42 protein-coding genes and 6 pseudogenes (1 of these 48 running past the window's edge) are annotated in these 57671 nt (G+C 69.9%); 27 read left to right on the forward strand and 21 right to left on the reverse strand.

Features of this window, described 5'->3' with window-relative positions; genetic code table 11:
- Nucleotides 1-302 precede the first annotated feature (302 nt).
- A complete protein-coding gene (locus tag ACTMTB_RS29335) occupies nucleotides 303-1337 on the reverse strand; it encodes a LacI family DNA-binding transcriptional regulator (protein WP_377606397.1) in 1035 nt (344 codons plus the stop codon).
- Between the two features lie 237 nt (nucleotides 1338-1574).
- Between ACTMTB_RS29335 and ACTMTB_RS29340 the strand changes: the two genes are divergently transcribed.
- The 10 genes from ACTMTB_RS29340 (at nucleotide 1575) to ACTMTB_RS29385 (ending at nucleotide 12714) form a co-directional block, all read left to right on the forward strand.
- Nucleotides 1575-2681 (forward strand): amino acid ABC transporter substrate-binding protein, encoded by a 1107-nt coding sequence (locus tag ACTMTB_RS29340; protein ID WP_441149409.1) that lies wholly within the window; start codon nucleotides 1575-1577, stop codon nucleotides 2679-2681.
- Nucleotides 2682-2685: 4 nt separating this feature from the next.
- The gene (locus tag ACTMTB_RS29345; RefSeq protein WP_441149410.1) at nucleotides 2686-3573 is read left to right on the forward strand and encodes a branched-chain amino acid ABC transporter permease; all 888 of its coding nucleotides are present in this window, start codon (nucleotides 2686-2688) and stop codon (nucleotides 3571-3573) included.
- Nucleotides 3557-4735 carry a branched-chain amino acid ABC transporter permease gene (locus tag ACTMTB_RS29350; protein WP_441149411.1) on the forward strand — a complete coding sequence of 393 codons (1179 nt, stop codon included), beginning with the start codon at nucleotides 3557-3559 and terminating at the stop codon, nucleotides 4733-4735. Before ACTMTB_RS29345 ends, ACTMTB_RS29350 begins: the two co-directional genes overlap by 17 nt.
- 76 nt (nucleotides 4736-4811) lie before the next feature.
- Nucleotides 4812-5552, forward strand: coding sequence for an ABC transporter ATP-binding protein (locus ACTMTB_RS29355; RefSeq protein ID WP_441149412.1), 741 nt, complete (start codon nucleotides 4812-4814; stop codon nucleotides 5550-5552).
- Complete coding sequence (locus tag ACTMTB_RS29360) at nucleotides 5542-6291, forward strand: ABC transporter ATP-binding protein (protein WP_357915434.1); 750 nt, start codon at nucleotides 5542-5544, stop codon at nucleotides 6289-6291. Before ACTMTB_RS29355 ends, ACTMTB_RS29360 begins: the two co-directional genes overlap by 11 nt.
- A gap of 106 nt (nucleotides 6292-6397) precedes the next feature.
- Entirely contained in the window at nucleotides 6398-7354 is a 957-nt protein-coding gene (locus tag ACTMTB_RS29365) for a LamG-like jellyroll fold domain-containing protein (RefSeq protein ID WP_441149413.1), read from the forward strand.
- A gap of 38 nt (nucleotides 7355-7392) precedes the next feature.
- The gene (locus ACTMTB_RS29370) at nucleotides 7393-9483 is read left to right on the forward strand and encodes a PQQ-dependent sugar dehydrogenase (RefSeq protein ID WP_441149414.1); all 2091 of its coding nucleotides are present in this window, start codon (nucleotides 7393-7395) and stop codon (nucleotides 9481-9483) included.
- A 128-nt stretch (nucleotides 9484-9611) separates the two neighbouring features.
- Nucleotides 9612-10766 carry a Gfo/Idh/MocA family protein gene (locus ACTMTB_RS29375; protein WP_280838593.1) on the forward strand — a complete coding sequence of 385 codons (1155 nt, stop codon included), beginning with the start codon at nucleotides 9612-9614 and terminating at the stop codon, nucleotides 10764-10766.
- On the forward strand, nucleotides 10763-11914 hold the full coding sequence (locus ACTMTB_RS29380; RefSeq protein ID WP_441149415.1) for a dihydrodipicolinate synthase family protein: 1152 nt from the start codon (nucleotides 10763-10765) through the stop codon (nucleotides 11912-11914). The genes ACTMTB_RS29375 and ACTMTB_RS29380 overlap by 4 nt, the downstream gene beginning before the upstream one ends.
- The gene (locus ACTMTB_RS29385; protein ID WP_280838595.1) at nucleotides 11911-12714 is read left to right on the forward strand and encodes a sugar phosphate isomerase/epimerase family protein; all 804 of its coding nucleotides are present in this window, start codon (nucleotides 11911-11913) and stop codon (nucleotides 12712-12714) included. The genes ACTMTB_RS29380 and ACTMTB_RS29385 overlap by 4 nt, the downstream gene beginning before the upstream one ends.
- Before the next feature lie 108 nt (nucleotides 12715-12822).
- Here the strand turns inward: ACTMTB_RS29385 and ACTMTB_RS29390 are convergent.
- A pseudogene (locus ACTMTB_RS29390) lies at nucleotides 12823-13476 on the reverse strand (nucleotidyl transferase AbiEii/AbiGii toxin family protein).
- 116 nt (nucleotides 13477-13592) lie between these two features.
- Between ACTMTB_RS29390 and ACTMTB_RS29395 the strand changes: the two are divergent.
- The 3 genes and pseudogenes from ACTMTB_RS29395 (at nucleotide 13593) to ACTMTB_RS29405 (ending at nucleotide 16160) form a co-directional block, all read left to right on the forward strand.
- Entirely contained in the window at nucleotides 13593-14228 is a 636-nt protein-coding gene (locus tag ACTMTB_RS29395; protein WP_441149416.1) for a DUF6880 family protein, read from the forward strand.
- A 475-nt stretch (nucleotides 14229-14703) separates the two neighbouring features.
- Nucleotides 14704-14943, forward strand: a pseudogene (locus ACTMTB_RS29400) (hypothetical protein); the annotation flags it as partial.
- A gap of 341 nt (nucleotides 14944-15284) precedes the next feature.
- On the forward strand, nucleotides 15285-16160 hold the full coding sequence (locus ACTMTB_RS29405; protein WP_441149417.1) for a bile acid:sodium symporter family protein: 876 nt from the start codon (nucleotides 15285-15287) through the stop codon (nucleotides 16158-16160).
- Nucleotides 16161-16487: 327 nt separating this feature from the next.
- Here the strand turns inward: ACTMTB_RS29405 and ACTMTB_RS29410 are convergent, their stop codons facing one another.
- From ACTMTB_RS29410 to ACTMTB_RS29420, 3 genes are all read right to left on the reverse strand, one after another.
- On the reverse strand, nucleotides 16488-19346 hold the full coding sequence (locus ACTMTB_RS29410) for a hypothetical protein (RefSeq protein ID WP_441149418.1): 2859 nt from the start codon (nucleotides 19344-19346) through the stop codon (nucleotides 16488-16490).
- Nucleotides 19347-19378: 32 nt separating this feature from the next.
- Nucleotides 19379-19597 carry an acyl-CoA dehydrogenase family protein gene (locus ACTMTB_RS29415; RefSeq protein ID WP_441149419.1) on the reverse strand — a complete coding sequence of 73 codons (219 nt, stop codon included), beginning with the start codon at nucleotides 19595-19597 and terminating at the stop codon, nucleotides 19379-19381.
- Nucleotides 19598-20246: 649 nt separating this feature from the next.
- Entirely contained in the window at nucleotides 20247-20750 is a 504-nt protein-coding gene (locus ACTMTB_RS29420) for a hypothetical protein (protein WP_441149420.1), read from the reverse strand.
- A 27-nt stretch (nucleotides 20751-20777) separates the two neighbouring features.
- Between ACTMTB_RS29420 and ACTMTB_RS29425 the strand changes: the two are divergent.
- The 3 genes and pseudogenes from ACTMTB_RS29425 to ACTMTB_RS29435 all read left to right on the forward strand — a co-directional run.
- Nucleotides 20778-21452, forward strand: a pseudogene (locus ACTMTB_RS29425) (IS5 family transposase); the annotation flags it as partial.
- Nucleotides 21453-21677: 225 nt separating this feature from the next.
- Nucleotides 21678-22229 carry a SigE family RNA polymerase sigma factor gene (locus ACTMTB_RS29430; RefSeq protein ID WP_441149421.1) on the forward strand — a complete coding sequence of 184 codons (552 nt, stop codon included), beginning with the start codon at nucleotides 21678-21680 and terminating at the stop codon, nucleotides 22227-22229.
- Nucleotides 22230-22278: 49 nt separating this feature from the next.
- Nucleotides 22279-23436 carry a hypothetical protein gene (locus ACTMTB_RS29435; RefSeq protein WP_441149422.1) on the forward strand — a complete coding sequence of 386 codons (1158 nt, stop codon included), beginning with the start codon at nucleotides 22279-22281 and terminating at the stop codon, nucleotides 23434-23436.
- 545 nt (nucleotides 23437-23981) lie between these two features.
- Here ACTMTB_RS29435 and ACTMTB_RS29440 read toward each other — a convergent pair.
- The gene (locus ACTMTB_RS29440; RefSeq protein ID WP_441149423.1) at nucleotides 23982-24314 is read right to left on the reverse strand and encodes a hypothetical protein; all 333 of its coding nucleotides are present in this window, start codon (nucleotides 24312-24314) and stop codon (nucleotides 23982-23984) included.
- 435 nt (nucleotides 24315-24749) lie between these two features.
- Nucleotides 24750-25649, reverse strand: a complete 900-nt coding sequence (locus tag ACTMTB_RS29445; RefSeq protein WP_441149424.1) for an IniB N-terminal domain-containing protein — start codon at nucleotides 25647-25649, stop codon at nucleotides 24750-24752.
- A 1001-nt stretch (nucleotides 25650-26650) separates the two neighbouring features.
- Between ACTMTB_RS29445 and ACTMTB_RS29450 the strand changes: the two genes are divergently transcribed.
- From ACTMTB_RS29450 to ACTMTB_RS29470, 5 genes and pseudogenes are all read left to right on the forward strand, one after another.
- Complete coding sequence (locus ACTMTB_RS29450; RefSeq protein WP_441149425.1) at nucleotides 26651-29668, forward strand: M36 family metallopeptidase; 3018 nt, start codon at nucleotides 26651-26653, stop codon at nucleotides 29666-29668.
- A gap of 392 nt (nucleotides 29669-30060) precedes the next feature.
- Nucleotides 30061-31848 carry a CocE/NonD family hydrolase C-terminal non-catalytic domain-containing protein gene (locus ACTMTB_RS29455; RefSeq protein ID WP_441149426.1) on the forward strand — a complete coding sequence of 596 codons (1788 nt, stop codon included), beginning with the start codon at nucleotides 30061-30063 and terminating at the stop codon, nucleotides 31846-31848.
- 1059 nt (nucleotides 31849-32907) lie between these two features.
- Nucleotides 32908-33153, forward strand: coding sequence for a hypothetical protein (locus ACTMTB_RS29460; protein ID WP_441149428.1), 246 nt, complete (start codon nucleotides 32908-32910; stop codon nucleotides 33151-33153).
- Between the two features lie 280 nt (nucleotides 33154-33433).
- Complete coding sequence (locus ACTMTB_RS29465) at nucleotides 33434-34627, forward strand: SPOR domain-containing protein (protein ID WP_441149430.1); 1194 nt, start codon at nucleotides 33434-33436, stop codon at nucleotides 34625-34627.
- A gap of 529 nt (nucleotides 34628-35156) precedes the next feature.
- Nucleotides 35157-35408: pseudogene (locus ACTMTB_RS29470) on the forward strand (thiopeptide-type bacteriocin biosynthesis protein); the annotation flags it as partial.
- A 22-nt stretch (nucleotides 35409-35430) separates the two neighbouring features.
- On the opposite strand, the pseudogene ACTMTB_RS29475 reads toward ACTMTB_RS29470, so the two are convergent.
- Both ACTMTB_RS29475 and ACTMTB_RS29480 read right to left on the reverse strand, forming a co-directional pair.
- A pseudogene (locus tag ACTMTB_RS29475) lies at nucleotides 35431-35565 on the reverse strand (transposase); the annotation flags it as partial.
- 257 nt (nucleotides 35566-35822) lie between these two features.
- Complete coding sequence (locus ACTMTB_RS29480) at nucleotides 35823-36533, reverse strand: hypothetical protein (protein WP_441149431.1); 711 nt, start codon at nucleotides 36531-36533, stop codon at nucleotides 35823-35825.
- 415 nt (nucleotides 36534-36948) lie between these two features.
- Between ACTMTB_RS29480 and ACTMTB_RS29485 the strand changes: the two genes are divergently transcribed.
- Nucleotides 36949-38067, forward strand: coding sequence for an IS630 family transposase (locus ACTMTB_RS29485; RefSeq protein WP_441149432.1), 1119 nt, complete (start codon nucleotides 36949-36951; stop codon nucleotides 38065-38067).
- Nucleotides 38068-38097: 30 nt separating this feature from the next.
- Here ACTMTB_RS29485 and ACTMTB_RS29490 read toward each other — a convergent pair whose 3' ends face one another.
- Nucleotides 38098-39126 carry a hypothetical protein gene (locus ACTMTB_RS29490; RefSeq protein ID WP_441149433.1) on the reverse strand — a complete coding sequence of 343 codons (1029 nt, stop codon included), beginning with the start codon at nucleotides 39124-39126 and terminating at the stop codon, nucleotides 38098-38100.
- A gap of 708 nt (nucleotides 39127-39834) precedes the next feature.
- On the opposite strand from ACTMTB_RS29490, the pseudogene ACTMTB_RS29495 reads away from it, so the two are divergent.
- The 3 genes and pseudogenes from ACTMTB_RS29495 to ACTMTB_RS29505 form a co-directional block, all read left to right on the forward strand.
- Nucleotides 39835-39970 (forward strand): annotated as a pseudogene (locus ACTMTB_RS29495) (transposase); the annotation flags it as partial.
- A 464-nt stretch (nucleotides 39971-40434) separates the two neighbouring features.
- A complete protein-coding gene (locus ACTMTB_RS29500; protein WP_441149434.1) occupies nucleotides 40435-40734 on the forward strand; it encodes a hypothetical protein in 300 nt (99 codons plus the stop codon).
- A gap of 716 nt (nucleotides 40735-41450) precedes the next feature.
- Nucleotides 41451-42626, forward strand: coding sequence for a hypothetical protein (locus ACTMTB_RS29505; RefSeq protein ID WP_441149435.1), 1176 nt, complete (start codon nucleotides 41451-41453; stop codon nucleotides 42624-42626).
- Nucleotides 42627-42789: 163 nt separating this feature from the next.
- On the opposite strand, the gene ACTMTB_RS29510 is transcribed toward ACTMTB_RS29505, so the two are convergent.
- The 5 genes from ACTMTB_RS29510 to ACTMTB_RS29530 form a co-directional block, all read right to left on the reverse strand.
- Entirely contained in the window at nucleotides 42790-43455 is a 666-nt protein-coding gene (locus ACTMTB_RS29510) for a hypothetical protein (RefSeq protein ID WP_441149437.1), read from the reverse strand.
- A gap of 170 nt (nucleotides 43456-43625) precedes the next feature.
- Nucleotides 43626-44420: a hypothetical protein gene (locus ACTMTB_RS29515; protein WP_441149439.1), complete on the reverse strand. Its 795-nt coding sequence runs from the start codon at nucleotides 44418-44420 to the stop codon at nucleotides 43626-43628.
- 21 nt (nucleotides 44421-44441) lie between these two features.
- On the reverse strand, nucleotides 44442-45044 hold the full coding sequence (locus tag ACTMTB_RS29520) for a TetR/AcrR family transcriptional regulator (protein ID WP_172894321.1): 603 nt from the start codon (nucleotides 45042-45044) through the stop codon (nucleotides 44442-44444).
- 234 nt (nucleotides 45045-45278) lie between these two features.
- On the reverse strand, nucleotides 45279-45587 hold the full coding sequence (locus tag ACTMTB_RS29525) for a hypothetical protein (protein ID WP_441149440.1): 309 nt from the start codon (nucleotides 45585-45587) through the stop codon (nucleotides 45279-45281).
- A gap of 259 nt (nucleotides 45588-45846) precedes the next feature.
- Nucleotides 45847-46470, reverse strand: coding sequence for a site-specific integrase (locus tag ACTMTB_RS29530; protein ID WP_441149441.1), 624 nt, complete (start codon nucleotides 46468-46470; stop codon nucleotides 45847-45849).
- Here ACTMTB_RS29530 and ACTMTB_RS29535 point away from each other — a divergent pair.
- Complete coding sequence (locus tag ACTMTB_RS29535; RefSeq protein WP_441149442.1) at nucleotides 46424-47137, forward strand: HEAT repeat domain-containing protein; 714 nt, start codon at nucleotides 46424-46426, stop codon at nucleotides 47135-47137. The genes ACTMTB_RS29530 and ACTMTB_RS29535 overlap by 47 nt on opposite strands.
- Nucleotides 47138-48265: 1128 nt before the next feature.
- Nucleotides 48266-51730 (forward strand): BTAD domain-containing putative transcriptional regulator, encoded by a 3465-nt coding sequence (locus ACTMTB_RS29540; RefSeq protein ID WP_441149443.1) that lies wholly within the window; start codon nucleotides 48266-48268, stop codon nucleotides 51728-51730.
- Here ACTMTB_RS29540 and ACTMTB_RS29545 read toward each other — a convergent pair.
- From ACTMTB_RS29545 to ACTMTB_RS29570, 6 genes are all read right to left on the reverse strand, one after another.
- On the reverse strand, nucleotides 51667-52443 hold the full coding sequence (locus ACTMTB_RS29545) for an NADase-type glycan-binding domain-containing protein (protein WP_441149444.1): 777 nt from the start codon (nucleotides 52441-52443) through the stop codon (nucleotides 51667-51669). The two genes, ACTMTB_RS29540 and ACTMTB_RS29545, sit on opposite strands and share 64 nt — an antisense overlap.
- A gap of 278 nt (nucleotides 52444-52721) precedes the next feature.
- Complete coding sequence (locus ACTMTB_RS29550) at nucleotides 52722-53294, reverse strand: phage tail protein (protein WP_441149445.1); 573 nt, start codon at nucleotides 53292-53294, stop codon at nucleotides 52722-52724.
- A gap of 16 nt (nucleotides 53295-53310) precedes the next feature.
- A complete protein-coding gene (locus ACTMTB_RS29555; RefSeq protein WP_441149446.1) occupies nucleotides 53311-55260 on the reverse strand; it encodes a putative baseplate assembly protein in 1950 nt (649 codons plus the stop codon).
- Nucleotides 55260-55682 carry a GPW/gp25 family protein gene (locus ACTMTB_RS29560; RefSeq protein ID WP_210777623.1) on the reverse strand — a complete coding sequence of 141 codons (423 nt, stop codon included), beginning with the start codon at nucleotides 55680-55682 and terminating at the stop codon, nucleotides 55260-55262. The genes ACTMTB_RS29555 and ACTMTB_RS29560 overlap by 1 nt, the downstream gene beginning before the upstream one ends.
- A 2-nt stretch (nucleotides 55683-55684) precedes the next feature.
- Entirely contained in the window at nucleotides 55685-56056 is a 372-nt protein-coding gene (locus ACTMTB_RS29565; RefSeq protein ID WP_441149447.1) for a PAAR domain-containing protein, read from the reverse strand.
- A 25-nt stretch (nucleotides 56057-56081) separates the two neighbouring features.
- A protein-coding gene (locus tag ACTMTB_RS29570) for a VgrG-related protein (RefSeq protein ID WP_280840958.1) crosses the window boundary here: on the reverse strand, nucleotides 56082-57671 show its 3' portion. 204 nt of this gene lie beyond the right edge of the window; the window shows 1590 of its 1794 coding nt (coding positions 205-1794); its start codon lies beyond the right edge, outside the window; the stop codon is at nucleotides 56082-56084.

A 57671-nucleotide genomic window follows, 5' to 3' on the forward strand; every position in this document is an offset into this window, starting at 1 on the left:
TTTGAGACAATCAACAGGCCCGCACACGCGGCTTGAACCACTCAACCCCGCGAGTCAACCGAACCCGGGGCAGTCCCAGATCTCCGGCGGGGCTGGTTTGTGGGTCTTGACTCTGTGGTGTGTTGAGTTTGTTGAAGCGGCTGGTGGTTGGTCGTCCGCTGCGCAGTGACCGGCTGGGTGAGACGTCGAGCTCGCACAGAACCGCACTTCAGACGGCCGAACCGAGTATTCGAGCCCCACACGGCGGCGGCGTAGCCCTTGCGGACGTAACACCCGGTGTCGGCACCGGCCGGTCTCGACACTCAGCGCGGCGGTACGGGGCCGGTCGAGTCGCGTACCACCAGGGCGTGCCCGGTCGCCCGGCGCCGGGGGCGGGTCGAGGGGGGCTTGAGCGCGAGGGTGAGCGCCATCCGCCCCATGTCGGTCATCGGCAGCCGGACGGTGGTGAGGCTGGGTGCGAGGTCGGCGGCGACGGAGATGTCGTCGAAGCCGACGACCGACATCCGCTCGGGCACGGGGACGCGGTGCGCGCGGAGCGTCGACAGCACCCCGATCGCCATCGCGTCGTTGAGCGCGATGATCGCGGTCGTCTCCGGGTGGTCGCGCAGGATCTGCTCAGCGGCCACCCGACCGCCGTCCCGGGTGAAATCGGAGTGGACGACGGGGAGGCTGTCGAGGGAGAGCCCGCGCTGTCGCAGGGCGGACGAGACCCCGGCGAGCCGGTCGGCGACCGTGGTGAGTCCCGCCGTGCCGGCGGCGACCGCGATGCGCCGGTGCCCGAGCTCCAGCAGGTGCTCGGCGAGCGCCCGGCCGCCGGCCTCGTTGTCGGGCCGCACGGCGTCGACGCCGAGCGCGTGCCGGCCGATGACGGCGACCCGGCCGCCGAGGCTCTGGAACTCCGACAGCTCGGCCCGCGCCTCGGCCTCCACCCGGGGGTCGTCGTAGCCGGACCCGGCGATCAGGATGATCCCCACCCGCTGCGCGATGAGGTGGCGCAGCTGCCGCAGCTCGGCTTCGGGGTCGCGGCCGGAGTGGCAGATCTGCACCAGCAGCCCCTCCTCGGCGGCGACCTGGATGACCCCACCGGCGATCTCCGAGAAGTACGGGTCGTCGACCTGGTGGACCACCAACCCCACAGTGGAGCTGGCGCCGCCGGCAAGGGTGCGGGCGTACGGGTTGGCGACGTACCCGAGCTCCCGCGAAACCTGCCGGACGCGACTGGCTACCTCTTCGCTGACGCCGTCCCGGCCGGAGAGAGCGCGGGACGCGGTCGCCAGCGAGACCCCGGCGCGCTCGGCCACGTCGACGAGGCGCAGTCTCGGGCCAGGCTTGGGCATTCGGCAACTCCCCAGAAACATCCATGTCATCTGACTATTGCTAGTGACGCGTAACACAGCCTAGTCTACGAAAGCGCTTCCGTAAGCGCTTCCGTCCCGGCAAAGGAGCGTCACGGGATGACAACCCGTTTCAGGCGAATGCAGTGGATGACAGCCCTCGGCGCGACGATGACGCTTGCGCTGGGGGCCTGCAGTGGCGACGGCGGCGGCGGATCGGCCGCCCCCGATGAACCGATTGTGATCGGGATCTCCCTCCCGCTGACCGGAGACTTCTCCGAGCCGGGCAAGGGTGTCCAGCGCGGTTACGAGGCCTGGGCCAAGATCATCAACGACAAGGGCGGCCTGCTGGGCCGCAAGGTCGAGCTGAAGATTCTCGACGACCAGTCCAACGCGGACCGCGTGGTCGCCGACTACGAGCAGCTCATCGGCAAGGACCAGGTCGACTTGGTGGTGGGTCCGTTCTCGACCCGCCTCGTCGTGCCCGCGGGCCGCGTGGCCGAGGAGTACGGCATGCTCTTCGTCGAGCCCGCGGGCGCGGCGAAGCAGGTCTTCGAGCAGGGCTTCAAGAACCTGTTCTACGCCGCCCCGGCGGTGGCCAACGACCACTACAACCACCTGGCCGAGTACCTCCTCGCGTTGCCCGCGGACCAGCGGCCCAAGACCGCGGCGTACGCGGCCATGGACGACCCGTTCGCGCAGGGCACAGCGTACGGGCTGAAGGAGAAGCTCGAGGCGGCCGGCATCCGCACGGTCGTCAACGAGGTCTACCCGCCGAACACCACCGACTTCGGCAGCATCGCCGCGAAGATCGCGGCCTCGAAGGCCGACATCCTGGTGGGCGGCTCGCAGTACCAGGACGGCGTCAACCTGATCGTCGCCCTCCAGCAGCTCAAGTACCAGCCGAAGCTCGCCGCATTCTCCACCGCGCCGACGAACCCCGAGTTCGCCAAGGCCATCGGCAACAAGACCGAGGGGATCCTTTCCCCGACCGGCTACACCCAGAAGGCGCCGTACCCGAGCAACAAGGAGTTCGTCGAGAAGTACACGGCGCAGTTCGGCTCGCCGCCGGAGGAGGACGAGGCCAACGCGTACACGACCGGCCAGGTCGTTGCGGCGGCGGTCACCGCCGCCGGCTGCGCCGAGCAGGGGGACTGCCAAAAGAGGCTGGTCGACTGGGTACGCAAGAACACCGTGGAAACGGTGGTCGGCCCGCTCTCCTGGGACGAGACGGGCAAGCCCAAGGGCGCACACATGATCCAGCAGTGGGTGGGCGGCCAGATCCAGATCGTGCTGCCGGCCGACGCCAAGGAGACCGAGTTCGTCTACCCGAAGCCGGCCTGGTAGCCAGATGCCATCCGGTGCCCTGCTCTTCCAGAGCATCATCCTGGGTCTGCTGCTGGGAGGGCTCTACGCCCTCCTGGCGGCGGGCCTGACCCTCTACTTCGGAATTATGCGAGTCGTGATGATCGCCCACTCGGCGTTCCTCATCCTCGCCGCCTACCTCGCCTGGTGGTCCCACTCCCGGCTGGGCGTCGACCCGCTGCTGTCGATGATCGTCACCGTGCCGCTCTTCTTCGGCTTCGGGGTGACGCTGCAACGGCTGCTCCTGGCCCGACTGCGCCCGGTCACCCTGACCATGATGTCGGTGCTGTTGACGTTCGCGATAGCGGTTCTCATCGAGGGGCTGCTCGGGTACGTGTTCAGCGGCACCCAGCGGCGCATCCAGCTCGGCTACGGCGCGGCGAGTTTCGGGCTCTTCGGGGCCCGCATCGCGGTCGTCAAGCTGATCGCGTTCGGCCTCGCCGCCGTCGCCCTGCTCACCCTCTACCTGCTGATGAAGAAGACGACGTTCGGCTGGGCGCTGCGGGCGACCATCCAGCACCGCGACGCCGCCCGGCTCATCGGCATCGAGACCGAGCGGGTCGCCGGGTACGGCTTCGGGATCGGCCTCGCCACCGCCGCGGTGGGCGGCACCGCCCTGGCCCTCGACACCACCATCTACCCCTCGCTGCACTGGCACTGGATCGGCCCGCTGATGGCCATCATCGTGGTGGGCGGGCTCGGCAGCGTACCCGGGGCCGCCATGGCCGCCATGGTGCTCGGCCTGATGCAGAGCCTGCTGCAGATTCCACTGGGTACGACCTGGGCGCAGACGATCTTCTACCTCGCCCTGTTCGCGACCCTGGCGTTCCGGCCACAAGGATTCTTCGGAGGTCGCCTTGCCCAGCGCTTCTGAACCGACCACGGCGCCGGCGGCGAGAACAGCGGCAACAGCGACGGCGGCGGCGCGCCGGCCCGTCGGCTGGATCGTCCAGGCGGTCGCGGTCCTCGTGCTCGCCGCCGCGGTGCTGTCCTTCCCGTCCCTGGCGCCCAACCCGTACATCCTGTCGGCGGGCATCGTGGTGCTCAACTACGCGGTGCTCTCCACGTCGTGGAACTTCGTCGGCGGGTTCACCGGCTACATCTCCCTCGGTCACGGGGCGCTGGCCGGGCTGGGCGGCTATTGCACCGCCCTGCTGGTCACGAAGGCCGGGCTGCCGAGCTTCGTGGCCCTGGTGGTCGCGGCACTGCTGGTGGCCGCGCTCGCCGTGCCGATCGGCTTCGCGGCGCTGCGGGTGCGTGGCGCCTCGTTCGTGATCGTGTCGATCGCGCTGGTGCTGATCCTGCTGCTGGTCTTCCAGAGCTGGGCTTCGGTCACCGGTGGGTCGCGCGGGCTGGTGGTCCCGCGGCCGTTCCCCGGGCTGCTGCGCCCGGAGCACCACCGGGTCTTCTACTTCCTCTTCGCCGGTCTGCTCGGACTCGCGCTGCTGGTCTGGTGGCTCATCGACCGCTCGCGGTTCGGCCTCGGGCTCAAGGCGATCCGGGAGGACGAGGACAAGGCGGAGGCGCTGGGCACGCCGACGTTCGCGTACAAGCTCGTGGTCTTCGTGGTCTCGGCGGGGTTCACCGCCCTGGCCGGTGGGCTCTACGCGCTCTGGTTCGGCGACCTCGACCCGGTCTTCCAGTTCTCCATCCTCACCGGCTCCTACATGGTGCTGATGGCGCTGCTCGGCGGCGTCCGGCACCTGTTCGGCCCGCTGGTCGGCGCACTCGTGGTCGGGACCGCGCTGGAGTACTTCAAGGTGGAGTTCGGCAACACGCCGCTGCACCTGGTCGCGACCGGCCTGCTGCTCGCCCTGGTCGTGCTCTTCATGCCCGACGGCGTCCTGCCGGCGATCGGCGGGCTGCTCAACCGGATGCTCCGGCCGGCGCAGAGCTCCATCCGCGAGGTCACGGCCGGGCAGCTCCGCGACCAGCGGGCGGCGGGTGCAGGTACGCCGGCGGGAGCGCGGGAGCCGGTCGACGCGGCGGCGGCCACCACGGGGGGTCGCCCGGAGCCCACCAAGGAGCGGGCATGAGCGAGCGCTGCGAGCGAATCATCAGGCACAGTGCGGTGGAGCCTCATGCCGTCGCCGACCGCAGGGAGGTGACGGCATGAGCGAGGTACGCAGCCTGGCGACCGCGGGCCTGACCAAGGCGTTCGGCGGTGTGGTGGCGCTCGACGGTGCCACCGTCGAGTTCCGGCACGGCCAGGTCAACGCGCTGATCGGGCCCAACGGGTCGGGCAAGACGACGTTCTTCAACTGCGTCACCGGGATGATCCGTCCGGACAGCGGGCAGACGACCTACCGGGGGCGGGACATCACCCGTAAGGCGCCGCACGCCATCGTCCGCGCCGGCGTGGGGCGTACCTTCCAGCTGTGCCGGGTGTTCCCCCGGATGTCGGCGCTGGACAACGTGCTCGCCGCGGTCCGCCCAGCCGGCCTGACCGGCCAGCTGCGCGGCGCTCGCGCCCGGGCGGAGGTCGACCGGGCCCGGGGCTGGCTCACCCGCCTCGGCATCGAGCACCTGGCCGACGTGGAGGCCCGCAACATGTCGTGGGGCCAGCAGAAGCTGCTGGAACTCGCCGGCGTGCTGATGAGCGACCCGGAGACCGTACTGCTCGACGAGCCGGCCGGCGGCGTCAACCCGGCGCTGCTGGACCGGATCGGCTCCCTGGTCCGCGAGCTCAACGCCGAGGGAAGGACCTTCGTGATCGTCGAGCACAACATGGACCTGGTGATGAGTGTCAGTGACCACATCGTGGTGTTCGACCGCGGCCGCCCGATCGCCGAGGGCTCGCCGTCGCTCATCCGCTCCGACGAACGCGTGCTGGGGGCCTACCTTGGCGTCTGAAATCGAACTCGTCGACATCCAGGCCGGCTACGGGCGCGCGGCGCCGGTGCTGCGCGGCCTGACCGTCTCGGTGCCGGCCGGCCAGATCGTCTGCCTCGTCGGGCCTAACGGCGCCGGCAAGTCGACCGTCCTCAAGGTCGCCAGCGGGCTGCTCAAGCCGCGTTCTGGGCGGATTCTCGTCGGGGGCGTGGACGTGACCGGTCAGGGCCCGCAGCGGATGCTCGCCTCGGGGGTCGCGCACGTCCTGCAGGGGCACAGCGTCTTCCGCGAGATGACCGTGGCCGAGAACGTGCTCCTGGGCGGTTACACCCTAAAGGACAAGGCGCTCATCGCCGAACGGACGGCCTTCGTCAAGGAGGTCTTCCCCGTCGTCGCGCAGCGCTGGAACTCCCTGGCCGGGCTGCTCTCCGGCGGCCAGCAGAAGCAGGTGGAGTTCGCCCGGTCGCTCATGGTCAACCCCAAGGTCGTGCTCCTCGACGAACCGTCCATGGGGCTGGACCCGAAGGCCACCACCACGGTCTTCGAACAGGTCGTGCGCATGCGCGACGCCGGCACGGCGGTGCTGCTGGTGGAGCAGAACGCTCGGCGGGCGCTCGAGACGGCAGACCTCGGCTGCGTGCTCGACCTCGGGCGCGTGCACATCTCCGGGCCGGCGGCACAGCTGCTGGCCGATCCCCAACTCGGCGAGCTCTACCTCGGCGGGCGGCCCGCCGAGCCACCGGTCTCGCCCATGCCGTAACGCCCTCAGGTACAGCGGCACAACCAGGCAGTTCGAATGCACGCACGTAAGCGCTTCCGAAAGCGGTTGCGTCCCCCCGCTCGCAACGCGAAATGAGGTGTACGCGATGACCACAGCCAGACGGGCCGTCGTCGCCACCGCCGCCCTGCTGGCGGCCGGTGTGCTGGCGGGCGCCGGGGCACCCCCGGCGCAGGCGGACCGGAACCACCCGCGCGACGTCCACCCGCACCTGCGATCGAACCTGGTCGCCTTCTACGACTTCGACCACCCCGTGGAGGGCGACGCCGCGCTCGAGCGCGACCAGGGCCGCTCCGGCACCGAGATCGAGCTCGTCAACGGCGGCCCCGACATGCGGGTGGCCGAGCACGCCTACCCGGGCAGCGGCAACGCGTTGCAGACCCGGCAGGTCAACCCGGCCGCGGCCGGCAACGACGACTGGAAGGCCGGCATCTGGTCGGCGAGCGGCGTACGTACCCTGCGCGCGTTCAGCGGGGTCGAGGGCACCACGGTGATGGGCTGGTTCAAGCGGGAGATGGACGGCCCGGCGCTGAACTCCACCACCGGCAACCCGGCTGACCGGTTCAACGCGATCGGGCTGGCCGGCGTGCTGACCGGCGACTCCGACGGCCACGGCGTCCGAGCGCTGCTCGAACTGATCGACGTCAACGGGGAACTGCGCCTGGTCGCGCTCGGCCGGCGCCTCGACGGCGGCAATTCGCAGACCTTCGCCGCGAGCGAGGACTGGCGCACCCTGCTGCCGAAGGGGGAGTGGGTGCACCTCGCCGCCACCTTCGACTTCACCACCGGCGCCATGGCCCTCTACCGCAACGGCCAGCCGGTGGACGGCTTCTACACCCGTACCGACGACCCGTGGCTCGTGTCGGGGCCCGGCCCGCACGTGACCACCGCCTCCGACCCCCGGGGCATCAAGATCGGCGGGAGCTTCCCGCAGGACACGCTGGAGCGGAACCCGTGCGACTGCCGCATGGACGCCCTGATGTTCCTCGACAGCGTCGCCTCGGCGACCGACGTCGAGAAGCAATACCGCTACATGGCTCGCTGACCACCCTCGGCACCGTCCCCACCGAGAAGGAGACCCGCGTGCGCAGTATCGGCAACATCCGCAGATCCGCGCTGACGGCCGGACTCACGGTCGCCACCCTCGTCCTGTCCACCCTGGTGTCCGGCCCCGCGCGGGCCGCCGACCCGGTCTTAGACCCGGTCCGCGAGATGCCCACCCAGTCCCGGCTCGGGCTGGTCCTCTCCGAGTACGTCAACTTCCCCCAGTCGTTCCCCAACCCGGCCCCGGTCGACCAGCGGCTCATGCGGACCGCCCGGATCAACACCATCATGGAGTTGCCCGACGGCTCCGGCCGCCGCGCCGTACCCGACCTCAACGGCAACTTGTACCTCGTCAAGGATGGCGTGCCGCACGTCTACCTCGACGTGGCCGCGACCTTCGCGCCACAGTTCTTCTCCGGCCGCGGGCTCGGGCAGGGCTTCGGCTACGTGGCGTTCCACCCGGAGTTCGGCACCAACGGCCGGTTCTACACCATCCACACGGAACAGGCCTCGCTAACGACCAAGGTGCCGGACTACGCCCAGACGAACGTCCTCTTCCACGGTGTCATCACCGAGTGGACGGCCACCGACCCGGCCGCCGACACGTTCGCCGGCAGCCGGCGCGAGGTGCTGCGGATCGGCTTCGGCGGCCAGGTCCACGGCATTCAGGAGATCAACTTCAACCCCACGGCGAAGCCCGGCCAGAGCGACTACGGGCTGCTCCACCTCGCCGTCGGCGACGGCGGTCTCGGCGTCCGCAACACCGACCCGCAGAACCTGGCCATGCCGCACGGCAAGCTGCTGCGGATCGACCCGCACGGCACCAACTCCGCCAACGGGAAGTACGGCATCCCGGCCGACAACCCGTTCGTCGGCCAGGCCGGCGCGCTCGGCGAGATCTACGCGGTGGGCTTCCGCGACCCGCACCGGTTCAGCTGGGACCCGGCCACCGGCCGGATGTTCCTCGGCCACATCGGCGAGCACGCCATTGAGGCGATCTACGAGGTGCGCGCCGGCGACAACTTCGGTTGGAGCGAGCGGGAAGGGGCGTTCCGGTTCGACAAGACGGCCACGAACCCCTGCAACAAGCTCTACCCGCTGCCCGCCGACGACGCGCAGTACGGCTACACGTACCCGGTGGCCGCGTACGACCACAACCCGGCACCGGGGTGGAACTGCACCTCGGACGTGGGTGTCGCGGTGGCCGGCGGGTTCGTCTACCGCGGCAACGAGCTGCCCGCGCTGAAGGGCAAGTACGTCTTCGGTGACCTCGTCGACGGTCAGGTCCTCTACACCGAGGCGCACGAGATGCGCCGGGGTGCCGGCCTGGCGCCGATCCACCGGCTGGCCCTGTTCAACGCGGCCGGCAGCCCGGTGCGGATGCAGGACCTCTCCGGCCCGGGCGCGCCGGGCAACCCGGAGCGGGTCGACCTGCGCTTCGGCACCGACGCCGCGGGGGAGCTCTACATCCTCGCCAAGGCCAACGGGAAGATCTGGAAGGTCACCGACACCCAGGAGTTCGCCAGCGGCGACGTCGGCAAGACCAGGCTCCACAAGCCCTCGGGCCCGGACAGCTGGGCGCCGGTGACCCCGTCGAAGTGGCAGTTCGACAAGGACGAGGTGATCCTCGCCGAGGCGGGCGACAGCCGGCCGGGTCCGCGCCGTCCGTTCGAGTACGCGGTCGTGACCGACGGGCCGGAGTGGTCCTCGGCGGAGATCGAGGCGGACGTGCGGTTGGACACGCCGGTGGAGGTCAGCAACCGGGACGTGATCATCGTGTTCGGCTGGCGCTCGGACACGGAGTTCTACTACGCCCACGTCTCCACCGACAACACGATCCTGCCGCACAACGGCATCTTCAAGGTCAACAACGCCGACCGGCAGCGCATCGACTACCAGTGGAACGGGCGGTCCCGCGGCGCCAACCCGGCGGTCACCGACGCCGACTGGCACAAGGTGCGGGTCGTGCACCTGCCGGCCACCGGGGAGATCGCGGTGTACGTCGACGGCCGCAAGGACCCGCTGATGACCGCGAAGGACACCACGTTCGGCTCCGGGCGGGTCGGGTTCGGCTCGTTCGACAACGTCGGCCGGCTGCGTCACCTGACGGTGACCGGCGCGCCGGCCTGAGTCCAACCCGGCGGGGGCGGCGGCAACGTCGCCGTCCCCGCCGGCGGTCCCCGGGGAGACCGGGACGAGGTTTGCGGCACCCGGAGGAGTCGGGTGCCGGAGGAAGCGCCTACCTGGAGGGTGAGACGATGACGGCACGTGTCCCGATCGGGATCGTCATGAACGGCGTGACCGGGCGGATGGGCTACCGGCAGCACCTGGTCCGGTCCCTGCTGGCGATCCGTGCGCAGGGCGGCGTACCGTTGGGCGGCGGCGGCTGGCTCTGGCCGGAGCTCGTCCTGGTGGGGCGCAACGAGGCCAAGCTGCGCGACGTCGCGGCCCGGCACGGGCTGACCGACTGGACCACCGACCTCACCGCCGCGCTGGCCCGCCCGGACGTCTCGATCTACTTCGACGCCCAGGTCACCAGCGAGCGGGAGAAGGCGATCGGCCTGGCCATCGAGGCGGGCAAGCACATCTACACCGAGAAGCCGATCGCCACCACCCTCTCCGGCGCGGTCGATCTGGCCCGGGCCGCCGACGCGGCTGGCGTGCGGCACGGCGTCGTGCAGGACAAGCTCTTCCTGCCCGGCCTGCGCAAGCTCGACCGGCTGGTGCGGGGCGGGTTCTTCGGCCGCATCCTGTCGGTGCGCGGCGAGTTCGGCTACTGGGTCTTCGAGGGAGACTGGCAGGAGGCCCAGCGCCCGAGCTGGAACTACCGGGCCGCCGACGGCGGCGGCATCGTGGTCGACATGTTCCCGCACTGGCACTACGTGCTGGAGCAGATCTTCGCCCCGGTGCGGGCGGTCACCGCGCACGTCACGACCCACATCCCGCGACGCTGGGACGAGGACGGCCAGCCCTACGAGGCGACCGCCGACGACGCCGCGTACGGCATCTTCGAACTCGACGGCGGCATCGTGGCGCAGATCAACTCGTCCTGGGCCGTCCGGGTCAACCGGGACGAGCTGGTCGAGTTCCAGGTCGACGGCACCGAGGGCAGCGCGGTCGCCGGGCTGCGCGGCTGCCGCGTACAGCACCGGGCCACGACCCCGAAGCCGGTCTGGAACCCCGACCTGCCGTCCAGCGACGACTTCCGGGCCCAGTGGCAGGAGGTGCCGGACAACGAGGTGTACGACAACGGGTTCAAGGCGCAGTGGGAGATGTTCCTGCGGCACGTCGCCGAGGACGCCCCGTACACCTGGGACCTGTGGTCCGGCGCGCGCGGCGTGCAGCTGGCCGAGCTGGGCCTGCGGTCGGCGCGCGAGGGCCGGCGCCTCGAGGTGGCGGAGCTGTCCTCGTGAGCACCACCGTCACCCTGCCCGACGGGCCCCTCGCCCTCTCCGGCGCCGGGCGCGAGCACGCCGCGCCCGGCGCCCGCTTCACCAGCCGGATCGCGTACGCCGCCGCGCACGTCGTCGCCGACCCGGGGGCGGAGAACGTGCCGGGTGCGCCCGCCGCCGTGGACTGGGATGCGACGCTCGCGTTCCGCCGGCACCTCTGGTCGTACGGGTTCGGTGTGGCCGAGGCCATGGACACCGCCCAGCGGGGCATGGGTCTGGATTACCCGACCGCGCGCGAGCTGGTGCGACGTTCGGCGCGTGCGGCTCGGGCCGAGGGCGGCGCGATCTGCGCGGGCGTCGCCACCGACCAGCTGCCGGCGGGTCCGGCCACCCTCGACGAGATCCGCAAGGCGTACGCCGAACAACTCGCCGACGCGCAGGACGCCGGGGCCCGGCCGGTGCTCATGTGCAGCCGGCACCTGGCCGCGGCGGCCCGCTCGGCCGAGGAGTACCTCGACGTCTACGGCCGGCTGCTCGACGAGGCGGGCGGCCCGGTCGTGCTGCACTGGTTGGGCCCTGCGTTCGACCCGGCCCTCGCCAGCTACTGGGGCGACCCCGATCCCGCGCGGGCCGCCGACACGGTGGCCGCGCTGATCGGCGCGCACACCGGCAAGGTCGACGGCATCAAGCTGTCGCTGCTCGACGAGGACTTCGAGGTCGCGCTGCGCCGGCGGCTGCCGCCCGGGGTGCGGCTCTACACCGGCGACGACTTCAACTACCCGGCCCTGATCCGCGGCGACGGCGAGGGCCACTCCGACGCGCTGCTCGGCGTGCTGGCCGCCATCGCGCCGCCGGCCGCGGCGGCGCTGCGCGCGCTCGACGCCGGCGACCTGGCGACGTACGAGGAGATCCTCGCGCCCACGCTGCCGCTGGCCCGGCACCTGTTCGGCGCACCGACGTTCTACTACAAGACCGGCATCGTGTTCCTGGCCTGGCTCGCCGGCCACCAGGACCACTTCACCATGGTCGGCGGCCTCCAGTCCGGACGGTCGCCGGTGCACCTGGCCCGGCTGATCCGGCTCGCCGACGCGGCCGGGCTGCTGCCCGACGCCGAGCTGGCCGCGCACCGGGCGCGGTCGTTCATGACCACCGTGGGGGTGACGCAGTGAAGCGGTTCGCGCTGAACTCGGCCACCACGAAGCGGTGGCCGCTGCCGGAACTCGTCGCGGGCTGCGTCGACGCCGGGGTCTCCGGGGTGGGGCTGTGGCGCGAGGACCTGGCCGCGTACGGCATCGAGCAGGCCGCGGCGCGCGTGCGCGACGCCGGCCTCACCGTCACCTCGCTGTGCCGGGGCGGGTTCTTCGACGCCCCCGGGTGGTTCGACGAGAACCGGCGGGCGATCGACGAGGCGGCGGCGGTCGGCGCGCCGGTGCTGGTGCTGGTCTCCGGGGGGCTGCCGGCCGACAGCCGGGACCTCGACGTCGCCCGGGCGCACGTCGGCGAGGCGCTCGGGGCGCTCGTGCCGCACGCCCTCGCCGCGGGCGTACGACTCGCCGTCGAGCCGCTGCATCCGATGTTCTGCTCCGACCGGTGCGTGGTCGCGAGCCTCGGCCAGGCCCTCGACCTGGCCGACCCGTACCCGCCGGAGGCGGTCGGCGTCGTCGTCGACACCTACCACCTCTGGTGGGACGACCAGGTGTGGGCGCAGATCGCTCGGGCCGGGCGGGAGAACCGGATCGCCTGCTTCCAGGTGGCCGACTGGGTGACGCCGCTGCCGGCCGGGGTGTTGCTCGGCCGGGGGTTGCCCGGCACCGGCTGCGTCGAGCTGCGCCGCTTCCGGGAGGCCGTGGACGCCGCCGGGTACGCCGGCCCGATCGAGGTGGAGGTCTTCGCCGAGGAGGTGTGGTCGCGTCCGGGCCGCGAGGTGCTGGACGAGGCGGTCGCCGGCTACCTCGCCCACGTGGCCTGAGCGCCGCCGATCGGCGCGGCGCCGCCCCGGCCGTCACGCATCCATTGATACAGGGCTGCGGTGGCGGTACCGCCACCAGGGCACGCGCCTCGCACCTTTCAAACAACGCTAGGGCAGGTTGGCGGTGAGTTCTTCGCGCCACTGCGCGAAGCGTTTGCGCATCTCGCAGATGTGGGCGGGGTCGGCGTTGTAGGCGGCGAAACGCCGGTCCGGGTAGCGCTCCAACATTCCGAACAGGTCCGCCAGGACGCGCCGGTCGAACCCCGCGTCGGACTGTTCGGCCAGCTCGCACAGCCGCGTCCGGGTGTAGCGACCGGTAATGAGGGCCGCGTCGATGTCCAGGAAGTCCCGAGGCTCGGCTCGCGTGTACAGGGCGGACATCTTGCCCGCGACGACGTCGTCGGCGTGCAGCACTGGCCCGACGTCCATCATCACCGGCGGCAACGCGCGCCAGTTGGCCGCCAGCTCGACCTTGTACGGATGCTCAGGTTGAGCGGGATCGGTGACCGCGAGCCGGGCGAAGGTGTCGAACCGCTGCGTCACCTCGACGGATTACCCGCCGTCGCGGTAGCCGTAGACGACGGCGTCCACTGCTGCGGCGAACTCGCCACGTCGCTCCCACGCCGTGAACAGGTCGATGTCCTTGCTCGGCCGGTCCAGGATGCCGTGGGCCTGAACGGCGTAGCCGCTGGCCAACGCGAACCCGTAGCGGGCAGCGACCCGCAGTCCGATCTCCGCCAGGCGGAGGTGAACTTGATCCACTCCTACCCGGCCAGCGCCTGGGGCGGCGTGGTCAGCTCGGGAAAGCGTGCCTGCCACAACGCCCGCAGCCGGGCCGGGAGCCACAAGCTTGGCCACAAGCGGCGCACAGTCGGGCCGTGCAACCACCGGCACAGGTCCGCGACCGAATCAGCCTGAAGTTGGAGTGCGACGGTCCCGGCTGGCCCCGTGTCCTGCTGAGTGAGTTCGCTCCCGCGCTCGGGGAGCGGGGTATTGCGGAGGTGGAGCGACTGGTCGCCGAGCGGGCACTCACCGCCGACCGGCAGTCGTGGACCGGTGCGTTCGCGGTGCGTGACCTGCGCGAGCAGCTCGCCGAGGTGTCGGGCGACGTCGACCGGTATGTCACCGTGCTGGCCGAGCACCTGGCCAGTGCCGTGCAGTACCAACGGATCGCCGAGGCGCTACGTGCCGCTGGGCGCCGGGACGATGCGGTCGACTGGGCCCGGCGGGGCGTGGCCGCCAACGAGGGCTCGCCGTACATGGACCGGCTCCGTGACGTCCTGGTCGACATGCTCGTCGCCGCCGGTGACACGCAGGGTGCTGTGCGGGTCCGGCGGGAGGAGTTCGCCCGGCATCCCACCGCCATGGCGTACCGATCGCTGGTCGACACAGTGGCGGTGGTCGGTGGGGACGATCCAAAGGGGGTGGGCCGTGGGGGTGCTGCGCGAGCGGGTCGCCCAGCAGCCGGCGTGCGCCTCGGAGCTGGTCGATGTGCTGTTGGCGGTGGGCCGTGACGACGAGGCCTGGCACGAAGCCCTGCACCATCGGCGGTCGATCGGTGGGGCGCAGTGGCAGACTCTGCTCGAGCGACGGGCCGTGACGAATCCGGCGGAGGTGATCCAGCCGTACCGGGACCTACGTCGAGCAGGCGATCCTCAACTCGGCCGACAAGCGGCGCTACCGGCGGGCCGTCGCCCTACTACCGGCGCTGGGGGCGGTGTACCAGGCGACCGGAGAACCCGCAGCGTTCCCGCGGTACCTGGCGGAACTGCGCATCGAGCACAAACGCCGACCGACGTTTCTCAAGACACTCGACGCCGCTGGGCTGTAGCTCCCGGCCTTCCGATCTCGTCCACGGAGCGGAATGCCACACCATTGCGGCGGTCCCGTACCCGTAGATAAACAAGCCGGCAGCTTCACGGCCTGTGGGGTACCAAACTGGGTCAAGGTCGCTGAACTGGGTGAACGCGATGCCTTGCATCGTGGGCGATGATCGTGATCGTAGGATTTCGTCCGCTGTATCTCGTGTTCTGCCGGGTCGCCGGTTGGCTGATCCTGTTCACCCGGACACCGTCGGCCAAGGAGGTGGAGATCCTTGTCCTGCGCCACGAGAACGCGGTCCTGCGACGGCAGCATCCGAGGCCACGACTGGACTGGGCGGACCGAGCTGTCCTCGCGGCCTTGATCCGGCACCTGCCCCGGGTGTTGCGGGCGCGCCGGCTCGTCACTCTGCGGTGAGGAGGCGGTGACGGAATGGTCGCATCGGCACTCCCATCGAGGGATGGAGGGAAATCAGTAAAGAGACTTTCCTGATTGATGAAGCTAAGCCGATCACCTTCTGCGGTCAAGAGCTGACTTGGCACGCTCGTCCGGGCGTGACCGTCACACTCCCGCGGTGTCGACGTCGCGGTCACCGGCGCCGCCCGGTGCGTACGGATCTACTGCACTCAGCGGGCGTTGACCCGGTACGGCTACGCCCTATTCGAGCTCGGCGTCTTCGGCCGCTGGCGGCCGTACCCAGCCACATGGGGGATTGTGAGGGCGTTACCGGGTGGTAACGATGTCATGTCATGGACTCAGCCTTGACCCTGATCGGACTGCCCATCGCCCTCGGCATCATCATGCTCGGCCTGGGTCTCGGACTGACCATCGAGGACTTTCGCCGGGTAGCTCAACACCCGAAGGCCGCCGCCATCGCGCTGGTGTGCCAGGTGCTGGTGCTGCCGGCGCTCTGCTTCGGCCTAGTTCTCGCCTTCAACCTACCGCCGGAACTGGCCGTCGGGATGATGCTGCTGGCCGCTTCCCCCGGCGGCACGACGGCCAACCTCTACAGCCACCTGTTCGGCGGGCACGTGGCCCTGAACATCACCCTGACCGCCATCAACTCAGTGCTCGCCCTGTTCTCCCTGCCGATCGTGGTCAACCTGTCGGCGGGGCACTTCCTGGCCGACGGGAGGAGCGTCGGCCTACAGTTCGACAAGGTGCTGCAGGTGTTCGCCATCGTGCTCATCCCGGTCGCGATCGGCATGCTGATCCGGGCCCGGGTGCCCCGCGTCGCCGAACGCCTGAACCGCCCGGTACGGACCTTGTCCATTGTCGTGCTCGTCGCGGTGATCGCCGGCGCCGTGCTTGGCGAACGCGAGAACATTGCCGACTATTTCGTCTCGGTCGGCCTGGCCGTGCTCGCGTTCAACCTGCTGAGCCTCGCGATCGGATACGGATTGCCTCGGTTGGCCGGGGTCGATCGGAGCGCCGCGACGGCGGCCGGGTTCGAGATCGGCATCCACAACAGCACCCTGGCCATCACGATCGCGCTCAACCCGGCACTGCTCAACAGCACCCAGATGGCGATCCCGGGGGCCGTCTACGGCATCGTCATGTTCTTCACCGCGGCGGCCTTCGGCTACCTCGTGACCCGCGTCGGCACCCGGTCCGCCACCACCTGAGGCGGGTCCGCCACAACCTGAGGCACTGACTGACCGGTGTCCGCTCGTGGCGACCTCTTCGGCGAGCCCGAAGAGGTCACCAAACAGCTAGAGTTGTGTGAGCTTCAAGGTCTGGCCGATCGTCATCGGTGGTGGGGCAATGGTCCGTGTGGCCCCTCGGACACAAACCATTACCAGCGGATCGCGACGACGATCACCTCGGGCGGGAAACGGAACCCAGCGAACGCCGACTTCGGCGGCGACCAGGAACCACGACGCGATAGCTTCACCGGTCAAGCCTGCCTCGCCCCCTGTCCGCAGGCAACGCAACACCCCCATCGAGATCGGTCAGGTCGGCGACGTCGCCGCGACCCAGTGGCTTCGCCAATTGCCGGCCAGCATCGACGGGTGGGCGGGCGGGAAGCCCGCCGCTGAGAGGAAACTCGGATCACGCAGGAACGGGCCGATCGCGGCGAGCGCGGCACCGATCGACTCGTACTCGATGCGCTTCTGAATCTCGCTCACCACCCAGGCCTGCTCGTCGGCGGTCGTGTCGTCCGCGTTCCACCAGTCCTCGAGCAGTGATGCGAACCGCTGCGCGTCGACCAAGGCGAGTTGGGCGAGGGCATGGGCTCGCGACCACTCGAACCTGTCCGCCGTCACGATCGCAGCCAGATCGTCGGCGTTCAGGTACTGCTGCACGAAGTCGCGATCCCGGGCCATCGCCGAAACCCAGGCACAGCGCAGCCCAAACGGCTTGTAGATGCTCTTGACGTACCGGTTGGACCATCCGCCCTCGCACACATCCTCGCCGTTCAGGTCGCAGTGTGTCGGTCGCAGCCGGCAGAGGAGCCATCCGATGGCGGGCTTCCGCTCGGTCCACGGATAGGTCGCCGACTCACGTTTGTAGAGCGTCAGGTACTCGCTCTTGTCGCTTTCGGGCGTCGGCATGATGACCGAACCGGTTGGTGCGAATGTGTCCTCGACGCCGACACCACCGCTCACCCGGCCGGTGCGCCGGACTCTGAGCCACAACTTGAGCTCGTTCGCCGCGGCGACCCGGGCTTCGGGATGGTCAGAACCGCCGATGCGGCTCAGGAGCGCCGTCACATGCTCGTCGAACCTGTCTCCGGTTAACGGAGCCTCGGCCGGTATGCGGCATGCCTCGAGGAGTTGGCGGGCGTCGGCCCAGTAGTGCTTCCAGGTGGCCAGATGCCGGACGGCGAACTCTGGGCGTGCGGCGCAGATGGCGTATGTGTCGTTCCGGAGTGACCCCCACTTCGGGTCGTCGAGGTCGAAGTCGTCGACGTTCGCCACCGCGGCCGTCAGTTCCGCGCCCCGATCGAAGGCCGGTCCCTGCTCGTCGGCGACGATCGCCACTGCACCAAGCAACGCGGCCCGTTCGTTGGAGATGATCGAGACGTCGTGCAAGAGGTACTTCGTGTCGTGCTCCCAGAACCGAGCCGACAGCGTCGCCTTCAGCAGGTTCAGGTCTTGTGCCGCGTGCAGGGCGATGAGGTGGTCGGCCACCAGTCGGTGGACGAACTGAAGCCGTCGGGGTCCGCCGATCAGCAGGTTGCTGTAGTCCTCGAGCTGGTAGGCCAGGTCCCGGTCGCCGCCCAGCGCCTCGACGAACTGCCGATGCGTGAACGGTCCGGGGCTGCGGCCCTTGCCGAGGTTCCAGGCCGCGACTCCGGCCGCGTCGAGCAGGTCGTCGACGACGCGCTCGGGGTTCTGCAGACCCCGGTCCCGCCAGCTCCCCTCGCACAGCGTCCGGGTGATGACTGGAACCAGCGAACTCGTGCTCGACCAGGATGTGGCCTCGGACCACGTTCGTTCGGTGTCGCTTGCCGCAGCCATCGCCGCCAGATTGATCAGAAGCAGATTGTCGTCGAGATGCCCCCGCTCGATCCGCTTGACAACCGTTGGCGCGTCAGCGGCTCCGACCCGGTCGGCGACGATGCTGCGGATCTGCTCGGCATCCGGCCGGGCCAGGCTGATCGCCGTGACGTCGAGTGGCGACTCCAACGGCCCCGGGCGCCCGGCCAGCACGAAGTTGCCGACCCGCTCATGACGCCAGCGCACGAGACATTGCAGGAACACGCGCCTGCGGCCGGTGCTCTCCCGGGTTCCATCAGTCTCGTCGATCCCGTCGATCAGCAGCTGAACGCCCCCCGACGCCACGTCGGCGAGCAGCGCGTCCCGCAGCTCCAGGCTGTCCGGCGCTACCGCGTTGACCACGGCCCGCTCGAAGTCCTCGGAGCTTGGCAGGCTCGGTAGTTGGACGGCGATGTCCCACCAGTGCACCCAGACCGGAATCACGGTTGCGGCGCTAGCCAGTTCCACGGTTGCCACGGCCAGCGCCACCGTCTTCCCGGTGCCGGCGTGGCCGGTCACCGACAGCGGTCCCCGGCCCGTGGTAATCCACTCGGCGACGGAGGAGCCGTCGGACAGCAGTACCCGCACCGGCTGGGACGGCAGTAAAGGGTGTGTGTCGATCACCCGGCGAGCCCGGGTCGCGGCGAGCGCACGGACCGCGTCCTCGGACGAGACGTGCCCGATCATCCGCTGCATCGGTGCGGCGGCCGCGGTGCCCTGGAGCGCGGCAAGACGGTTGTCCCAGCCGCTTATCCGGGCTCCGAGCAGCCGAAGATGGTCTGCCAGCTTGTCGACCTGCGTGCGGTTGCGTTCCGCGTCGAACTGCACCGCCAGGTAGGCCAGCGCCCCACCGCGGAGGCGGTTGGCCTCGACATCGGCGACGAACTCCGAGAGCCATTGGCGAGCCAGCGTCTCGTCGTCGATGGTGACGCCGAGTTCCTCCTCGAGGGAGTCCAGCGGGCTGGTCGGCCCCCACGTCGCATCGAGACCCTCGACATCGCTGCGCATGAGCGCGATCTGAGCGATCATAATCGCCCCGATCTGCAGCAACATCGGCTGTCCGGGGTCGAATGTGGGGGAGGCCTGCCGCACATCGGCCTGGTGCAGGAGAACGTCGATGGCCCGATCGTTCGCCGGGCTGCCCGGGTCCAGGCCGACGGCCACCTGCAGCGCCCGTCGTAGCGACTCGGTCAGGGAGCCGCTGAGCTCCTTCTCGTACGGGTCGCCGCGGAAGAGACGCCGTCCGAAATCCCAGGCGCTGTCCTCGGCACGGCGGCGAATTTGGTCGGCGAGGAACCCGGCAATGGCGATGGAGATCGGGTCGGCCATGCCGGCAATTCTTCCACCCGACGTCGAGATCCTCAGGGCAGCAACTTCGCCGCCAGACGGTTCAGGTGGGTGCTGGGGGCGCCGAACAGCTGAGTGGACGCGAATGCGTTGCGCAGGTAGGGGTGGGCGTCGTGCTCCCGGGTGATGACCAGGCCGCCGTGCATCTGCACCATCTCGCCGACTATTGCCTGGAGGGCCTCGGAGCAGCACTGTGTTCGAAGTGCTAGCGCGGGCCTGACGCGCCCCGACATTCAGTTCGCCACGATGCGCGACCTTGTTCGCATCCTATGACTCGGTTCCGCTGGGTGAGGCGGCGGTGATCCGACCTCGGGGAGCAGTTCGGGAGCGTCAGGGACCGACTGGCTTAAGCCCGGACTGGTCACGACGAATCCGGTAGACCGGCACCACATGACCGACCGCCTGCGGAACCGGCATCGGCGAAGGCGACCGGCGGCAGCGGGGTTCGAGACCCGGATCGGGGGAGCGGGTTGGGAGCATCAGGGTGCCCTGAACGGCCTTGAACCGCGCCCAACGGCACCGAACGGCGCTCAACTGCACCCACGCCTACCTGCAGCTTCATGTTTCTGCAGGTCAGAGTCGGTGCAGCGTCCTGTTTCACACCGAAGAGGTCACTGGTTCGATCCCAGTATCGCCCACCGTGAATATAGGCAGGTAGAAAGCCCGTCACCGGTTCGGCCGGTAACCGGCTTTCGCCCTTCTGCCCCTTAAATTGGGAGCAGGTTGGGAGGACGGCGTCAGGCTGCGGTGTCCGACCGCGCTGAGCCGCCCGGCCAAGGTACTGGATTACCGGTCCATCCGGGCCGGTCGGATACTGGAGAAGCCGGTCGCACGTCGCAGGGTTCGACTCGGTCTACCTGACGACGGCTTCCGTGACGGGGGTTAACCGCAGATCGCGTACCGCCTCCTGCGCCTGGGTGCGAGGCGTGCCGCAGCCGGTCGCCGGCAGGCCGGGACGGCTCCATCGGCCTGCGCGTCAAGGAGCAGCAGGTTCGGCACCCAGGGCATCTCCAGAGTGCAAGCTTCAACCGTGAGGCTCTCGTCGGGCAAACGCAGCGCGAGCAGTGCGGTCAGATCGGTGGCCCGGCTCTCGGTGACGACCATGTCCTGACCGGCGTCAGCACGCCGCTTGACATCGAGCTGGCAGTAAACCGCCGCCGTCGCCGCGAAGCCGGTATCCAAGCGCGGCAGGGTCAAGGCATCCGGAGCATGCCCGGCGAACTCCATCGGCGCCGTGCTGTGCTGCCCCACACTCATCGGTGACCCCGGCGGTTGCAGCTCGCCGAGGATGCGGGCGCGTTGTTCGGCGTACTCCGCCGTACCGCCTGAGCCAGTGACCTGGGTGATCGGTAGTGCGTGATGGGTTGAAAAGTCAACTTCAGTCAATCGGTCGACGCCTGCTGCGGGTAGCCCCGCAAGGTGTTGTGCGGGATCATGTTCCTGCTCTACACCGCGATCCCGTGGGAGTACCTGCCCAGGAGCTGGGCTTCGGCTCAGGGATGACCTGTTGGCGCCGGTTGCGGGACTGGAAAGACGCCGGGGTATGGCAACAGCTGCATGCGGTGCTGCTGGGCAAGCTGCGGGCCGCCGGGCAGTTGGACATGTCCCAGGCGGTGATCGACGGCTCCCACGTGTGGGCGCTCAAGGACGGCCCAAAGCCGGTCCGAGCCCGGTCGACCGCTGCAAGCCAGGCTCGAAACACCACGTCATCACCGACGCGGGCGGCATCCCCCTCGCCGTCAGCCCAGCTCATGCCCCTGGTCAACATGGTCCCCCGAATCAAGGGCATCCGCGGCCGCCCCGGCAGCGACCCGAGCGTCTCTACGCCGACCGGGGCTACGACTACGACTGCTACCGCCGTGAGTTGCGGGCCAAGGGCATCACACCCGGTCATCGCCCGACGCGGCATCGACCACGGCTCCAGCCTTGGCACCCGACGGGTGGGTCGTCGAGCAGACCATCGCCCTGCTGCACTGGTTCCGCCGCCTACGCATCCGCTGGGAGATCCGCGACGACATCCACCAAGCCTTCCTCACCCTCGCCTGCGCCATCAACTGCTGGCGCCGACTCCAACACTCAAAGAGTTAAGGAGCCGTTACCAGCCTGAGTCGGGGTGCCCTCGCTGCGGCCGGTCGATCAATACGTGTAGGACGGCGAAGTCGGCCGCGCCGTGGAACAGCGGGTTCGCCGAGCACTCCTGGCAGCTGCACGACCAAGTCGACCACAAGGGCTTCGGCCTGCAACCGATGCCGAGGGCGGCACGTGTTAACAGCGCCTCCCGGCCAGTGGCCGGGATCGACATGGGGAGGGATCGTGCAATTGACTACGCCGCCGCGCCTCGACGAGCCACCGCCGCCAGGCGCCGGGCGGGAATCACTCGAGATCGACTTCGATGAGTTCTACCAGGCCCACTTCCGGAGGATAACGGTGCAACTATGCGCGTACACCGGCGACCTCGGGCAGGCCCAGGACCTGGTACAGGAGGCCTTCTGCCGGGCGTTTTCCCGGTGGCAGAAGATCGTCCGGTACGACGACCCGGCCGCCTGGGTCCGCAAGGTCGCCTGGAATCTGGCCACCAGCCGGTGGCGGCGGATGCGTACCGCCCAGCTCTTCCTGCGTCGTCAGCGCGAAGAGCACGTGCCCGGGCCCAGCCCGGATCGGGTCGCAATGGAGGCCGCACTTGCGGTCCTGCCCGCCAACCAGCGCCGGGCCGTCGTCCTGCACCACCTCGCCGATATGCCCGTCTCGGAGATCGCTCGTCAGGAGGGCGTGGCGGAAGGAACCGTCAAGTCCTGGTTGCACCGCGGCCGCACGGCGTTGGCCGCCCACCTGACCGAACGCAAGGAGGAGAAGAGCCGTGACTAACGAGGACACCTTCCTGGACACCCAATTCGCCGCCTACCGCAACGAGCTGATGGCCGACGTCACGCCGGCCGGCTCCCACGCCGTACGCACGACGGTGCGCCGCCGCCGCAAGGTCGCGGTCACGGCCGGACCGGCGGTCGCCCTCGTCCTCATCGCAGGCCCGGCGGCCGGGTACGCCGCCCTCGGCCGTGGTCCGGCGCCGCCAGCGCCGGCCACCTCGACCGAGCCAACGCCGGGCACCACCCAGGCACCGTCGGTAAGCCCATCGGCGAGCGCTACGTCCAAGGCGCAGGCGGCCCCGGACGGGCGAATCAGCCGGGCTCAACTGCTCGCCGCGACGGTCGACCTGCCGGCATGGGCGAGCGACGCGCCCTGCGCGGACGCCGGCGCCCGGCTGTCCGACAAGGGCGTCCAGGACGGAGACAACTGGCTGACCACGGTCAAGTACGGGGACGTCGACCGGGACGGCGCCCAGGAGACCATAGCGATCATCCGGTGCGTCTACCTGCAGACGGGACAGTCCCAGGTTGTGGCGTTCGACCGGAACGACAGCGGGAATATCGTCACGCTCGGCCGGGTCGTCGCGACCGACCGGATCGTGGGCGCCCCCACGGCAGAGAAGATCGGCTGGATCTCCGGGATCGATCCGCGCGCCGATGGGATCGTCCGGGTCAAGGTGGGCGACAGCGCACCGGGCGGCGGCGAATCGGCGGAGACAATCCAGTGGCAGTGGCGGAAGTACGAGTGGACCGGCGAGAGGTTCGAGCAGACCGGCGGCCCGACCACCTTCCCTGCCGCGAAGCAGGCTGACCTGCGGGTCACCGCCACGGACGTTACGTTCGGCGAGCCGACCGCCGACGGTACGCGGCACGGCAACACCACCGTCACGATCCACAACGCGGGACCCGCCGACGTGGACTACGCCTTCCTGTGGCTGAACTTCGGAGACAGTGACGTGCGCCAGGAGCGCGCGGGTTGGTCGGGCTGCCTGGAGGTGGGCCGCAACGACATCAAGCCCACCAAAATCACCTGCCTGCTAGGCAAGATGCGGGCCGGCGAGACGAAGACGCTGGTGCTCGGCCTCTTCCACCCAGGGCAGCTCGGCACCGTGTCGGGCACCGCTCAGGTGATGCGCCTGAACACCGAGCGCGACCCCGTGGACGACGCCAAGCAGACCGACAACGTGGTCACGTTCGCCCTTCGGTGAGCGGTTGCCTTCGACCACCGCTGACCGGTTAGAAAGGGCCCCCTCCTGTGCGGAAAGCGATAGGAGGGGGTCCTTCCGTTGTTTACGAGCTGCCGACGCGCCACCACCGCCCACACCTGCTTGCCCACCTCGGCCTCACCGCCGCCTACCTCACCGGCCCCCCGGCACGGCGCCGACGACCTGCTGTGGAAACGCATCGGCCACCAGCTGCCGTGGGTGGCCGCGTAAGGAAACGTGTACCCACTGGCTACGCCACACCACCCTCACCTGCGGTAGAACGCCACGTCGGCTACGGCCTCGCCCCCGCGTACGCCGGGACCGGCCGCCGCGGACCTGCCACCTCCATCACAGCCGATGAACAGAGTGCCCATGTTGGTCTGCGTCCAAGCTGTGCCCAGCGGCCGCCACAAGATTTTTAGTTGTCGCCACAAGCCGACGATGATCACGTGGCGGCCGTTCCCGTGCCTGCATACACGCCGAACAGCCCAAACCAGCCTGGCTGCATCACCGGCCATCTACATAACGAATCCATAGCGGCCACCGCGCTAGCGGGTGGCCTTGTCACGAATGGGCCGCACGTGCTGGAAGGCGACCAGCAGGGCGGTGACAAGGCCAGCCACCAGCAGGACCCTTATCACGTTGAACAGCACAATGTCGCCCGTGGAGTGGGGCGGGAAGATGTCCTTGACGAGCCAGCCGACGCCCATCCCCAGCCCCAGGCAGGCGTGCATCGCGGCCCGCAGGCGTGGAAAGGGCTGCGGGCGGCCGAAGATCCGGGGCACCGCCGTGCCGCCACGGCTCCTGGCGAGCAGTACGGCGGCGACGGCCAGGTTGGCCGCGGCGACCACGACGGCCAAGACCAGGTCCACGGATCCCATGGGCCACACGCTATCGCACGGATTCCCGCGGCCAGGGTCAGCTGAAGTTGAACTCCTCGTAGTGGATCGATGCGGCCGGCACGCCAATCCGGCGGAAGGCGCGGGACAGCGTCCACGTCATGTGCGACGGGCCAGCCGCTACCGCCGACGCGGGACCGTTCGTCCATCAATCGGCATCTACATAACGCAACCGGACTGTCGTACTGATGCTGATTGTGGAGCGCCCCTCTGAACGGCAGCCGCTGCCGCCCTTGTGGTGCCTGGCGAGGTGATCCAATCCCGATACCCGCGCATAGTGCCAATTATGTCCGTACCCCTAGCCTGTGGCCAGCCGGCCCGGCCGGAGACTCTCGACCCCAAGTAAACCAATACGGAGGCCGGGAACCGCGCAATGAGCGCCCTCCCCGCCTCCGCATTGAGCAGAGCGTCTTTAGTTCAGAGCAGGCCCCCCAGGAGCTCGCCGTCCGCGCTGGCGTACGCGTCGCTGTGTACACCGACGTCACCCGTGACGCTGTCGAGGCCGTGCACGGTGCCGCCGAGGTCGCCGGTCACGTCGCTGACCAGGCCGGTGGTGCCGTACGCCGTGCCGCCGAGGTCGCCGGTCACGTCGCTGACCAGGCCGGTGGTGCCGTACGCCGTGCCGCCGAGGTCGCCGGTCACGTCGCTGACCAGGCCGGTGGTGCCGTACGCCGTGCCGCCGAGGTCGCCGGTCACGTCGCTGACCAGGCCGGTGGTGCCGTACGCCGTGCCGCCGAGGTCGCCGGTCACGTCGCTGACCAGGCCGGTGGCGCCGTACGCCGTGCCGCCGAGGTCGCCGGTCACGCCGCTGACGCCGAGTCCGCCGGCGGTGCTGTCGAGGGTGCCGCCCAGGTGGCCGGTCACGCCGCTGACGCCGAGTCCGCCGAGGGTGCTGGTCGCGCCGCTGAGCCCAAGTCCGTCGACGGTGGTGGCCGCGCTGACGCCGAGGCTGTCTTCGGAAAGCAAGGAGGTGATGCCCTGTACAGGAACGTAGTCGGAGACGAGCGGAACGATGTCCTGCACGTCGGCCGGGGTCACGTCGTTGAGGCCGGCGTTGTCCAGCGCCCCTTGCGGGTCCGCCTCGTACGCCGCTCGGGCGTCGACGTTCGTGAGCAGGCCGAATACGAAGTCCTGCAGGCTCTGCGGCGACACCAATCCAGCGGCTGCGCCCATCTCGGCGGTCGACCCCGCGCTGGCGGTGGAGTCCACGTTGATGGTCGCGCTCGTATCGGCGGTTGCCTCCGTGTTGCCGGTCCAGTCGGCAGCAGAGGTCGAGTTCACGTCGGCGGTCGAATTTGTGCTGGCGCTTGCACTCATGTTGCCGGTCTCCTCGATAGGTGTTGTTAGGACGTGTCAGACAACATCGCCCGGACCCGGGATCGACCGTAGGGCGTAGCGGCGGTATCGGACATCGGGGTTGCACCCCAGCCTTATTCGGCCGGGTTAGGGCATGGGTGGCGGTTGGCGTTAGGGGATTAGGGGCTCTTGCGACGAAATGCCGAGGGGTAGCGCCTGGATTAGGGCCGACAGCGGCTCGGCTTCCCATGACACTGGCGCTCGCCTGTCTGACGGGCGGCCCCGGGGCGATCGGCTGACAGACGATGACAGCCCGGAGGCCTTGCTACGAGGCCGTTGCGCCATGCCGGCTCATGGAAACCGCTTCGTGGCATCCGCTGGTAGCTCCGCCACTGGCCCGAGGCGGCACGCAGGGGTGAGCCTGTAAGCCCTGAGGGCTCGGCCCATCGGTCTGACCCGCCGTCCGCGCGGCCGATGCACCGGCTGTTCTTACCGAACGGCTGCTTGCTGCTCTACACCAGCCGCTACTTCATCTGGTCCCACGGGAGAGGGCTGCCGTCGTGCGCGGCAGCCGTGCGTGGATCTCGGCGACGTCCGAGCGGCACTCCCTCACGGTGACCATGTCTCGGTACAGGAAGGCGACGGTCGGATGCCGTCGGTGACTCGTTTACCGGTACCTGTGGGCCGGTTCGCGCCGGTTGCCGCGGTCGACTCGACGCAAGAGGTGCCGCGTATGCCTGGGTCGTTGACGTGCTGGTGATCGGCGGCGGGCTGGCGTTTGGCCGATGGCTGTTGCGCTTCAGCCGTCGGCGTCGATGTCCATTGCGAGGGGCTACTACCTCCGGCACGACGCAGGCATGACTCAATCCCCAGAGGGAGCTTCCATGCGTATCCGTCCACCACTGGCCGTCGGGGCGGCCTTCGCCCTGGTCCTGACACTTACTCCATCGGTCGCTTCCGCCGTAGTCGATGTTGGGTCATCCGGTGTCGAGCGACTCGATGTCCGCCGTACGTCGGACCCGGTGCGACCCACCGATGCCCAACTCGCCGCGGTAGGCAAGTTGAGCGCCGTCGCGGGCGCCGGTACCCGGGTCAGCTGGGACCGGCGGTTCGGTACGCCTCGGACGATCCGCAAGGACGGAGGCTGGCTCACCGGCCCGCGCTCCGGGAATGCGATCGCGGTGGCTCGGTCCTTCATTGACGCCAACCGCGACGCGTTCGGCCTCACGGCGGTGGACGTCGCGTCGCTGACCGTCGTGCGGGACCACGAACTCGTCGGCACCGGCACGCACGTGGTGAACTTCGCGCAGACGTACGCCGGCTTGCCGGCGGTGCGCGGCGGGCGCCTCGGCGTGGCCGTGACCAGCGACGGGAAGGTCCTCTCCTACGCCGGCAACTCCGCCCGCGGCGGGGCTCTCAACGCAGTGCACAAGCTGTCCGCCGGCCAGGCGGTAGAGGGGGTGGCCGGCAAGCTCGCCTCTGGGGTGGCCTACACGGCGCAGCCGACCGGTGACCGTGCCGGCTTCGAGGTCTTCGCCAAGGGCCCCTTCGCCGGTGAGTCCTACGTGCAGAAGGCGGCGTTCCCCACCCGCGACGGCGCCCGACCCGCCTACCGCGTCCTGTTCATCAAGGGCCTCGACGAGGCGTGGGACACGGTCGTGGACGCGGCGACCGGGGAGACGCTGTACCAGGCGTCCCTGGTGGCGCGCGACGCCGAAGGTACCGTCTACGAGAACTACCCCGGAGCGCCGGCCGGCGGGGCCCCGGTCATCAAGTCGTTCGGGCCGACCGCCCAGTCGCCGTCGGGATACGTCGACCCCACCGGCCTGGCGGGTATCGCCGGGCCGACGACCTTCGGCAACAACGCCAACACGTACGCGAACTACTCGAACTTCCTGGTCCCCGCCGACCAGGGGCCGCGCCCGGTGAGCCCCACCGCCCAGTTCAACTACGCCTACGCCGCCAACTGGGCGCGCAGCAACGGGCAGACGCTGCCGCCGAGCTACGTCCAGGACCTCGACTCGGCGGCGACGAACTTGTTCTGGCACCACAACCGCATCCACGATGAGTTTCGGGCGCTGGGCTTCACCGAGTCCGGTGGCAACTTCCAGGCCAACAACGGCGCCAGCGGCGGTCAGGGCGGCGATCCGGTCCTCGGGCTGGTGCACGCCGGCGCGGCCAGCGGCGGTGCACCCACCTACACCGGGCGGGACAACGCCTACATGCTCACGTTGCCCGACGGCATCCCGGCGTGGAGCGGCATGTTCCTGTGGGAGCCGATCAACGACACCTTCGAGGGACCGTACTCGGACGGCAACTTCGACGCGTCAGTCATCGAGCACGAGTACGCGCACGGGTTGTCGAATCGGTACGTCAGCGGTGAGGACAACGCCCTCAACACCCACCAGTCCGGCTCCATGGGTGAGGGCTGGGGCGACTGGTACGCGCTGAACTACCTCTACGGCAAGAAACTCGCCACCACCGCAGTGGTCGGCCAGCACGCCACCGGCAACACCACACGCGGCATCCGCAACTGGAGCTACGACCAGAACCCCACCGGCTACGGCGACATCGGATACGACCTCGGCGGCGCCGAGGTCCACTCCGACGGCGAGATCTGGACGGCCACCCTGTGGGACCTGCGCAAGGCCCTCGTCGCCCGCTACGGCGAGGCGGCCGGTGGTGAGATGGCCGCGCGGCTGGTCACCGACGCGATGCCGCTGTCCCCGGCGGACCCGTCGTTCATCGACATGCGTGACGCCATCCGCACCGCGCTGGACAACCGCTACCACAGCAGGTCCGACTACGCCGCCCTGGTGGACACGGTCTACGGTGCCTTCGCCAAGCGGGGTCTGGGCCTGCACGCCGCCACCGACGGCGGCGACGACACCGACCCCACCCCGTCCTACGAGCACGTCAACCCGGCCCGTAACGGCACCCTGACCGGCACCGTCGTCAACGCCGCCACCGGCAAGCCGGTCCCCGGCGCCCGGATCATCCTCGGCGTGTTCGAAGCGCGGGTCACTCCGCTGCGGACCTCGTCCACCGACGGCGGGTTCTCCGCGCCGGTGTCCGCCGGCACCTACCCGGTGACCATCGCGGCCGAGGGTTTCGGCGCCCGCACCTTCCCGAGCGTGAAGGTCACCGCCGGTCAGACCTCGGCGTTGCGGTTCGCGCTGGCACCCAACCTGGCGTCCGCCGCCAACGGCGCCACCGTCGTCTCGGCCACCACGACCGGCGCCGGACGGCTGATCGACGACACCGAGGCCAGCAGTTGGAAGGCCACCCGGGGCGCCGGCAACGCCGTGATCAAACTGGCCGCGCCGGCGCAGATCTCGTCGGTCCAGGTCAGCGCCTTCACCACCTCCCGATTCGAAGGGCTGCGCGGGTTCACCCTGCAGACCTCCACCGACGGAACGAACTGGCAGACCGCCCTGACCCGGGCGGACGCGTTCGGCTACCAGACGCCGCGCCCCACCGCGCCCGACCTGCACTACAAGCAGTTCACCCTGTCGAAGCCGGTGCAGGCCCAGTACGTGCGGTTCTGGACCGACAGCGCGCTCGGCGAGACCAAGACGGACGTGCAGAGCGCCGAACTGCAGGTCTTTTCGAAGACCGCCACCGGGGTCGAGCCGCTGCCGCCGTCCCCGCCGGACGAACCGGTGACCGACACCGGGATGATCGTCGCGGGCAACCCGTCCACCGGCACGGCCGACGACGCCACCGGCGTGACGGCCACCGCATTCAAGACGGCCTGTGCCGTGCCCGTTGCACCGGCGCAGGGCGCGGACGGCTGGGTCACCAAGCTGCCCGACAGCTTCGGCGACGGCGCCCACGAGGCGCACGTGCACAGCGACACCGCCACCCCGTACGACTTCGACCTGTACTTCTACGACGAGTCATGCACCCTGCTCGGCTCGGCGGCCTCCTCGGCTGCCGACGAGACCGGCACGATCCCGAGCGGAACCCGATACGTACTCACCCAGCTGTGGCTGGGCGCCGCGGTCCCGTTCACCCTCACCGCAACCGACACCAAATGAACTGACCACACCTCCGCCAGACCCCCGGGGGTACGGGATGGTGGCCGCCGGACAGCCGGCCGCCACCATCCCTCCGGGCGGTCAGCGACAGAGGGCCCAGGCGAGCTTGCGCGCCGTTCCGCGCTGCCGCTTCCCGAAGGGGGCTGGATGCCGTGACACCAACGCGTACGAGGTGGGCCGGGCCCGCACACGCCGGCGCCCTCGTCTTACTGGCGGTGCTGTCCGGGGCGGTGCCCCCGACGGCGGCTGCGTCAAGTGCCGCGGGAAGTGGATCACCGAATGCGGAGGCGCTGAGAGCAAACTGTGCCGCGTACCCGGGTGGAGCGACGACCTGCTCGGCGCAGGTTCCCAGCTTCGACGGCGCACCCCTCGACGTGGATGTCACGCGGCCCATGCCCGGCACCGGCGACACCCATCCGTTGATCGTGCTGCTGCACGGCTTCGGCAACGACAAGCACGAATGGGAGTCCACCTCCGATGTCGCCGACGGGGCGGACAAGTACCACTGGAACAACCACTGGTTTGCCAGACACGGCTACTACGTGCTCACCTACACCGCCCGCGGCTTCCGCGACAACGGCCCGAGGGCCAGCTACCAGCCGTCAACGCCGGCCGGGGCCGCGCCGACGTGCCTGCCGCCCGGCGGGTCGGCCTGTCCGCCCACCGGCACCATCCGGGTGAAGAACAAGGACGTCGAGATCCGCGACACCCAGTGGCTGGCCGCCCTGACCGCTCTTGCCTACCCAGACATCAACCGGAACCAGGTCGCGGTCAGCGGCGGCTCCTACGGCGGCGGAGAGAGCTGGCTGCAGGCCGCCGCACAGGCCGGCAGCGAGTACTGGAGCGACCTGCCCGGCCTGCCACGCTTGCGTCTGCAGGTTGCCGTGCCCAAGTATCCGTGGACCGATCTGGCCTACGCGCTGATGCCCAACGGCCACCCCGGCGGACCTTCCCTAGCGCCGGTCGGCGAGCCGTACCAGGGCAACGACCTGTATTCGTCCTCGCAGGGGGCACCCGACACCCTCGGCATCGGCAACCCGATCGGCGTCGCCAAGACCAGCTACGTCGGTGGGCTCTACAGTCTCGGCACCACCAACGGCGTCTTCGACGAGGGTTCCCCGAGCCCACAGAGCAACGGACCCGAACCGTTCACCGCGTGGCTCGCCAGGGTCGACGCAGGGGAGCCCTACACCGCGCCGGGCCCCGTGGACGACCCGATGATGGGCCAGCTCAGAACGGCATTCAGCGGCTGGCACTCCGCGTACTACCAGCCCGGCTGGCGCATCGGCCGCGACGCAGGCCGCATGCCGGCGATCTTCTCCGTCTCCGGCTGGACCGATGACCTCTTTCCACCGGTGGAGTCGTTCCGCATGTTCACCTACCTCAAGAGCCTCGACCGCGACTGGCCGGTCGCCGTCGCGGTGGGCGACGTGGGCCACTCCCGGGCGCAGAACCCGCCGGGCGCGTGGCAGGCGATCAACGAACAGGCGTGGAGGTTCCTGCAGGCGAACATTGCCGGCAGTCGGCCCGCGCGTACCTCGGTGACCAGCTACCCCACCCGCTGCGCGGGTGCTACGACCGCCGCGGACGCGATCACCGCGCCCAACCCGGTCGGCCTCGCCAACGGCAAGCTCACGGTCGACTACAAAGGCTCTGTCTCCCTGGCGCCCATCTCAGGCGCCACCGACCCGGACGCAGCCGTAACCGACGCCGTCGCCGGCGGCAACATCACCCCCACCGGTGCGGGCTGCCGTACGTCCACCCGACTGATCGCCTCGCCAGCCGATGGCTACACCGCAGTCTCACCACCGCTGCCGACGGAACAAACCCTCGTCGGGATCGGCCACGTTCAGGCCCGGTACGCCGCCACGCCGGGCGCCACGGCAGTGCTGGCCGCACGAGTGTGGGACGTGCCGCCCGACGGCGCCGCAGTGCTGGTCAGCCGAGGCGTATACCGGTTCGACTTCACCGGCTACGACGCACGCAGCGGCATGGTCCAGGTGCCGTTGTACGGCAACCACTGGACGTTCCCCACCGGTCACCGAATCCGACTGGACCTGGCACAGGTCGACCAGCCGACCTACCGGCCACCGAACACGGCGGTCGCCGCGACGCTCGACCTGTCAGCCACCCGCCTCGAGTTGCCGGTCCGGCAGGTCTCCAACACCTCCCTTCGGTGAGCGAGGCCGGCCGCCCAAGATCAACAGGGCGGCGTCAGCCTTCGGCGGCAGGGGCCGGAACCATCCTCCGGGGGCCGGGGAGGGGTCGTCGAGCGCCGAGCACCACGTCGGCGCTCGCGGAGGCCGGCGCCGACGTGGTGCTCGGCGAGGTGTCCTGCCCCTGCCGCGGGATGCTCGGATCACGCATCCGTCATATATGAGCTGATACAAGGAGCGTTGTTAGCCTGCGAGCGTGACTGACGACGCTGCGGCATCTGATCCGGGTCATCCGGTGCCGGGGCATGTCGGGGCGGGACACCCTCGTCTGCCTCACCCGCCAACTCCCGGTCGTGACCACCGTCGCCGACCTGATCGTCGCCGCCGCCGCAGCCTGCGGATCGCCGTTGCCTGTGCCGACCCCGACGCGACCGCGCACGCCTTTCGCAAGCCCATCGGCGGGAGTTCTTCGATGTGTGTTTCCTCCGTGACGCGCTGGCACGCGAGGTCACCGATCAGGTCAAGGGCAAGGAGTCGCAAGATGGAACCGTGCTACGTAAAGGCTCTTCTTTTGTGTGCAAGTACGGGACGTCTTCTGAAGTACTGTCTCCCGATCTCGAAATCTGTGCCGGTCGGACTTAGTTGCAAGCCGAACGATCTGGGCGGCGGTGAGGGTGGATTACCTCCGCTGTGCGAATCGTGCCGCCGGTTGGCTCTAGATCCCGAGCGATTGCAGGACAAGGTGGCGGAAAGCGCCTCGAAGGGTTGGGCAGATCATCAGCGTGTGGGAGCGGTGGTTATCAGTTGCTGACGGACCATGCGTAGCAGCCCAAGCACCGGCTGGCTGCACAAGCCGGTGTCAAAGCGCACCGTCAGCTGCCCAGCGCCTGCCGCTGACCACACCATCCGCGGCTTGACACCACAGATCTGATGGCGGTTGTCACCTGCGCGGGGCCTACGGACCGTTGATCGAGCGGGCTCGGCGTTGCGATACCGTCAAGACGCCCACACCGGCGTCGAGCAGTCCGCGTCTGCCGGCTGGCGATGGTCCGTAGGGCGCCCGACGAATCCAGGGAGACACCGATGCCGGAGCCCGAGCCCGTTCAAGGCGCCCACCTCGAGGATGCGGACACGCCAACCATGGCCGAGACCGAGACCGAGACCGAGACCGAGACCGAGACCGACGGTCCTGCCGTTTACGCAAATCGGGCTGCCCGACGCGCGAAGGGCAAGGTTGCCTCGCCTCAACCGTATGGAAAGGGTCAGCGCTTCGGCGGCCGAGGCTCGGTCCAGAGCCCGCGCCAGTGGGGCAACCGTCGCAGCGGCTGATCCGTTGGTGGAGCCTTCGCCGGCACATGGCTCCCGTTGCCCATGGCGCGTGAGCCGCGTCAGCCTCTGTTTGCGGCCTGCGCACCGGGCCACATGGAGGCAAGCGGCGAGGGCGCAGTGGCTGACCGGGCGGTACGGCGCCGCCGGGCCGGCTCCCGCGCAAACCGCTTGTGCGCCGCGCGAGGGAATGAGAGAGCTGTAACGCTGGCATCCGGCGTAGCGCTTGATCGTAAGGTCAGCTAGCTGTCCGCACCTGCGCTTTCCGAGGAGGCCAGCCACCGTGGCCGAGAGATCGACCGCTCGTTCCGCCGATGGAGCTGCCCAAGATCACGACAACCCGGCGAGTCTCATAGACAGCTGGATCGGTCGACGGTCGCGGCTGGAAGCAAGCGAATCCGACTCGTCGTACGTGCAGCAGGGAGCAGCCGCCCCGCAGTGGCGCGAGGACGTGTCGGACCAGTATCAGGAGTCGCGCCAGCCCGAGAACACCGGCGAGCACCAGGGGCGACCCGCAAGGCAGCGGGCATACCCGCAGTACGGGGATGAGTACGAGCAGTGCGCCGGAGCCCGCTCCCAACATGAGCATCCCCAGCGGCGGTCCGGCCCACTCGCCTACCAGTACGCCGAGCACGACCAGGCCTATCGGGGGGAATGCCGGGCCCAGGAACCGTACGGACCGACCGATGCCAGCTCGGTCCACGAGGACGCGTACGCCGCGCAGCAGGAGAGGTACGCCCACGAGACGGGCAACGCCCACGAGGATTACTACCCGCACGCTGATTCCGCCTGCCGCAGTGAGTACCGCCGTGAGGAGTCCGACGCGCTAGGCCTCGAGGCGGGCGAGGGCGGGCGGCCCCGAAGAACGTACAACCGGGAGCTTGGTGCCGGCTTACGGCCAGCCAGCCGGCGGCGGCGCTGGCTGATCCCGGTCGGCGCGCTCGCGGTGGGGGCGCTGCTCGCCGCTCTGGCGCTCACGTGGGAGTCGGGTCGAACGCCCGAAAGCGGGCTGCCGGTGTCGGCGGCCACCACCGCGCCGGATCCGTTTGAGGAGCCGGTCACCCCGGGGGAGATACCGTCGATGTCGCCAAGTTCCGCGGCACCGGGCGGCTCCTCCGCACCGCCCAGCGCCACACCGTCGGCTAGGCCTTCCGTCACGCCCAGCGCCACACCGTCTGTCACGCCTTCCGCCACGCCGACCCCTACCGCGGCCACGCCGACGCAGACCCGGAGCCCGAACCCGGTCCTGCTCGGCCCATCGAGCAGCCGCGGGGTGGCGAACATGGCCCAGCGGTACTGCGATCGGTACACCGGGGGCTCAGCGGATCCCCGCAACGACGGCCGTTGGCAGTGTACGAGGCTTCTCTCCGCGTCCATCGTCGACATGGACGTCGCCTGCCGCGACACGTTCGAATCCGGCGCCTACGCACAGACATCGAATTCCGGCGACCCCTACGCCTGGCGGTGCTACCGCTGATCCCCCGCTGAGGTAACGCGGCGAGCCGGTCGACACCAGCGGTGCTCCGTCGTCTGGCTGACCGAGCCCCCCTTCGCACCGAGTGGGGGGCTGCCGGTGACGATGCACGTGCGGCCGTGGCTGACAACCCGGCAGTGACGTGACTGGCGCCCCGGCTGGTAGTGATCACGTGATGGTGCCCAGGCCACCGACGACTGGTCCCCGCTCCACGGCCTACGGCCGGTCCCCGCCGGAACCGGCTGCATCCAGCAGCAGCCAACCCCACCCGCTCGCGCTGGTTGGCTCCGGCATGCCTGACCCGGTCGCCCAGGGTGGGAGCGACTGGTGGTTTTCCTGCTCCCTGGTCTGGGTAGGGTTTGCGCAGCTCGCACCCCCTCTGCGTGATTGGACCACTGGGAGAACAGGTATGACGACGGCCGAGCTGCCCACGCCTGTCACGGATAAGGTCTGAGACAATCAACAGGCCCGCACACGCGGCCTGAACTGCTCTACCCCGCGAGTCAACCAAACCCGGGGCAGTCCCGGAGACGTTCGGCGCCTGCTGCTCGGCGCGCCTCGCACCACCGGCGACTGGCACGCCGCATTCGAGACCGCCGGCGCAGCCCTACACCGCCAACGGGAAAGGGGCAGCCTCACCCGTGGCCTACGGGCAGTAATCGCATTGCACGTGATCTTCCACTGGAACAGGCTCGGCCTACCCGCCACCACCCAAGCCACCCTCGCCCAAGCGGCCCGGGAAGCCATCTTCGGCCTGCCCGATCCGCACTGGTCAGGCCGAGCCGGTAGCGGACGGTTTTGCCGGATGAGGCGGGGATGGGTGCGGTGCCGGCGGGCATGGCGAAGGCGGCGTCGTTGCGGCAGCGTCCGGGGTGGGACCAGGCGGTGAGCACGGTGGCGGCGACGATCGGGCCGACCCCGGGTTCTGCCAGCATGGACATGCGTTCTCTCCTCACCGTGGGGACGCGAGGTCCGGTCCGGTGCGGAGATGGCAGGACTGTGATGAGACACGCCAGCCGCTAACTGGCGTCAAGCTCCTGATCAGGCCAAACGTCAAAGCGGCGTGAGGTAGGACACGAAAGCCTCCTGGTTGGCGGAGTGGTTCTCGACAGCTCCACTCCACACCGGAGGCCTTCGTCATCGCGCAGATTCAAACCGTGTCGTCACACGGCCTCAACCAATCTCCCTAGGAGTACATCTAGGGCGAGGAGACCTTCGCCCACCCCAGATAGTTCGCATGCGAGTAGATGTCGTATCGGGCGACGGGCTTCCATTGGCCATCCAGCCCTTGGGTACCGACCGCCGTTGTGCCGCCGATGTAAATCGCGGTGTGGCCCCACTGGGTTTCATTCCACCAGACTGGGTCACCGTAGCGCGGGATTCCCGAGCGGGTGAGTCCGGCGTTGGCGTAGTAGTTCCACTGGTTGATGGCATTTGCCAGGTAGTAGTTCACGCCTGCATTGCGGTAGGCGATTGTGGGAAGCTTCGCGCAGTCGCCGGACCACTCACCAAGCTCGCCGGGCCTCCAATCGTATGGCGAGTACCAGTAAGCCTCTGATGCCCGGGTTTGACCGATCTGTGCGATCGCCCAGTCGGCGGCGCGGACTCGGGGCAGGTCGTTGCAGTTCGGTACGGCGGTTTGGCTTCCTACATACGAACTGTGCACGAACCCTTCGCGCGTGTCGCTCAGCTCTAGCAAGAACCAGCGATTGGAATAGTAGGCGCCGGTTGCCCAGGAACCGTCTCGCCAGCATTCCATCTTCGCGGTGGTGGAGCTTCCGGTCGTACCTACGGGGCTGCAGTTACCGTTGTTGGTGTCGACGCAAGGCCGCAGGTTCACGCCGGACACTACCGTGGATGAGTAGTAGGCGGCCTGCGCTGGTGCGGCGGAGGCCACCATGCCGATCATTGCTGCTGTCAGGCTAACCACCGCCGTTGCGAGGCGCCGGCCAAGTGTACTTCCGACGTTCATGTGACCCTCCCACATCCTGAATTTCTTTCTCGACGCCGTCTAGGTCGGCGACGAAACAGCTGGTCAGCTGTTCTCGCAGCCAATGATGGGGTGGCAACGTGGCATGAGATGGGTCAGTTGCACCGATCATCGCGCGTGCAACAAATCAACATCTGACGTCAGATGGTGAGCTGAGCCCGCCATGTGATGGACTCGAAGAAGCTGGGGATGCCCTGCTGGCCGACATGATGCGACACCATGCCGGCGTACGACCAACTTGCGTCTAGTGCTCTGACCACAAACGTTGGCGGTGTTGGTGACACGCCGGCCTGAGTGAAGGGCTGGGCCGGCGTGGGGCCGTCAGGCTGTCGGGGTGGCAGAGCCGGTTCGGGTACGTCGATTAAGTGATCAAGAGGGTCAGCGGCTGCAACGTCTGGTGCGTCGGGGCACCGGCTCCGTCGTGCGGCTGCGGCGGGCGATGGTCGTGCTCGCCTCAGCTGGCGGCAACAGTGTGCCGGTCATCGCCCGGCTCGTGCAGGCCGACGAAGACTCCGTTCGGCAGGTGATCCACCGGTTCAACGAGATGGGCATGGCCAGCCTGGACCCTCAGTGGGCGGGTGGCCGTCCCCGCCGGATCAGTAGCGACGACGAGGCGCTCATCGTCGCGACGGCCAACACCCGTCCCGTCAAGCTGGGACGGCCGTTCACCTGCTGGAGCGTGCGCAAGCTCGCCGAATACCTCGCTGACAACCCCGATCGGAGGGTGATCATCGGGCGGGAACGACTACGGCAGGTGCTGCGCCGCCACCAGATCACCTTCCAACGCATGAAGACGTGGAAGGAGTCCACGGACCCCCAGCGGGAGCAGAAGCTGGCCCGTATCGAGCACGTGATCGAGCACTTCCCGCACCGCACGTTCGCGTTCGATGAGTTCGGGCCGCTGACGATCCGCCCGCACGGCGGCGTCGGCTGGCAGCCCAAGAGCCGCCCACGCAGGCTCCCGGCGAACTACCACAAGCTGCACGGCGTGCGGCAGTTCCACGGCTGCTACTCGATCGGCGACGACACCCTCTGGGGTGTGGTCCGCACACAGAAATCGGCGGCGAACACCCTCGCCGCACTCAAGTCGATCCGGACCGCCCGCCCTGACGGCGCCCCGATCTACATCATCTTGGACAACCTGTCGGCGCATAAGGGCTTCGCGATCAGGCAGTGGGCGGCCCGGAACAAGGTCGAGTTGTGTTTCACCCCGACCTACGCCTCCTGGGCCAACCCGATCGAGGCGCACTTCGGGCCGCTACGCACCTTCGTCATCGCCGGCTCGGACCACCCCAACCACACCGTCCTGGCCCGCGGCCTGCGCGCCTACCTGCGCTGGCGCAACGCCAACGCCCGCCACCCCGACGTCCTGGCCGCCCAACGCCGCCACCGCGCCCGCGTCCGCAGCGAACGACACCGCCGCTGGGGTCAACCCGCCAGCCGAGCCGCATGACCAACCCGGCCAACGTTTGTGGTCAAGGCACTAGCGGGCGAGGACGGCGACGGTTTCCCCGAGCAGCAGCGGCGCCCCGTCGGGGCCCTTGATGTATGAGTGGATCCAGATCCGGTACGCCTGGCCGTCGGCGCTGACCAGGCGCCGCCAGTGCCCGCGCACCACGAACCGCACCCGGTAGTGCCACTTCGCTTCCCCTGCTGTGGGTGCGGCGACGGGGTGGGTGCGTCGGAGCATGACCACGCGGGTGTCGTGGCGGAGGCTGGCGCGCAGGGCACGTCGGCGGGCGGGCCGGTCCAGGGGTGGGGCGGCGACGGTGGCGATGGGTTGTTCCTGGATGCGCCAGAAGGCGTAGAGCACCGCCGCGACTGCCCTCATCCGCAGCGTGGACTCGTCGATGCAGAACCGGCCGTCCGGCGCGGTCTCCCAGTCACCGTCGACCGGCGCAAGGTTTCCCTGCACGGCGGTGATGGGGGTGCCGATGGGGATCTCGGCGAAGGAGTTCAACACGTACGGGCCGAGCTGCGCGGCAAGCTGCGGTGCTTCGGCGAGCTGGTGGCGGCGGCGTGCGGCGGCGGGGTCGAGGGGGTCGTCGCGGTCGGCCCATCCGGTGATCCACCAGCCGGTGCGCCCGCTGTTCGGCGTGTGGAACTTGGCCCAGGTGATCGCGCCGATGGAGGTGACCTGCCCGTGGACGCCGCGTTCGTAGATGGGTTCGGGTAGGAACAGCACCCCTGCGTCGCTGGGGGCGACGTCATTGCTCACGACGTCGCCGGTCAGGTCGAGGGCTTGCGCGGCGGCGGCGATGATCGCGGTCATGGCCGGGACGAGGACGTAGGGTTCGCCGTCCTGCCACGGCTGATGCGCGACGCGGCTGAACACGCCGAGAACGTCGTCCTGCTGGTCGGGGTGATCGGCCTGCTGTTCGAGTTGGGGTTCGAGGAACGCCTTGAGGTACTGCTGGGCGAACCGGCCCCGGCAGTACTCGGCCATGCGCAGGCGCAGATCGACTGCCGCGCGGGCGTAGCCGGCTTGGGTTGACTCGATACGGAAACTCACGGTCCCTCCATGGGCGTGCGGAGGCCGGCGACTGGTACGCCGCCGGCCACGGGAAGCGGTGCCGCGACGGCGGCGATGCGCGGGCCGTCGTCAGGCGGCCCGCGCCAGCGGCGTCGGCTGTGCCGGGGTAGGCCGGAACCAGCCGGCGAACCGTGCGACGGATGCGGCGACTCGGGCCCGGCCCCGGGCGGGCAGGGTGGGTCGGGTCGAGGCCTGGCGGGCGCGGTGGGCGTCACGGGCCGGCGGGCAGGGGTACGCCTGGCCGGTGCAGCGCAGGTTGGCGCAGCGGCCGGGTGCGTCGGGCTGGGGTTGGTGGGCGGCGGCGACATCGGTGGCGAGCAGCCACAGCAGGACGTCGTGACGGTGCGCGGTATGGCGCGACGGTGCGGCTCGGTCAACGCGTGTTGCCCCTTCGGTCGGGTCGGGCCAGCTCGGGTGGCCGCCACCCGCCGGCCAGCGGTTGTGGGGATGCCGCTGTCGGGTCCGCCAGGGGTGGCGACCGGGTGCAGTGACGCTCGACTTTCCGCACCGATCAAGTCGTCGCCTCGCCTGCCCGGGATGCCGAGCGGGTTGCCGCTGGGTTAGTCGTCTTGCTGGATAGGAAGCAGTCCGACGCGGTGGGGTCGTCGTGGCGGTAGTCGGCGAGGCCGCGGTCGTAGTGGGCGGGCTGGCCGCAGTGCCGGCAGCGCACGGCAGCGTCTACAACAACCCCAAGAGCAGCTGAAAAAGGAGATCGACCGCGCGCACCGGCGTCGTCGGGCCCTCCCGGAACCGACCGGCGATCATCGGCATCGTCGGCGCCGTCCTAGCCGAGCAGACCGACGAGTGGACGGAAAGACGCCGCTAATGAGCCTGGAACTTCCGCCAAAGCCCGACTCGTCCTCGTTCAGTCACACCAAAACAACGCTGGCCAGGCCAACCGGACCCCGACCGCCGCATTACATCGAACCGGATCCCGCGATGGTCGTCTCCTACACCATCACCGTCAGTGCCGTGACCCGCTCCCGCGATGGGATTGCATCCCCCGATTTCGCTGCAACCAGTGCCCTACCCGCCCGCCCCAATCCTTAGCCTGTGTCAGTGATGAAGGCACGGGCGCCGCCGGCGAGATAGGAGGGGCCGTGACTGGCACCTCGGCAGACCGTACAAGCGCCTCCTGCTCACCACGGGCGCCTCCCGCATGCGAGAAGTTCCAAAAATGAGAACAACGCATGACTCTGGCCCTCTGCGCTAGCTTCCGTCAACCGATGATGGCAAGCGCCCCAAGCAAATCCCACATTGAAAGGATCCCACATGTTGAATTTCTCAATGCGGCGTGCTCTGAGCGTCCTGACGATCGCCGCCGCGACGACGGCCACCTCTGTACTCGGGCTCGGCTCGGCCGCGGAAGCGAAGGTGGTCTGCTCTGCGGGTACGTGGGGCGGCAACCACGGCTGGGGTGACTGCACGGAGAACTCGGTTCCCGGCCCCCGGAAGTGGCAGTTGAAGACCGCGTGCTCGTGGGGAAGCACCGCTTCCAGTGGGATCATCACCGGGCCGGGTCATGTCGACACGACCTGCCCCTGGCCGCAGTCCGCGAGCTACTCGTACATCGTGTACTACAACTGACAGGTCCGGCGGAGCCCAGGCGAATCCCTTACCGCTGAGCCGACGGCTGTTTCCACGGATTGGCGCAGCGCCAAGGGCTCAGAACGCCCTCGGACCTCCTTCGCGATCGCCGAACCCGCAGGGATAGCCGCTTTCCAACGAGCCAACCGGTGGGCTGTCACGAGGAAATGACAGCCCACCGGAGCAGCTCCGAACGGTCGGACCTGGAGATGATCGAAGCGCTCACCCAGCTCGATTTCGACCATCGGGTTAAGTGTCAGGATCGAAATGAGCGATGTCTCCTGTAGAGAAATAAGCAAAAGGTTGATTCGATCAATGCCATCGTGCACCGTGTGGGCGTGTCTCCCACCAACGGATCGCGCCACGTGGGCTGGTTGTTGCGGACCAACCGGCGGCTCGCTAGGAACTCCGACTTTCAGGTGGCACGAAACTTCGCTCGCGCTTTCCGCACGGATGCAGAGCCCGGACTTGCGCCGTCACAGATCACCCGGTGGGAGCAGGGCACCACGACAGCCAGCCGGGAAGTAGTCCGCCGATACGAGCAGCTCCTGGGAGCGTCCCCCCAGTCCCTCGTCGTTCTTGGTGACACGATACGCCGCAGCGAAGCAACCAGGCCCCTCGAAGTCACGCCCGGCCGGTCCGACGACCAGCGGTTGCTCTACCAATACCTCGACCGAGTCCTTGCTCCCGGTGAGATGGCGGGAGCCGACTGGGCGATGCTGACGGAGCTGATCGCCGGGCAACCGGCCCTGGTGCTCTATCCACCGCGGTTGTGGTGTGCGATCGCCGAGCAGGTGCTGAGCGAACTCGTGGTCTCGGAGAACAATGCATGGCTGCAACGGCAGGAGGCACTCAGCCGCCTGTTGGAGCACCCGATCGCTCGTCCCCACGTTGTAGCGGCATGCGTTGCCCTGGCTGAAGACCGCTCTTCGCCGGCTGTCATCGAGCCCGTGTCGCTCCTCGACGTGGTAGCGCACGGGGACGGAAACAGGTACGTCCTCCGACAGATCGAGAATCCGAGCAGCGATCGCGCTCGCTACGCCGGCCTGCTGGCCGCGGTGCGGAAGGTACGCCATGGCCACTTCACCGGCGACGAACAGGCCCGGCTCGCCCGCGTCGTCCAACAGGCAGTGTCCGACCCGATGCTCGATGCGGCGACAGCGCCGCTGCTCAGCCAGGTGGCGACGTTACTCGACCGCCGCATGGCTGGGCAGTCAGCGATTCCGCGACGCCGCTGGGTGCCGCAGTCAGACGCATTGACCGCCGCCGGGACGGCGGAATATCCGCCGGGTGCGTACTCGGTGAGTCAGCGCATCGCCGACCTGGCACAGTGCCGCCTGGACGACGATCGCCACGGTCGAGACGCCGTGCTGGCGGAACTCGTCGGGAAGGCGCTGTTCGACGCCAATCCAGATGTGCGTCTGATTGCCACCATGCTCATCGCCGCGACCCCATACCGTGACGCCGTGGCGGCCGCACTGCTGGCCCAGCTCCAAAGCGACCTGTCCCGCCGGGTCGAGGAGATGGCTGCGTCGGCGTTGGGCATGTTGACCACGTTCGGTGTCGACATCCACCGGCCGCTCATGCGGACGATACTGGTCCATGACGGTTCCAGCGCGGGCCTCCGCCATGCCGCAGCCTGGGCCACACCCCATTGCGCTGGAACGTATCCGCTCCGCGTCTGGCGTCAGATACTCGCCGAGCAACAGGGGGCGTGGTTGCGGAGGCCCTCGGCCATGGGCGAATCCATCCTGCACGGCATCGCCTACGGCATCGGCACAGACCGACATCACGAACTGCTGGCAGAACTACGGCAACGCGGCGACCTGCCCGATGCCGTCCGGCGGACCGCGCACTGGCTGTTGTCCTCACCGCCACACTCACCGGCCTGACGGGCCTGCCTGACCACACGCTCACGGTGACCGAAGCGTCCGAGCCAACCAGACCCGGGGCCGCCCGTCGAAAAAAGCCTACGGCGGCTCCGGCTTGCTGGATCTGATCGTCGCCGTGGGCGCGGTGGGCCGTGGGCATGTCACAGGGATCTGTCCCGGGAGTTCATGCCGGCGGAAGCCAGTGGTTGTGGATGTCCTCGTAGCGCAGCGCGTCGACGGCGGCCGGGTCGTCCAGGAGGGTGACCAGCAGGGCGCCGTTGGGAAGTCGACGCGTGTGGGTGGCGACCTCGGGCAGCGGTGGTGGTGGCAGACGGTGGCCGGGACCGAGGTAGGTCCACCAGCCGAGTTCAGCCGGCCAACCACCGGCGGGGTGCACGGCGTCGTGGATGCCCCGGTGCCATATCTGATCACTGGACCATTCGTCGAGGACTCGGCCGACGTGGGCGTTGAGACGCTGCGCGACATCGAGCCACAAGCTGGTCAGGCGGCCGTGCAGGTCGCGGAAGGTGTCCGCCTCGGGTGTCGGGCGGCGGTAGGAGAAGCATGCGTCCAGTGCCCAGACGAGGCGCCCGTCTTCCCAGTTGACGAAGATGTCGGTGTCGCCGTTCGTCCAGAACTGACCGTGCTCGGTGCCCGTCGCCATCGCGGCGAGCGCCGTGTTGGGGTCCTCGACCGTGCGATGGTCGGCGTCGGGATTGGTGAACAGGTTGATGCGCCCATCAGGTCGCTGTGGGTACAGGTTCCGCTCGGCCGCGAGGGCATACAATTGAGGCAGAGCCGATTCGGCTGCCACGGGTACCCACAGTTCCCAGATCCAGTCCGACCCCACGACCGCACAGTGTGCCGATACGTCTCCAGCCCGAGCAAGCCGATCACAAGATCTGCTCGTGCCGGCACCAATTTGTCGCTCGGCCTATTCTCGCTTACTCATCCAGATGGCCGACCGCTGCGGACCCGGATGCGATCCGGACGGGTAGCGCCAACGTTGCAGCGCCTGAACTATGAGGCGGCGCTCGGCGCCGGAACACTCCGCCTGGTCGTGAGCGGGAAGGCGCGTGCCAGCAGCCCAGCGAGCCCTCGCGGATGGAAGACGGTCACCACAAGCACGGCACAGGCAAGCAGTCCAGGCAGCACGCCGAGGGTGCGCAGCGCGACCGTGGCGACGGCGGCCGTACCGAGTCCGAGGCTGAAGGGGACGACCAGCAGCAGTGCGCCCACCCGCGCCCGGGCGAGCCCGTCGCCGGCCCACCACCCCGCTTGCAGCCACAGCATCGTCGGGATCAGGACCACGCCCATCCCGTACAGGGTGAGCGCCACCGGGCTGGTGAGGAACCCGAGCGGATCGAACTCGCCGGCCCGCCATGCTGCCGTGGTGGGCGCGAAGAACCGCCGGTACCCGGTGCCGTCCCAGCCGTACGCCAGCACAAAGAACATCGCGAAGTAGCCCAACGGCATCTGCAGCCACGAGAGGTACCGGTGCCCGCTACGCCACAGGTGCCGGGCCACGCAGTACCCGACGATCCCCTGGGTCACGTTGGTCATCGCGAAGGTGGCGACCAACCAGGCTGGCAGGTCGGCGGTCGTCGGCGCGGCGTGCATGGTCTCCCAGCCGGTGAACTGCCACACCAGCCACAGCCCGCTCGGGGCGAAAACACACGACAGGAACAGCACTGTCGTGGTGAACCGGCGGTCGGACAACAGCGGGCGGACCGGTTCGGCGACGGCCGCGCGGGCGGCCGCCGTGCCGAACCCCGCGCCGATCGCGTACGACCAGAAGACGTCTACCTGGACCATGCCGCTCCTCCTAGGCTCTCCCTAACGGGCGATTCCGTCGAACATCAGCGCGACGACGGCACGAATCCACCGGTCGCGCAGCCGCTGCGGATCATCGGTATGCGTAACCTGGGCGGCACCCTCGAAGATCATGCCGTTGATCACTCGCGCGGTCGTGTCCACGTCCAGGTCGGGGCGCAGGAATCCCTTGGCCACCCCGTTTCGGAGGTACGACGCGGTGTACTCGGCGAACATCTCGTGGGCGGCGCGCAAGCGCTCCCGCAGTTCGTCGTCGACGGCGCCGAGGTCGTAGAAGACCAGCCGGCCGAGTGCCCGGTCGGCGACGAACAGCTCGTACAGCCGGTGGCCGAGGCGCTCCACCTGTGCCCGGTACTCGGCCAGGGACTCCGTGGCCGTCGCGTCCTCCGCCATGACCACCGCAGCGATTCGCTCGAGCGCCCGGTTCAGCACCGCAGCGGCGACGTCGCGCTTGTTCTCGAAGTACCGGTACACGGTGCCGTGCGCGATGCCCAACTCCCCGGCGACGTCGGCGATGCCGGCGGCGGCGTAGCCCTTGCGGGCAAAGATCGAGTGGGCCGCGTCGAGGATGGACTCCCGGCGGTTAGGGTCAGCGGTACGGGCCATAAATGAATGACACGTCATTCCCTTAACCCGCGCAACCCCCTGCGATGGTGCGTGGCAACGGATGTCGCGGGGTTGGCCTGGGTCGATGGATGCGAGAAGCCGCCACGGCTGACGCCATCCGCCAAAAGTCCCACCCAAGCCCGAGCGCGGCATCATCCATGTGCTCTCCAACGCGCCGGACGGCCCGCTCAACCCTGTCCCTGTGCCGGGCAGGATGAGCGGGCCGGATCCGGCTCAGGCGAAGTCGAACACGAGCGGGAAGGCGAGGAGAGTCCAGGCCCAGACGGCATACACGATCACGTAACGGGTCTGCCAGTGTTCCAGGCGGGCGAAGGGCAGGCGGCCACGCACGAACCCGAGGAACAGCCATGCCGACCACGCCAGGTTGGTGAGCAGGATGACGTTTCTCACCCAATGCCGCGGTCTTGTTGGGACGTTCAGCCGCACGTACCGGCTGCTCGCCGACACCGGGTGGTTGCTGACGTCGGCGGTGTTGCCCCGGGCCGGCACCACGGTCGTCCAGGTCGAACCGTCCGTCGACACCTGCAGGTCGAAGTCGCGGGTGTTTCCAGGCGCTGTCCTCGCCGCCGGCGCCGGCGTGGCGCAGGGTGAACGACTGGATGCTGTGGCTGGCGCCGAGATCGGCGCGGAGGAACTTGGTGCCGCCGAGCGAGCACCACTTGTCGGTGCGCCCCCCGGACGCGCTGCCGTTGACAGCCTTCTCCGGCCCTCCATCACGGCCCCGTGCTTGGGTAGCTGACCCAAGGGGCGGAGTTACTGGATAGTCACTTCTCTTGCTGGCTCAGCGCCGGTCTCGGCGGTGGTGCTCGTTGATGCGGGCGGAGGTCTCCTCGCCGAGCCGGACGTAGATACCGAGGGTGGTCAGGTGCCGGTGGCGGGATTTCGCCTGTAGTTCGGCGGCGCTGCGGCCCTTGGCGGCCAGATGGGTCAGCCCGCTGTGGCGCAGCTGGTGCAGGGTGTACCCGACACCGTGCGGGTCATGGAGCTTGGATGCCTGCTTGAACAGGTACTCGGCGCGCGGGTAGGACAGTCCGCCCCGGCCGGTGTCGGGGCAGATGTCACCCAGGGCCGGCGCGCGGCGGCCGGCGGCGGGAGCGCGCCGGTCGGCGAGGAACACCGGTCCGGCGGTACGCCCGGTCAGCAGGCGGGGTAGGAGCCGTGCGGTCGGGGTTTCCCAGTGGACGTAGGCGCGGTCGCCGCCTTTCTCGGTGACCAGGGCGCGGCGGAACTCCATGTCGAGGTCGGGCACGTCGAGGCCGAGGATCTCCTCGGCGCGGGCGCAGGTCTCGTAGAGCATCCGCCACAGCACCCGCTCGCGCAGCGGGTTGCGGTCGTCGCTGAACAGCCGGTCGAGGCGGGTGATACCACTACTGGGCAGGGCCGAGCGGGCGTGGAAGGCCGCCAAACTTCTCGCCGACCTCGGCCTGCCCGACGAAGAGGTGATCGGTGCACTGACCGCAGCACTCAACCGGCTTGACGGACCAGACCAGCTGTGGACGGCTCGGGCACTAGCCCGGCTCGGCCGGCTGGATCTGATACTCGACCACGCAGACCGACTTCCCCAAGAAGCGGTGGTCACAGCTGTCGCCGCCCCTTACACGAGCTTCCGTGATCAGGGGCGGACCCCGCTCGCCTTGAACTACCGTCCCCTCGAAGACGTCCTCACGAGCCGACCAGAGTATGCAACAGCCCTGGCCGAGGAATTGAAACCAGGCACCCCGCCGTGCCGCATCAACACCGACGAGGTCGACGAAGCCCTTCGCGGCCTGCAGTCAGAACACGTCCTCGTCCGCCGACACGCCGTGGACGTCCTCGGCGAGCGCCAACTCGGCCGTGCAGTCGGCCGACGGATATTGCCCGCGCTCAGCAACGCGATGGTGCACGATCCGGATCCGACCGTGCGTCGGCTGGCGGTTCTGTCCCTGCGGTGGTGGCAACGCGACGCCCACCCCTACGTGGACGTCGTCCGGTCAGTACTGGACGACACCGTCGGCGAGGTGCGCGCCGCTGCCGCTGATTGGATCCGCGAACGCGATGACCTTCTCGAGACCGCACGTGACATCAGCCGCTGACGCACCTTCGCCGCTGGCCGCGGATCAACAAGGTCAGGTGTGCGCATCTGCCGCTGACAAAGCGCGGGGTCCGCGAGCGCGCTCGTCACCGTCCGTTCCCACTGTCGTCGGGTGGCTCGCCTCGTACCCGCGGGGCGGACCTGCGTTAGGCAGACTGTCCCGGCTGACCGAATGAGGCGGGAATCGGGGGAGCAGGTTGGGAGCAGCCGGGTGCACTGAACGGCGTTGAACTGCATTCAACGGCACCGAATGGCGCCCAACGGCGTACGCCGCGACCTGCGGTCTTGCGTTTTCGCAGGTCAGAGCGGGCGGAGCGTCCTGCTTCTCACGGAGTGCTCCACGGTTTTGGGCAGCAATCGACCGCATTCTATGTTGCCTGGTGGGGGAGTGTGCGGAGGTCAAGGCGGTAAGGAGCTGCTGGATGCCTTGGCCTTGCGATTGGGAGCAGGTTGGGTGCAGGTCGGCGAAGTGGTCAGCGCCCCGAAGTGCTCACCGAGTTCGGACAGAGCAGAGGGCTCCAACCTGCGGTGATGCAGTCGAGCGGTCTGGCGTGACCTCCCAGAGAACACCGAGGAGGTCAGGCTTTGTGGCTCCCCGCTTGGCTGGTGTCGTTGTCGTCTGGATCCCGCTGACGCCGGCCACCAGGGTTTCGTTGCATCGACGTGTGACTCTGGGTGGCCCCGTACAGCCTAACCACCGCGCCGCTCCGCCCTCGGCCCGCAACAGCAAGACGACCCGCCGGAAGTGACGGCGCCACCTGCGGACCGCGCAGAATCAGCAGGATTCATCTGCCGACGAAGCGAAGATCTCGCAAGCCCTCAGCGATTGTCTCCAGCAGGGACAGTTCCCTTCCGGTGGAGGCATCGGGTCGTGGCGTGACCAACGGTCCCCGCAACCTCGCCGAGAACCGCGACGTCTGTGACCAACACCGGCGGCGGGCTGGAGGCGGCGGAGGATGGCATGAGGGAGTGGCAAAGATCGCACCAGCCATACATCGATTTCATTGTCATGCCGTCGTCGGCCACTACGATCGATACAGTGTCGCGTTACAGACTGTCACCCCGCGGATCGACGCCGCCGCGCCTCCGCACGGCCTTGAACGGCACCTCGCCTCTCGGCACGTCCACTGTGGGGCAGGTCCTCGAAGCTCCCGCCGAGCTGCCGCCGCTGCGGGGGCGTGACCACGAGCTCACCGCGGTGGCCGAATTCCTCGACGCCCTCTCGATGCGCCACGGTGCGGCCATGCTCGCCGAGGGCGAGGCCGGGATCGGGCGCAGCGCGCTGCTGGCACGTGCGGCGGAGCTGGCGACCTCGCGGGGATACGCCGTGGCACGGGTGGCGGCGGACGTGCTCGAACAGCGCATCCCGCTGGGTGCCGCGCGGCAGGTGTTCCAGACGCTCGATCGTGACCGGTCCGACTCGTGGCCCGGTGGCGGGTCGCTCGGAGTCGGCGGGCTGTACGAGTTCTTCGACCGGTGGTGGGCGGTGGTGGCCCGCACGACGTCCCACACGCCGCTGCTGATCGTGGTGGATGACCTGCACTGGTCCGACGATCTCTCGCTGCGGTGGCTGGCCTACCTGCTGCGCCGGTGCCAGTCGACGGCGGTCGGGGTGCTCGCGGCGGTGCCCGCCGGGGAACGCGCGGGGAGACCCCTGTTGGCCGAGGTGACCGGGCGGCTGCGTCGTCTCCCGCTGGCCGGTCTCGACCGCAGGGCCATCGCCCGGGTCGCGCGCGAGGCGTTGACCACCGAACCCGACGAGGAATTCGTGGCCGTCTGCCAGCACGGCACCGGGGGAAACCCCCGGCTGCTCCACGAACTCCTCACCGAGATCATGGCGCGTGGCGCCCCACCCACGGCGCTGACGGCCCGGCGGATCGGCGAGTTCGCCACACCGGCGATGGCGCACTCCCTGCTCGCCCCGGTGCACCGCGCGGATCCCGCGGCGACCGCGCTGGTGCGCGCCGTCGCCGCGCTGGACGGCTCAGCCGAGCCCGACCTGGCGGCGCGGCTGGCCCGGCTCGACCCGGGACGGGCGGCGCAGGTCGCGGACGGCCTCGTCCGCCGCCGGATCTTTCGCGACGGGCACCCGCTCACCTTCGTCCACCCGCTCCTCGCCACGGCGATCGCCCGGGAGATCGGGCCGGCGAACGCCCGGCGCGCCCACGCCCGCGCCGCGCGGCTGTTGCACCAGGCGGGTCGCGACGACACCGAGGTGGCCGCGCACCTCGTGCGCGCGTCACCGGCCGGTGAGCCCTGGGCCGTGCCGGTGCTGCGGCAGGCGGCGCGCGCCGCGCTCGCTCAGGGGGACGCCACGACGGCGGTCGGGTACCTGCAGCGGGCTGTCCGGGAGCCTCGGGTCGGACAACCCCACGCGGACCTGCTCGCCGAGCTCGGGGCCGCGGAGCTCCTCGTGGACATGCCCACCGGGATGAAGCGGCTCGCGACGGCGCTGGCCGCGGCCGACGACGAGGCCACCCGCGGGCGGGTGGTATCCGAGCTGGCGAACGGTCTCCTCGCCGGCAGGAGGGGCGCGGACACGCTGGAGTTGCTCGACGGGGCCGCCGAGCGGGTCGCCGGTCGCGACCCGGAACTCGCTCGGCGCCTACAGCTCCAGGCGCTCTGTGCCACAGTCTCGGATCTGACCCAGGCGCCGGAGCTGGACCGCCGCCTCGGGACACTGGCGCTCGGTGAAGACTCGGGACCAGCCGTGCGGCGGGCGGTCGCCGCGGCGCGTGCGGTGCAGGAAGGCCGTCTGGGCATCTCGGCCGCGCGTACGGTGGCGCTGGCGCGGCAGGCGCTCGCCGCCGGGCCGCCCGGCTGCTACGACGAGGTCATCCCCTATTGGGCCGCCGTCGTCTCGCTGACCCGGGCCGAGCACCTCGACGCCGCGCCGGCGTTCTGCGCGGACGCCGACCGAAAGGCGCGCGAGCTGGGCTGGCGGCTCAACGAGGCGCTTGCCGCCGCCGTGCGGGGCCGGGTCTGTCACCTGACGGGTTACCTGGTCGATGCCGAACAGTTCGGGCGACGCGCCTTCTCGCTGATGGCCGAGATCGGTGCCGACCCGGACAGGTCGTGGGTGCTGCACGGGTCGATGCTGGTGTACGTCCTCATCGAGCGCGGTCGGTTGGACGAGGCGGAGGCGCTGCTCGGCCGGGGCGGCTTCGCGCCCGGCGCGAGCGGCTCGACGTGGCCGCTGGAGCTGCTCGCCGCGCGCGGTCTTCTGCGGCTGACCCGTGACGATCTCCGCGGTGCGCTGGCCGATCTCCACGAGTACGGCAGGGGGCTGGAGAGCCTCGGGGTGCGCAGCGCCGGGTACGAGCCGTGGCGCGCCTGGGCCGCGCTCGCGCACTACCGCCTGGGCGAGGCGGCCGAGGCGCGGTGGCTCGCCGCCGAGCAGCTCGAGCTGAGCCGCCGATGGGGCAGCTCCCGGGCGCTCGGGATCGCCCTGGGGGCGAGCGGAGTGGTGACCGGCGGCGCCGAAGGGATACGCCTGCTGGGGGAGGCGGTGCTGACGCTGGAGGCGTCGCCGGCCCGACCGGAACTGGCCAAGGCGCTCCTGGACCATGGCATCGCGCTGCGCGACGCGGGGCGGAGATCCGACGCGCACGAGCAGTTCAGCCGTGCTCTCGCCCTCGCCACCAGGTGCGCGGCCGACTCGGCGGCCCGCCGAGCCCGCGCCGAGCTGCGATTCACGGTCCCCGTACCGGGCATCCGCCGCGCGGGTGGGGAGCCATCCTCACGCCCTGACCGGGCGCTGCTGGTGCGTTGCTTCGGCGGCTTCCACTTCGAGCTCTCCGACCGGCGGCTGGACTGGGCGGCGATCCGTCCCCGGGTGCGCACCCTGCTGCGGTTCCTGGGCGTACACGCGCAACGGCCGGTCCACCGGGAGCGCATCCTGGCGGCCCTGTGGCCGGAGTTGCCCACCAAGGCGGGTATCCGCAACCTGCACGTGGGCATCTCCACCCTGCGCACGTTTCTGGAGCCGGGAGTGGGCCGGGCAGCGTCGCGGTTCATCCGCCGCGACGGTGAGTCGTACCTGCTCGTCGTCCCCGACGGGGGCCTCTGTGACGTGCGGGTCTTCGAGGAGTCGGTGACGACGGCGCGTCGGGCCCTGGCCGCGGGCCGCGTGGAGGTGGCGGCGGACGGGCTGCGTGGCGCGCTCGCGCACTACTCGGGTGACCTGCTGCCCGAGGACGGTCCGGCGGAGTGGGTCGTCGTCGAACGCGACCGGTACCGGGTGATGGCCGCCGAGTCGGCGGCGGTGCTCGCCGGGATCGAGCTGGACGCCGGGCGGCACGACGCCGCCGTCGACGCGGCGCGCCGCAGCGTACAACTGGACCGGTTCCGCGACGAGGCCTGGCGTACGCTCGCGTCGGCGTACCGGGACAGCGGCGACGCGGCGGCGGCCGAGCGGACGTGGCGCGCGTACGAGGCCGTGCTGGAGTCGCTCGGCGTCACCGGGGAGGCGGGCAGGGACCCCGACGGCAGGTCGCGCGCTCCGAACCCCTTCCCCCGGACGCTGCACGCTCACGGGCGCTTGAAGAACTCGACCTCGCCGAGGGCCACCCGGCGGCCACGCGCGGCGCCGTAGTCCGCACCGATGGTGAGACGGACGCGGACCACATCGCCGACGACCCAGTGGAACTTCTGCTCCCCGGGCCGGTCCGCCAGGCGCAGCGTCCTGCGCAGCTGACGCCCGTCCTGCGTCCAGGCGGTCAGCTCCAGTTGTGCCGGGCGTGCCTGCGTGAGGAACACCTCCTGCTCGGTGGCGGCGCCGGCATGCACGATCAGGTCGAGCAGCCGGAACGGTGCGGGGAACGTGAGCTCCACGTACTCGCCCGCGGCGGCACCGGTCGTCGCCGGTGCCCAGTACCGGTTGCTCAGCCCGTCGGCGACGGACGCGGCCGGGTGCCCGCGTGCCGAGCTTGAGGCCTGCACCGAGACCGGGTGCACCGGTTGGGGTTTGGCGATCCGGTCACGTACCGCGTCGGTGGCCTTGCGACCGAGCACGACGGCTCCGTACCCGAGGCCGGCCAGGAGCGCGAGGACGAGCAGCCAGGTGAGCAGCCGGCCGAGCAGGCCCCACCGTCGGCGTTGTCTCGGCAGGCGCCAGCGCCGCCACCACGGCGGCCGGGCAGCCTGCTGCGCGGTGCTGACGAGGCTCGCGCCGCAGCGGCGGCAGAAGCTGCGTCCGCGTGCGTTGCCGGTGTCGCACACCGGGCACAGGAGATCGTCCGGGCCGGCGCCGTCGTCGGCGTGGGTGCGTACGGTCGGTCGGCGCGCCGCCGGGCGCGCCGGTTGCACCGCGCTCGGCTGGTCGGCCGTGGTCGGTTCGTGACCGTTCAGCGGGTCGGGCGGTCCGGCGCGATCCGGCGATCCCGGGGCTGGTGCCGCTGCCTCGAGCGGCGGGACCGGCGGCGGCGTGGTCCCGGGTGGAGCGGTGACCGCCGGGGCCGGGGCGGGCGGCAGTGCGGAGGTCCCCGCACCGTTCTCCCACGCGAGGAACGTCCCGCAGACGCCACAGAACGCCTCACCGACCGTCACCGGGGAGCCGCATTCGTCGCAGATCCGGGCCGACACGTTCACCCCTCCGCGGGCGTGGAGGCCTCCGTGGCCCCGACCCCCGCGACGTCGACCGCGTACCGCACGTGCGCCGGCCGGTTGGCGTCGACCAGCTCGCGCAGCCGCGTCAACGGCACCATGTGCTGGTCTTCCGGCCGTACCCGGACGGTCACCTCGGCCTGCGGCGAACCGGGCAGGTCGGCACCCGGCGTCGGCGACCATGCGGTGCCGCCGCTGTCGGTCACCTCGACGGTCACTCCGAACGCCACCCGCACCTGCTCGGTGAGGCCCCGCGGCGTGCCACGCATGCCGTGCAGCCGCACCGCGCGCGCCACCGCCTCGCGGCGGCGCTCGACCGGCCAGTCCTGGTCCACGGTCGCCGCCACCCACCCGGCGAGCCAGTCGACGAAGTCGGTCGGCCCGAGCCGCGGATCGACGTACGCGGCCAGGTTGTCCAGCGTCGCGTAGACCGGGGCGACCACGTCGTCCAGCGCGGCGAGCAGGCGTTGGGCGAACTCGTCGGCGGCGTACATCGCCGGCAGTTGGCGCGCCAGCGGATGCGGTGTGCCCAGTCCCTCGACGGCCCCGCGCATGTGAAACTCCCTTCCGTCAGCGCTCGTGCACGCGGACCTGGTGCTCGTACGAGAACACCAGGGCGTGCCGGTCGAGTTCGATGCGGGCCACCGGGTCGCCGCGGCGCCCGGTCAGCGGGTCGGCGGGGAAGAGCCGGACCTCCTCCACCAGTTCCGCGCCGGGCAGCCGGTGCAGCACCCCGAAGACCTCGCCGGAGTGCACCGGCCGCCCGAACGGCCATCCCGTCCCGTCCGGCCCGCCGCGCAGCGGACTGAGGTACGCGTACAGTGCCGCGAGCGCGTCGGCGTGCAGCCGCTCCGGGGGTGCGTCCGGGCGGGCGACGAGCCGGGCCACCACCGTGACGCCCTGGTAGTAGGGGGGCTCGACGACCAGCCGGGCACCGATCGCGCGGCGCTGGTCGAGATGCCCGGCGATGCCGGCGAGCATGTCGTCCGGCGGGATCAGCTGCTCGAAGCGGAGCCGTTCGTCCGCGTCTGCCGTCGCCTCGGGCACGACGAGCACGCGTACCCCGCCGGCCTCGGCGCCGTCACCGGCCGGCAGGCACCGGATGCGGGCGGCCGCGGGACACGCCTGGTGCGCGAGGGACTCGTAGTCGCGCGCGGTGACCGCGCGGTTCTGCGCCCGCAACTGCACCGGCCCTCGCAGCTTCGCGCTCTCGACCGTCTCGCCGTCGACTCCGCCGGCGGCCGCCTCCCGGTTCTCCACCTCCGTCACGTACGGCACGGAGGTGCGCAGCACCGACAGCGCTCCGCGCGCCACGTTGCCCTTGCGGCCGCCCCCCGTGCGGTAGCGCCGCACCCGCAGCCGGGCGCCCTTCGCCGGCACCGCCCCGTACCGCAGCAGCGAGCCGTCCGGCTGCCGGACCGCGGGGGCGAAGGAGACCTCGCCGGCCGTGCGGTCCACCACCACGTGGCGGTCGTGGGGACCGGACGGGCCGAACGCGTCGGTCTCGGACCACTCCTGCCAGCCGTCGCCGTCGGAGACCTCGACCACGAACGGCTCGTCGTGGGGGATGACCGGCGTTCGTGCCACGGTGAACCGCTGCCCCGGCACGCCCTCCGACTCGCCCAGCGCCTCGCCGAACACGGTCTCGGCGTGGACGGCGTCGACGGTGCCGCCGACGGTGAACGCGGTGGCCGCCCGCAGGGTGGGCGAGGTGGAGTAGAACGGCTGCCCCGGATCGGCCGGTACGACGCGGCAGCGCAGCCACGCCGCGTGCCGGCCGGCGACGACCGAGGTGGTGTGTGTGGCCGGCACGTGCAGCACCACGTCGCCGGGCTTGTTCAGCCCTCCGGTGTCGTCGCGGTCGACCTCGCAGGCCGTCCAGTCCGCGCCGTTCCACGCCTCCCACACCAGCGGCGGCTGCCGGGGGTCGACGCCGATCCCCTCGACGCGGCTGTCGAGGCTCAGCACCACCGCGCACGACGGCACCGCGGCGGACAGGCCCACGAGCATGGCGTCGCCGACCGCCGGCGTGGGGGAGAAGGCGGCGACGTCACGGCCGTCGAGCAGCTCGTCGGTGAGGTCGACCGGCCGGCCGTCCGCCGGATGCGTACGCAGCCGGGTGAGTTCGCACGGCACGATCGTCAGGTCGGCCGAGGTGGCGAAGACGATTGCCTCCTCGGTTTCGGTGCGCACGGTGCCGACCTCCGTGCCGGCCCTCAGCACGACCGGCTGCGTCTGCGGAGCGGACAGCCAGAACGTGACGTCCGCCCGGGCGGCGGTCGGTGGGAACAGGGTGACGCCGATCAGGTCGAGGAACGCCAGGTAGGCCTTGTCCGGTACCCGGTTGAGCCGGTAGAGCAGCTGGTCGACCATGTGGGCGAACGCCTCGATCAGCGTCACCCCCGGGTCGGAGACGTTGTGGTCGCTCCACTCGGGGCAGCGCTGCTGGACGAAGCGCTTGGCCTCGTCGACGAGCTGCTGGAACCGGCGGTCGTCGAGGTTCGGGGCGGGCAGCGGCATCAGGCAGTACTTTCCTCGGCGGGTTCGTCGTGGGTGGGGATGACGTAGAACGGGAAGACCAGGTTGCGCGGGTCGTTGGTGCCGCGGATGACGTAGCGGATGTCGATGTAGAGGGTCCCGGCCTCCTCGGCGTCGAAGTCCACCACCACGTCGCGTACCTCGATGCGCGGCTCCCACCGCTCCAGCGACGCCCGCACCTCGAAGGCGACCTGCCCGGCCGTGTTCTCGTCCGCCGGCGCGAAGACGTACTCGTGGATGCCGCACCCGAACTCCGGCCGCATCGGGCGCTCGCCCGGCGCGGTGCCCAGGATCAGGTGGATCGCCTCGACGATCTCGCGCTCGCGGGTCACGAGCGCGATGCCGCCGGTGGCGTCGGTGCGCAGCGGGAATCCCCAGCCCGCCCCGATGAACTGTTCGGCCACGGCTAGCCTCCGATGATCACGTTCGGGGCGCCGGTGCTGATCGTCGCCTGACAGGTGACGCGGTCGCCCCGACGGGCCGCGGGGAAGCCGCCGATGAGCACTTTGCCGCTGGTCGGGGGCGGCGTGGCGGGCAGGACGAGGTTGCCCTGCGCCAGGTACAGGTGCAGCTGGCAGACGCACAGGCTGCCGACCACCGCCGCCGGCTGGCCGGCGATGCGCACGCTCGGTACACCGAGCAGCGGCGAGCCGGCGTTCGCGGGCAGCCCCGGTACGGCCGCGCCGGCCGGTACCCCCAGCGTGCCGTTCGGCGGCCCGGGGGTCAGCGGGGTGCCGAGATGGCTGACGGGGTCGTTGATCCGGGCCGCCTGCGGCATGGCTCCTCCTCTCCTGGCGGACACGTCAGTTGATCCGCACGATCGGTGCCTTGATGTCGACGTCGGCGGTGCCCGACACGGACACCGAGCGTCCCGTCAGCGTCAGCGGGCCCCGGCCGGCGTCGAGCGTGATGCCCTGCCCGTTCACCACCACCTCCTGCTTCGCCTCGATCACGACGCTGCCGTCGCTGCGCACGACCACTGACGTGCCCGCCCGGTCGAGGTGGACGACCAGCTTGTCGGCGCCGCTCTGGGTGGTGAGCCGGATGCCCTGGGCCGCCTGCGCCGTGCTGCCGTCGAGCAGTTCCACCCAGTTGCCCCGCCGGGACCTGCGCCCGCGCGAGCCACCCTCGCGGGAGGCCAGCGAGCGCCGGTTGACCGACCCGTCGGCCGGGTTGACCAACGGCAGGTCGTGCGGGCTGGGCTTGTCGACGCCGTTGTAGAGGCCGCCGATCACGTACGGCCGGTCGAGCAGCCCCTGCTCGAAGCCGACCAGCACCTCGTCGCCGACCTCGGGACTGATCACCCCGCCGCCACCGACCCCGCCGAGCTGCACAGTGCGGACCCAGTCGGTGACGTACTGGTCGGAGAGCCACGGGAAGCGCAACTTCACCCAGCCCTGGTCCCGACGCTCCGGGTGCCGGCGGTCCAGTCCGGCCTTCGTGTCGGTCACGATCCCGATCGCCAGCCCGGGTACCCGGGTGACCCGCGCCGCCGCCGACGCGCCGGCGGCGAGGCCGTACGACGAGCGGTCCTGCCGCCCGCTGACGGTGAGCCAGGTTTCGTAGAAGCTGGCCGGGCCGAACACGTGCCGGCTGGCGGTCGTCGTGTACTTGCCGGCGAAGGGGGCGCCGACGTCCTGCAGGGTGAGCGGTGTGCCGGCCCGCAGTCGCGGGTTGCCGCGAATCCCCACCTCCAGCTCGGCGAAGGCCGACGTCACGTCGGAGGCGAGCGCGGTGGCGACGGCCTTCACCTCGGCGTCGGTGCGGTACGGCACGTCGGTGACCAGCAGTTCGGCCTCGCCGAACGGCCGCACGACGTCGCGTGGGGTGACCGAGAGCTGCAGCTCGTCACTGGTGGCGGTGACCGCCTGCCCGCGCAGCTCCTTGCGCTGCTGGACGTCCCAGCCGCGGACGGTGACCCGCGACAGCTGCCCGACCGAGGTGACCGTGGAGCGTACGGCCAGCAGGTTCTCGTTCATCTGGACCACGTACGGGCTCTGGCGCGCCGGCGTACCGGCGCCGGGCGCCGTGGCGGCCCGCACCGGCCGTCGGAACGCGAACGTCCCGTCGATCATGACCACCTCGGCGTCGTTGTCGACGGCCAGCATGCGCAGGAACTCCCAGTCCGTCATGTTCGGCTGGGTCACCATCTCGTAGACCGTGGTCGTCGGGTCGATGCGCCCGACTCGCAGTCCGGCCTTCCTGGCCAGCTGCGCCGCGATGTCCGACGCCTTGCTGTTGAAGTAGCTGGCGACCCGGCGGCCCCGCATCAGCCGGTGCGACAGGTCCAGCGCGCGGATCGTGGTGAACGTGCCGGTGCCGTCGAACTCGGTCTCGACCGTGACGACCTCCCCGGTGAACAGCTGCACCGGGGCGGGCTGGTCGCCGGTCCG

Source organism: Micromonospora sp. L32 (genome assembly GCF_052068055.1).
GTDB classification, from domain to species: Bacteria; Actinomycetota; Actinomycetes; order Mycobacteriales; family Micromonosporaceae; genus Micromonospora; species Micromonospora purpureochromogenes.

Excerpts from the sequence above, each read along its gene's own strand:
- ACTMTB_RS29335 (WP_377606397.1), bottom strand. The coding sequence starts at position 1,337 with ATGCCCAAGCCTGGCCCGAGACTGCGCCTCGTCGACGTGGCCGAGCGC.
- ACTMTB_RS29345 (WP_441149410.1), top strand. The coding sequence starts at position 2,686 with ATGCCATCCGGTGCCCTGCTCTTCCAGAGCATCATCCTGGGTCTGCTG.
- ACTMTB_RS29355 (WP_441149412.1), top strand. The coding sequence starts at position 4,812 with ATGAGCGAGGTACGCAGCCTGGCGACCGCGGGCCTGACCAAGGCGTTC.
- ACTMTB_RS29365 (WP_441149413.1), top strand. The coding sequence starts at position 6,398 with ATGACCACAGCCAGACGGGCCGTCGTCGCCACCGCCGCCCTGCTGGCG.
- ACTMTB_RS29375 (WP_280838593.1), top strand. The coding sequence starts at position 9,612 with ATGACGGCACGTGTCCCGATCGGGATCGTCATGAACGGCGTGACCGGG.
- ACTMTB_RS29405 (WP_441149417.1), top strand. The coding sequence starts at position 15,285 with ATGGACTCAGCCTTGACCCTGATCGGACTGCCCATCGCCCTCGGCATC.
- ACTMTB_RS29410 (WP_441149418.1), bottom strand. The coding sequence starts at position 19,346 with ATGGCCGACCCGATCTCCATCGCCATTGCCGGGTTCCTCGCCGACCAA.
- ACTMTB_RS29415 (WP_441149419.1), bottom strand. The coding sequence starts at position 19,597 with ATGTCGGGGCGCGTCAGGCCCGCGCTAGCACTTCGAACACAGTGCTGC.
- ACTMTB_RS29435 (WP_441149422.1), top strand. The coding sequence starts at position 22,279 with ATGGCCGACGTCACGCCGGCCGGCTCCCACGCCGTACGCACGACGGTG.
- ACTMTB_RS29440 (WP_441149423.1), bottom strand. The coding sequence starts at position 24,314 with ATGGGATCCGTGGACCTGGTCTTGGCCGTCGTGGTCGCCGCGGCCAAC.
- ACTMTB_RS29445 (WP_441149424.1), bottom strand. The coding sequence starts at position 25,649 with ATGAGTGCAAGCGCCAGCACAAATTCGACCGCCGACGTGAACTCGACC.
- ACTMTB_RS29455 (WP_441149426.1), top strand. The coding sequence starts at position 30,061 with ATGCCCGGCACCGGCGACACCCATCCGTTGATCGTGCTGCTGCACGGC.
- ACTMTB_RS29460 (WP_441149428.1), top strand. The coding sequence starts at position 32,908 with ATGCCGGAGCCCGAGCCCGTTCAAGGCGCCCACCTCGAGGATGCGGAC.
- ACTMTB_RS29480 (WP_441149431.1), bottom strand. The coding sequence starts at position 36,533 with ATGATCGGCATGGTGGCCTCCGCCGCACCAGCGCAGGCCGCCTACTAC.
- ACTMTB_RS29500 (WP_441149434.1), top strand. The coding sequence starts at position 40,435 with ATGCGGCGTGCTCTGAGCGTCCTGACGATCGCCGCCGCGACGACGGCC.
- ACTMTB_RS29505 (WP_441149435.1), top strand. The coding sequence starts at position 41,451 with ATGCTGACGGAGCTGATCGCCGGGCAACCGGCCCTGGTGCTCTATCCA.
- ACTMTB_RS29515 (WP_441149439.1), bottom strand. The coding sequence starts at position 44,420 with ATGGTCCAGGTAGACGTCTTCTGGTCGTACGCGATCGGCGCGGGGTTC.
- ACTMTB_RS29520 (WP_172894321.1), bottom strand. The coding sequence starts at position 45,044 with ATGGCCCGTACCGCTGACCCTAACCGCCGGGAGTCCATCCTCGACGCG.
- ACTMTB_RS29550 (WP_441149445.1), bottom strand. The coding sequence starts at position 53,294 with ATGCGCGGGGCCGTCGAGGGACTGGGCACACCGCATCCGCTGGCGCGC.
- ACTMTB_RS29555 (WP_441149446.1), bottom strand. The coding sequence starts at position 55,260 with ATGCCGCTGCCCGCCCCGAACCTCGACGACCGCCGGTTCCAGCAGCTC.
- ACTMTB_RS29565 (WP_441149447.1), bottom strand. The coding sequence starts at position 56,056 with ATGCCGCAGGCGGCCCGGATCAACGACCCCGTCAGCCATCTCGGCACC.